This window comes from Comamonas sp. DB36 (assembly GCF_057914905.1).
The window spans coordinates 1100309-1156197 of the sequence record NZ_CP196631.1; the positions used below are offsets into that span (position 1 = coordinate 1100309).

53 protein-coding genes (2 of these 53 running past the window's edge) are annotated in these 55889 nt (G+C 65.9%); 30 read left to right on the plus strand and 23 right to left on the minus strand.

Annotation, left to right across the window (positions count from 1 at the left end; translation table 11 throughout):
• From nuoE to ACSVDO_RS05315, 17 genes are all read left to right on the plus strand, one after another.
• Window positions 1-173 carry the 3' portion of an NADH-quinone oxidoreductase subunit NuoE gene (gene nuoE, locus ACSVDO_RS05235; protein WP_332539070.1) on the plus strand. The gene continues 319 nt to the left of window position 1, outside the view, so 173 of the gene's 492 nt are visible here — the last part of the coding sequence; its start codon lies beyond the left edge, outside the window; the stop codon is at window positions 171-173.
• Window positions 170-1528, plus strand: coding sequence for an NADH-quinone oxidoreductase subunit NuoF (nuoF, locus tag ACSVDO_RS05240; protein ID WP_332539068.1), 1359 nt, complete (start codon window positions 170-172; stop codon window positions 1526-1528). The genes nuoE and nuoF overlap by 4 nt, the downstream gene beginning before the upstream one ends.
• 15 nt (window positions 1529-1543) lie before the next feature.
• The gene (gene nuoG, locus ACSVDO_RS05245) at window positions 1544-3658 is read left to right on the plus strand and encodes an NADH-quinone oxidoreductase subunit NuoG (protein WP_489595233.1); all 2115 of its coding nucleotides are present in this window, start codon (window positions 1544-1546) and stop codon (window positions 3656-3658) included.
• Complete coding sequence (gene nuoH / locus ACSVDO_RS05250; RefSeq protein ID WP_489595234.1) at window positions 3655-4731, plus strand: NADH-quinone oxidoreductase subunit NuoH; 1077 nt, start codon at window positions 3655-3657, stop codon at window positions 4729-4731. Before nuoG ends, nuoH begins: the two co-directional genes overlap by 4 nt.
• A gap of 12 nt (window positions 4732-4743) precedes the next feature.
• Entirely contained in the window at window positions 4744-5253 is a 510-nt protein-coding gene (nuoI, locus tag ACSVDO_RS05255; RefSeq protein ID WP_213296811.1) for an NADH-quinone oxidoreductase subunit NuoI, read from the plus strand.
• Between the two features lie 33 nt (window positions 5254-5286).
• The gene (locus tag ACSVDO_RS05260; protein ID WP_332539064.1) at window positions 5287-5961 is read left to right on the plus strand and encodes an NADH-quinone oxidoreductase subunit J; all 675 of its coding nucleotides are present in this window, start codon (window positions 5287-5289) and stop codon (window positions 5959-5961) included.
• Window positions 5958-6266: an NADH-quinone oxidoreductase subunit NuoK gene (nuoK, locus tag ACSVDO_RS05265; RefSeq protein ID WP_213296817.1), complete on the plus strand. Its 309-nt coding sequence runs from the start codon at window positions 5958-5960 to the stop codon at window positions 6264-6266. The genes ACSVDO_RS05260 and nuoK overlap by 4 nt, the downstream gene beginning before the upstream one ends.
• A gap of 28 nt (window positions 6267-6294) precedes the next feature.
• Window positions 6295-8328 carry an NADH-quinone oxidoreductase subunit L gene (nuoL, locus tag ACSVDO_RS05270; RefSeq protein WP_489595236.1) on the plus strand — a complete coding sequence of 678 codons (2034 nt, stop codon included), beginning with the start codon at window positions 6295-6297 and terminating at the stop codon, window positions 8326-8328.
• A gap of 12 nt (window positions 8329-8340) precedes the next feature.
• Window positions 8341-9816 (plus strand): NADH-quinone oxidoreductase subunit M, encoded by a 1476-nt coding sequence (locus ACSVDO_RS05275; RefSeq protein WP_332539062.1) that lies wholly within the window; start codon window positions 8341-8343, stop codon window positions 9814-9816.
• Window positions 9817-9840: 24 nt separating this feature from the next.
• Entirely contained in the window at window positions 9841-11334 is a 1494-nt protein-coding gene (gene nuoN / locus ACSVDO_RS05280) for an NADH-quinone oxidoreductase subunit NuoN (protein ID WP_332549600.1), read from the plus strand.
• Between the two features lie 17 nt (window positions 11335-11351).
• The gene (locus ACSVDO_RS05285; RefSeq protein WP_332549601.1) at window positions 11352-11657 is read left to right on the plus strand and encodes a DUF2818 family protein; all 306 of its coding nucleotides are present in this window, start codon (window positions 11352-11354) and stop codon (window positions 11655-11657) included.
• Between the two features lie 28 nt (window positions 11658-11685).
• The gene (locus ACSVDO_RS05290; RefSeq protein WP_489595238.1) at window positions 11686-12141 is read left to right on the plus strand and encodes a DUF1178 family protein; all 456 of its coding nucleotides are present in this window, start codon (window positions 11686-11688) and stop codon (window positions 12139-12141) included.
• A gap of 341 nt (window positions 12142-12482) precedes the next feature.
• Entirely contained in the window at window positions 12483-13253 is a 771-nt protein-coding gene (locus ACSVDO_RS05295; protein WP_332539056.1) for an ABC transporter ATP-binding protein, read from the plus strand.
• 1 nt (window position 13254) lies between these two features.
• Entirely contained in the window at window positions 13255-13986 is a 732-nt protein-coding gene (locus ACSVDO_RS05300; protein WP_332539055.1) for an ABC transporter ATP-binding protein, read from the plus strand.
• Between the two features lie 82 nt (window positions 13987-14068).
• Window positions 14069-15265 carry an ABC transporter substrate-binding protein gene (locus ACSVDO_RS05305; RefSeq protein WP_332539054.1) on the plus strand — a complete coding sequence of 399 codons (1197 nt, stop codon included), beginning with the start codon at window positions 14069-14071 and terminating at the stop codon, window positions 15263-15265.
• A gap of 93 nt (window positions 15266-15358) precedes the next feature.
• A complete protein-coding gene (locus ACSVDO_RS05310; RefSeq protein ID WP_184273905.1) occupies window positions 15359-16243 on the plus strand; it encodes a branched-chain amino acid ABC transporter permease in 885 nt (294 codons plus the stop codon).
• A gap of 12 nt (window positions 16244-16255) precedes the next feature.
• Window positions 16256-17239, plus strand: a complete 984-nt coding sequence (locus tag ACSVDO_RS05315) for a branched-chain amino acid ABC transporter permease (protein ID WP_332549602.1) — start codon at window positions 16256-16258, stop codon at window positions 17237-17239.
• Between the two features lie 254 nt (window positions 17240-17493).
• Here ACSVDO_RS05315 and ACSVDO_RS05320 read toward each other — a convergent pair whose 3' ends face one another.
• From ACSVDO_RS05320 to ACSVDO_RS05330, 3 genes are all read right to left on the minus strand, one after another.
• Complete coding sequence (locus ACSVDO_RS05320; protein ID WP_489595240.1) at window positions 17494-18624, minus strand: lipocalin-like domain-containing protein; 1131 nt, start codon at window positions 18622-18624, stop codon at window positions 17494-17496.
• A 43-nt stretch (window positions 18625-18667) separates the two neighbouring features.
• The gene (locus ACSVDO_RS05325) at window positions 18668-20554 is read right to left on the minus strand and encodes a choice-of-anchor I family protein (RefSeq protein ID WP_332535032.1); all 1887 of its coding nucleotides are present in this window, start codon (window positions 20552-20554) and stop codon (window positions 18668-18670) included.
• Window positions 20555-20629: 75 nt separating this feature from the next.
• Window positions 20630-23212 carry an FtsX-like permease family protein gene (locus tag ACSVDO_RS05330; RefSeq protein WP_489595242.1) on the minus strand — a complete coding sequence of 861 codons (2583 nt, stop codon included), beginning with the start codon at window positions 23210-23212 and terminating at the stop codon, window positions 20630-20632.
• A 201-nt stretch (window positions 23213-23413) separates the two neighbouring features.
• Between ACSVDO_RS05330 and ACSVDO_RS05335 the strand changes: the two genes are divergently transcribed.
• Window positions 23414-23842, plus strand: a complete 429-nt coding sequence (locus ACSVDO_RS05335) for an Hsp20/alpha crystallin family protein (protein WP_489595244.1) — start codon at window positions 23414-23416, stop codon at window positions 23840-23842.
• A gap of 60 nt (window positions 23843-23902) precedes the next feature.
• On the opposite strand, the gene ACSVDO_RS05340 is transcribed toward ACSVDO_RS05335, so the two are convergent.
• The 4 genes from ACSVDO_RS05340 to ACSVDO_RS05355 all read right to left on the minus strand — a co-directional run bounded on the left by ACSVDO_RS05340 (window position 23903) and on the right by ACSVDO_RS05355 (window position 27841).
• Window positions 23903-24595 carry an ABC transporter ATP-binding protein gene (locus ACSVDO_RS05340; protein ID WP_489595246.1) on the minus strand — a complete coding sequence of 231 codons (693 nt, stop codon included), beginning with the start codon at window positions 24593-24595 and terminating at the stop codon, window positions 23903-23905.
• Between the two features lie 13 nt (window positions 24596-24608).
• Window positions 24609-25616, minus strand: coding sequence for a tRNA (adenosine(37)-N6)-dimethylallyltransferase MiaA (gene miaA, locus ACSVDO_RS05345; RefSeq protein WP_489595248.1), 1008 nt, complete (start codon window positions 25614-25616; stop codon window positions 24609-24611).
• An 81-nt stretch (window positions 25617-25697) separates the two neighbouring features.
• Window positions 25698-26888 (minus strand): multidrug effflux MFS transporter, encoded by a 1191-nt coding sequence (locus ACSVDO_RS05350; RefSeq protein ID WP_489596336.1) that lies wholly within the window; start codon window positions 26886-26888, stop codon window positions 25698-25700.
• Between the two features lie 110 nt (window positions 26889-26998).
• A complete protein-coding gene (locus ACSVDO_RS05355) occupies window positions 26999-27841 on the minus strand; it encodes an alpha/beta hydrolase (RefSeq protein ID WP_332535046.1) in 843 nt (280 codons plus the stop codon).
• A gap of 112 nt (window positions 27842-27953) precedes the next feature.
• Between ACSVDO_RS05355 and ACSVDO_RS05360 the strand changes: the two genes are divergently transcribed.
• Complete coding sequence (locus ACSVDO_RS05360) at window positions 27954-28823, plus strand: methylglyoxal synthase (RefSeq protein ID WP_332535022.1); 870 nt, start codon at window positions 27954-27956, stop codon at window positions 28821-28823.
• 64 nt (window positions 28824-28887) lie between these two features.
• On the opposite strand, the gene gdhA is transcribed toward ACSVDO_RS05360, so the two are convergent.
• Window positions 28888-30234, minus strand: coding sequence for an NADP-specific glutamate dehydrogenase (gdhA, locus tag ACSVDO_RS05365; RefSeq protein WP_332535021.1), 1347 nt, complete (start codon window positions 30232-30234; stop codon window positions 28888-28890).
• Window positions 30235-30532: 298 nt separating this feature from the next.
• On the opposite strand from gdhA, the gene ACSVDO_RS05370 reads away from it, so the two are divergent.
• Together ACSVDO_RS05370 and ACSVDO_RS05375 are read left to right on the plus strand one after the other, a co-directional pair.
• Window positions 30533-31942 carry an MFS transporter gene (locus tag ACSVDO_RS05370; protein ID WP_332535019.1) on the plus strand — a complete coding sequence of 470 codons (1410 nt, stop codon included), beginning with the start codon at window positions 30533-30535 and terminating at the stop codon, window positions 31940-31942.
• Entirely contained in the window at window positions 31939-32658 is a 720-nt protein-coding gene (locus tag ACSVDO_RS05375; RefSeq protein ID WP_489595249.1) for an aspartate/glutamate racemase family protein, read from the plus strand. Before ACSVDO_RS05370 ends, ACSVDO_RS05375 begins: the two co-directional genes overlap by 4 nt.
• A 57-nt stretch (window positions 32659-32715) precedes the next feature.
• Here the strand turns inward: ACSVDO_RS05375 and ACSVDO_RS05380 are convergent, their stop codons facing one another.
• The 3 genes from ACSVDO_RS05380 to ACSVDO_RS05390 all read right to left on the minus strand — a co-directional run bounded on the left by ACSVDO_RS05380 (window position 32716) and on the right by ACSVDO_RS05390 (window position 35884).
• Window positions 32716-33549: a MurR/RpiR family transcriptional regulator gene (locus ACSVDO_RS05380; protein ID WP_332535016.1), complete on the minus strand. Its 834-nt coding sequence runs from the start codon at window positions 33547-33549 to the stop codon at window positions 32716-32718.
• Window positions 33550-33568: 19 nt separating this feature from the next.
• Window positions 33569-35560, minus strand: coding sequence for a DNA mismatch repair endonuclease MutL (gene mutL, locus ACSVDO_RS05385; protein ID WP_489595250.1), 1992 nt, complete (start codon window positions 35558-35560; stop codon window positions 33569-33571).
• Between the two features lie 84 nt (window positions 35561-35644).
• A complete protein-coding gene (locus ACSVDO_RS05390) occupies window positions 35645-35884 on the minus strand; it encodes a glycine zipper 2TM domain-containing protein (protein ID WP_489595252.1) in 240 nt (79 codons plus the stop codon).
• Window positions 35885-36213: 329 nt separating this feature from the next.
• On the opposite strand from ACSVDO_RS05390, the gene ACSVDO_RS05395 reads away from it, so the two are divergent.
• Window positions 36214-36849 carry a DedA family protein gene (locus ACSVDO_RS05395; RefSeq protein WP_489595253.1) on the plus strand — a complete coding sequence of 212 codons (636 nt, stop codon included), beginning with the start codon at window positions 36214-36216 and terminating at the stop codon, window positions 36847-36849.
• A 64-nt stretch (window positions 36850-36913) separates the two neighbouring features.
• On the opposite strand, the gene ACSVDO_RS05400 is transcribed toward ACSVDO_RS05395, so the two are convergent.
• The 3 genes from ACSVDO_RS05400 to tsaE all read right to left on the minus strand — a co-directional run bounded on the left by ACSVDO_RS05400 (window position 36914) and on the right by tsaE (window position 39283).
• Window positions 36914-37132: a glycine zipper domain-containing protein gene (locus ACSVDO_RS05400; protein ID WP_332535012.1), complete on the minus strand. Its 219-nt coding sequence runs from the start codon at window positions 37130-37132 to the stop codon at window positions 36914-36916.
• Between the two features lie 157 nt (window positions 37133-37289).
• Entirely contained in the window at window positions 37290-38762 is a 1473-nt protein-coding gene (locus ACSVDO_RS05405) for an N-acetylmuramoyl-L-alanine amidase (protein ID WP_332535010.1), read from the minus strand.
• Window positions 38759-39283: a tRNA (adenosine(37)-N6)-threonylcarbamoyltransferase complex ATPase subunit type 1 TsaE gene (tsaE, locus tag ACSVDO_RS05410; protein WP_332535008.1), complete on the minus strand. Its 525-nt coding sequence runs from the start codon at window positions 39281-39283 to the stop codon at window positions 38759-38761. The genes ACSVDO_RS05405 and tsaE overlap by 4 nt, the downstream gene beginning before the upstream one ends.
• Before the next feature lie 12 nt (window positions 39284-39295).
• On the opposite strand from tsaE, the gene queG reads away from it, so the two are divergent.
• The 4 genes from queG (at window position 39296) to ACSVDO_RS05430 (ending at window position 43614) form a co-directional block, all read left to right on the plus strand.
• Entirely contained in the window at window positions 39296-40357 is a 1062-nt protein-coding gene (queG, locus tag ACSVDO_RS05415) for a tRNA epoxyqueuosine(34) reductase QueG (protein ID WP_489595256.1), read from the plus strand.
• 110 nt (window positions 40358-40467) lie between these two features.
• Window positions 40468-41433: a tripartite tricarboxylate transporter substrate binding protein BugE gene (locus ACSVDO_RS05420; RefSeq protein ID WP_332535005.1), complete on the plus strand. Its 966-nt coding sequence runs from the start codon at window positions 40468-40470 to the stop codon at window positions 41431-41433.
• Window positions 41434-41579: 146 nt separating this feature from the next.
• Entirely contained in the window at window positions 41580-42485 is a 906-nt protein-coding gene (xerD, locus tag ACSVDO_RS05425) for a site-specific tyrosine recombinase XerD (RefSeq protein ID WP_489595258.1), read from the plus strand.
• A 148-nt stretch (window positions 42486-42633) separates the two neighbouring features.
• Window positions 42634-43614 (plus strand): Bug family tripartite tricarboxylate transporter substrate binding protein, encoded by a 981-nt coding sequence (locus ACSVDO_RS05430; RefSeq protein ID WP_489595260.1) that lies wholly within the window; start codon window positions 42634-42636, stop codon window positions 43612-43614.
• 176 nt (window positions 43615-43790) lie between these two features.
• Here ACSVDO_RS05430 and ACSVDO_RS05435 read toward each other — a convergent pair whose 3' ends face one another.
• The 3 genes from ACSVDO_RS05435 to ACSVDO_RS05445 form a co-directional block, all read right to left on the minus strand.
• Entirely contained in the window at window positions 43791-45068 is a 1278-nt protein-coding gene (locus ACSVDO_RS05435; protein ID WP_332535000.1) for an EAL and HDOD domain-containing protein, read from the minus strand.
• Between the two features lie 59 nt (window positions 45069-45127).
• Complete coding sequence (locus ACSVDO_RS05440) at window positions 45128-46375, minus strand: EAL and HDOD domain-containing protein (RefSeq protein WP_332534999.1); 1248 nt, start codon at window positions 46373-46375, stop codon at window positions 45128-45130.
• A gap of 96 nt (window positions 46376-46471) precedes the next feature.
• Window positions 46472-47272: a ferritin-like domain-containing protein gene (locus ACSVDO_RS05445; protein ID WP_332534997.1), complete on the minus strand. Its 801-nt coding sequence runs from the start codon at window positions 47270-47272 to the stop codon at window positions 46472-46474.
• Between the two features lie 43 nt (window positions 47273-47315).
• On the opposite strand from ACSVDO_RS05445, the gene ACSVDO_RS05450 reads away from it, so the two are divergent.
• Together ACSVDO_RS05450 and hslO are read left to right on the plus strand one after the other, a co-directional pair.
• On the plus strand, window positions 47316-47840 hold the full coding sequence (locus tag ACSVDO_RS05450) for a gamma carbonic anhydrase family protein (RefSeq protein WP_332534995.1): 525 nt from the start codon (window positions 47316-47318) through the stop codon (window positions 47838-47840).
• 29 nt (window positions 47841-47869) lie between these two features.
• On the plus strand, window positions 47870-48868 hold the full coding sequence (gene hslO / locus ACSVDO_RS05455; protein WP_332534994.1) for an Hsp33 family molecular chaperone HslO: 999 nt from the start codon (window positions 47870-47872) through the stop codon (window positions 48866-48868).
• A 9-nt stretch (window positions 48869-48877) separates the two neighbouring features.
• On the opposite strand, the gene ACSVDO_RS05460 is transcribed toward hslO, so the two are convergent.
• From ACSVDO_RS05460 to pyrG, 5 genes are all read right to left on the minus strand, one after another.
• Window positions 48878-49366 (minus strand): hypothetical protein, encoded by a 489-nt coding sequence (locus ACSVDO_RS05460; RefSeq protein ID WP_332534992.1) that lies wholly within the window; start codon window positions 49364-49366, stop codon window positions 48878-48880.
• Window positions 49367-49376: 10 nt separating this feature from the next.
• Window positions 49377-49655 carry a septum formation initiator family protein gene (locus tag ACSVDO_RS05465; RefSeq protein WP_213304313.1) on the minus strand — a complete coding sequence of 93 codons (279 nt, stop codon included), beginning with the start codon at window positions 49653-49655 and terminating at the stop codon, window positions 49377-49379.
• A gap of 90 nt (window positions 49656-49745) precedes the next feature.
• Window positions 49746-51032, minus strand: a complete 1287-nt coding sequence (eno, locus tag ACSVDO_RS05470) for a phosphopyruvate hydratase (RefSeq protein ID WP_489595263.1) — start codon at window positions 51030-51032, stop codon at window positions 49746-49748.
• Window positions 51033-51116: 84 nt separating this feature from the next.
• A complete protein-coding gene (gene kdsA, locus ACSVDO_RS05475; protein WP_213304307.1) occupies window positions 51117-51974 on the minus strand; it encodes a 3-deoxy-8-phosphooctulonate synthase in 858 nt (285 codons plus the stop codon).
• A gap of 23 nt (window positions 51975-51997) precedes the next feature.
• Window positions 51998-53665, minus strand: a complete 1668-nt coding sequence (gene pyrG / locus ACSVDO_RS05480) for a CTP synthase (protein WP_332534989.1) — start codon at window positions 53663-53665, stop codon at window positions 51998-52000.
• A 185-nt stretch (window positions 53666-53850) separates the two neighbouring features.
• On the opposite strand from pyrG, the gene coaBC reads away from it, so the two are divergent.
• Both coaBC and ACSVDO_RS05490 read left to right on the plus strand, forming a co-directional pair.
• Window positions 53851-55107, plus strand: coding sequence for a bifunctional phosphopantothenoylcysteine decarboxylase/phosphopantothenate--cysteine ligase CoaBC (coaBC, locus tag ACSVDO_RS05485; RefSeq protein WP_489595266.1), 1257 nt, complete (start codon window positions 53851-53853; stop codon window positions 55105-55107).
• A complete protein-coding gene (locus ACSVDO_RS05490) occupies window positions 55104-55604 on the plus strand; it encodes a hypothetical protein (protein WP_332534985.1) in 501 nt (166 codons plus the stop codon). Before coaBC ends, ACSVDO_RS05490 begins: the two co-directional genes overlap by 4 nt.
• Before the next feature lie 21 nt (window positions 55605-55625).
• Here ACSVDO_RS05490 and ACSVDO_RS05495 read toward each other — a convergent pair whose 3' ends face one another.
• Window positions 55626-55889 carry the 3' portion of a Bug family tripartite tricarboxylate transporter substrate binding protein gene (locus ACSVDO_RS05495; RefSeq protein ID WP_489595268.1) on the minus strand. 714 nt of this gene lie beyond the right edge of the window, so only the last 264 of its 978 coding nucleotides appear in the window; its start codon lies beyond the right edge, outside the window; it ends in the stop codon at window positions 55626-55628.

Consider the following 55889-nt stretch of genomic DNA (forward strand, 5'->3'; position numbering starts at 1 on the left):
TGGGCGAGACCACGCCCGACGGCATGTTCACGCTGCAGCAGTCCGAGTGCCTGGGCGCCTGCGCCGACTCGCCGGTGATGCTGGTCAATGACCGCTGCATGTGCAGCTTCATGACCAATGACAAGCTCGACGAGCTGGTCGACGGCCTGCGCGCCGCGGAAGGTCAAGAATGAGCCGCGCTGCACAAGACGTTCTGGCGCGCTTTGCCGCCACGGGCAACGAGACCTGCTTCCACGACCGCCACATCGAGCCCCAGATCTATGCGGGCCTGGACGGCAGCAACTGGTCGCTCAAGGACTATGTCGCGCGCGGCGGCTACCAGGCCCTGCGCAAGATCCTGGCCCAGGACGGCGGCGAAGGCCTGACCCAGGACCAGGTGATTGCCACCGTCAAGGAATCGGGGCTGCGTGGCCGCGGCGGCGCGGGCTTCCCCACGGGCCTGAAGTGGAGCTTCATGCCCCGCCAGTTCCCCGGCCAGAAGCACCTGGTGTGCAACTCGGACGAGGGCGAGCCCGGTACCTGCAAGGACCGCGACATCCTGATGTTCAACCCGCACATCGTGATCGAAGGCATGGCCATCGCGGCCTACGCCATGGGCATCACGCTGGGTTACAACTACATCCACGGCGAAATCTTCGAGGTCTATGACCGTTTCGAAGCCGCGCTGGAAGAAGCCCGCGAAGCCGGCTTCCTGGGCGACAACATCATGGGCAGCGCGTTCAGCTTCCAGCTGCACGCCCACCATGGTTTCGGCGCCTATATCTGCGGTGAAGAAACCGCACTGCTCGAGTCGCTCGAAGGCAAGAAGGGCCAGCCGCGCTTCAAGCCGCCGTTCCCCGCGAGCTTCGGTCTGTACGGCAAGCCTACGACCATCAACAACACCGAGACCTTCGCGGCCGTGCCCTGGATCATCCGCAACGGCGGCCAGGCCTACCTCGAGTGCGGCAAGCCCAACAACGGCGGCACCAAGATCTACTCGGTCAGCGGTGACGTCGAGATGCCTGGCAACTACGAAGTGCCCATGGGCACGCCGTTCTCCAAGCTGCTCGAGCTCGCCGGCGGCGTGCGCAAGGGTCGCACGCTCAAGGCGGTGATCCCCGGCGGCTCGTCGTCGCCCGTGCTGCCCGCCGACGTGATCATGCAATGCACGATGGACTACGACTCGATCGCCAAGGCCGGCTCCATGCTGGGCTCGGGCGCCGTGATCGTCATGGACGACTCGCGCGACATGGTCGAGTGCCTGCTGCGCCTGTCGTACTTCTATTCGCACGAATCCTGCGGCCAGTGCACGCCTTGCCGTGAAGGCACGGGCTGGCTGTGGCGCGTGGTCCACCGCATTCAGAACGGCCAAGGCCGGCCTGAGGATATCGAGCTGTTGGACTCGGTGTCCGTGAACATCATGGGGCGCACGATCTGTGCGCTGGGCGACGCGGCTGCCATGCCGGTGCGCGCCATGATCAAGCATTTCCGCCCAGAGTTTGAAGCGAAGATCCAGAGCGCTTCCAAACAGACCGCCACGGCGGCCTGATCGCGAGACAAGCATATGGTTGAAATTGAACTGGACGGTCAGAAGGTAGAGATTACCGAGGGCAGCATGGTCATGCATGCCGCCGAGAAGGCCGGTACCTACATTCCTCACTTCTGTTATCACAAGAAGCTTTCCATTGCGGCCAACTGCCGCATGTGCCTTGTGGACGTGGAAAAGGCGCCCAAGCCCATGCCCGCCTGCGCCACACCCGTGACGCAGGGCATGATCGTGCGCACCAAGAGCGAAAAGGCCATCAAGGCCCAGCAGTCGGTGATGGAGTTTCTGCTCATCAACCACCCGCTGGACTGCCCGATCTGCGACCAGGGTGGCGAATGCCAGCTGCAGGATCTGGCCGTGGGCTACGGTGGCAGCTCCTCGCGCTATGAAGAAGAAAAGCGCGTGGTGTTCAACAAGGACGTGGGTCCGCTGATTTCCATGCAGGAAATGACGCGCTGCATCCATTGCACCCGTTGCGTGCGCTTTGGCCAGGAAGTGGCCGGTGTGATGGAACTGGGCATGATCCACCGCGGCGAGCATTCCGAGATCACCACGGTCGCCGGCGACACGATAGACTCCGAGCTCTCGGGCAACATGATCGACATCTGCCCCGTGGGCGCGTTGACCAGCAAGCCTTTCCGCTACAGCGCCCGTACCTGGGAACTGTCGCGCCGCAAGTCGGTGAGCCCGCACGATTCGACCGGTGCCAACCTGATCGTTCAGGTCAAGAACCACCGCGTGATGCGCGTGCTGCCGTTCGAGAACGACGCCGTCAACGAATGCTGGATCGCCGACCGCGACCGCTTCTCGTACGAGTCGCTCAACAGCGAACAGCGCCTGACCCGCCCCATGATCAAGCAGGGCGGCGAGTGGAAGGAAGTCGACTGGCAGACCGCGCTCGAGTACGTGGCCAACGGCCTGCGCCAGATCAAGCAGGACCATGGCGCGAACTCCATTGGCGCGCTGGTCAGCCCGCACAGCACGCTCGAAGAGCTGCACCTCGCGGGCCAGCTGCTGCGCGGCCTGGGCAGCGACAACATCGATCACCGCCTGCGCCACGCTGAGTTCGCCCCGGCTGCGGGCGTGCAATGGCTGGGCACTTCGGTGGCCTCGCTGTCGCTGCTGCAGTCGGCGCTGATCGTCGGCTCCAACCTGCGCAAGGACCATCCGCTGTTTGCCCAGCGCATCCGCCAGGCGACCCGCAAGGGCTGCAAGGTGCATGCCATCAACGGCCAGGAATACGACTGGGCCATGCCCGTCGCGCAATCGGTGGTACATGCCGCCGACTGGGAACAGGCGCTGGCCGATGTAGCCGCCGCCGTGGCCCAGGAAAAGGGCGTGGACGCACCGGTGCAGGTTGCTGCCTCGAACGACCAGGCCCAGGCAATTGCCAAGGCGCTGCTGTCGGGCGAACGCAAGGCGATTTTGCTGGGCAACGCCGCTGCCCACCATGCACACGCTTCGAGCCTGCTGGCCCTGGCGCAGTGGATTGGCGCGCAGACCGGCGCGAGCGTCGGCTACCTGACCGAAGCCGCGAACACCGTGGGCGCGCAATGGGTCAAGGCCCAGCCGCAAGCCGGCGGCCTCAACGCCGGGCAGATGCTGGCTGCGGGCGGCCTCAAGGCCGCACTGCTGCTCAACACCGAGCCCGCGTTTGACGCGGCCGGCGGTGCGCGCGGCCTCGACGGCGCGCAGATGGTGGTCACGCTGAGCCCGTTCAAGGCCAACATGGACATCAGCGACGTGCTGCTGCCCATCGCGCCGTTCTCGGAAACCCCGGGCACGTTTGTCAACGCCGAAGGCCTGATCCAGAGCTTCCACGCCGTCGTGCGTCCGCTCGAAGACACGCGTCCGGGCTGGAAGGTGCTGCGCGTGCTGGCCAATCTGCTGGACGTGCCTGGCATGGCCTACGAAACGGCCCAGGAAGTCCTGGCCGAAATTGCGCAAGGAGCATCGCAGGTGCCTGCCGAGAGTTTGAACAACGCTGCACTCGCGCCTGTGGCCGTGCGCCGCGAAGCCATGGCCGAGCCGGTCGTGGCGAGCATCTATCAGCTCGACGGCCTGGTGCGCCGCGCGGCTTCCCTGCAACTGACGGCGGACGCACGTCTGGTCCGTGACGGAGGTGCCGCATGATCGACGCCATCTACAACGGCGGCCTGGGCCTGTTCTCGGGTGGCTGGTGGACCGCCGTGGTCTGGCCGGTTCTCTGGATCCTGCTGAAGATCGTCTGCATCGTCGCCCCGCTGATGGGCGCCGTTGCCTACCTGACGCTGTGGGAGCGCAAGCTGCTGGGCTTCATGCAGGTGCGCCACGGTCCCAACCGCGTCGGTCCCTTCGGTCTGCTGCAACCCCTGGCCGACGGCATCAAGCTGCTGACCAAGGAAATCATCCAGCCCACGGCCGCAAGCAAGGGCCTGTTCTTCCTGGGTCCGGTGATGGCCATCATGCCGGCGCTTGCCGGCTGGGTCGCGATTCCCTTCGGTCCCGATGTCGCGCTGGCCAACGTCAACGCGGGCATCCTGCTGATCATGGCGATCACCTCGATCGAAGTCTACGGCGTGATCATCGCCGGCTGGGCTTCCAACTCGAAGTACGCTTTCCTTGGCGCGCTGCGCGCCTCGGCGCAGATGGTCAGCTATGAAATCGCCATGGGCTTCTGCTTCCTGGTGGTGATCATGGTCTCGGGCAGCATGAACCTCACGGCCATCGTCATGAGCCAGGGCACGGGCATGGCCGCCAACATGGGCGCCAGCATCCTGTCGTGGAACTGGCTGCCGCTGCTGCCTATCTTCATCGTCTACCTGATCTCGGGTGTCGCTGAAACCAACCGCCATCCTTTCGACGTGGTCGAAGGCGAAGCCGAAATCGTTGCCGGCCACATGGTCGAGTACTCGGGCATGGGCTTTGCGGTCTTCTTCCTGGCCGAATACGCCAGCATGTGGCTGGTGTCGATCCTGGCCGTGCTGATGTTCCTGGGCGGCTGGCTGCCACCGTTCGACTTCCTGTCGTTCATTCCCGGCTGGATCTGGCTGGGTATCAAGACCTTCGTCGTCGTGTCGATGTTCATCTGGATCCGCGCCACCTTCCCGCGCTTCCGTTACGACCAGATCATGCGTCTGGGCTGGAAGATTTTTATTCCCGTCACCCTGGTGTGGCTGGTCATCGTGGGTGCATGGTTGCACTCGCCTTGGAATATCTGGAAATAAGCGGGGACACAAATGGCTGCTGTTGCTGCTACATCTTTTTCTATCAAGGATTTCTTCAAGAGCTTCATGCTCTGGGAGCTGGTCAAGGGCATGTCTCTGACAGGTCGCTACGCTTTCCGCCGCAAGGTGACGGTGCAGTTCCCCGAAGAGAAGACGCCTCTGTCGCCGCGTTTTCGCGGCCTGCATGCACTGCGCCGTTACGACAACGGCGAAGAGCGCTGCATCGCGTGCAAGCTGTGCGAGGCCGTGTGCCCCGCGATGGCGATCACCATCGAGTCGGAAGTGCGGGATGACGGTTCGCGCCGTACCAACCGCTACGACATCGATCTGACCAAGTGCATCTTCTGCGGTTTCTGCGAAGAGAGCTGCCCGGTCGACTCGATCGTCGAGACGCACATCTTTGAATACCACGGCGAGAAACGCGGTGACCTGTACTTCACCAAGGACATGTTGCTGGCCGTTGGCGACCGCTACGAAGCCGACATCGCCGCCGCCCGCGCGGCAGATGCCAAGTACCGCTGAAGCGGCGCCTGAACTCCCAAGAAGACTCGATTCATGGACGCCAAAACTGCTTTTTTCTATCTGTTCGCGGTCGTGCTGCTCGTCGCCTCGTTCCGCGTGGTGACGGCGCGCAACCCCGTGCACGCCGTGCTCAACCTGATCCTGGCTTTCTCCCAGGCAGCGGCCATCTGGCTGCTGCTCAAGGCCGAGTTCCTCGCGATCGCGCTGGTGCTGGTCTACCTGGGCGCCGTGATGGTGCTTTTCCTGTTCGTGGTGATGATGCTGGACATCCGCATCGACGCGCTGCGCCAGGGGTTCTGGAAGCATTTCCCGCTGGCGGCCTTCATCGGCGTGCTGATCGTGTTCGAAATGGGCATGGTGCTCATGGGTGGCTTCAGCAGCATCGATGAACCCAAGGCCATTCCGGCCATGGTGCTCAATGCGGCCGGACAGCCCGAAGCCTATTCCAATACCAAGGAACTGGGCCGCCTGCTGTACACCGAATACCTGTATCCGGTGGAAATCGCGGCCACGATCCTGCTGGTGGCGATGATTGCCGCGATTGCTCTGACCCTGCGCAAGCGCAAGGACAGCAAGGCGATCAACCCCTCCGAACAGATTCGCGTGCGTTCCAAGGACCGCCTGCGCATGGTGAAGGTGGCGGCCACGCGTGCGCCCCAAGTACAAGAGGACGCAGGCGACGCTGCTGCGCAGGAGACCAAGGCATGACGCTCACACTCGGGCATTTCCTGACACTGGGGGCGATGATGTTCGCCATCGCTGTCATCGGCATTTTTCTGAACCGCAGAAACCTGATCGTTCTGCTCATGGCCATCGAGCTGATGCTGCTGGCCGTGAACATGAATTTCGTGGCCTTCTCCCACTATCTGGGTGACATGCACGGCCAGGTGTTCGTGTTCTTCATCCTGACCGTGGCCGCTGCGGAATCGGCGATTGGCCTGGCCATCTTGGTGTTGCTGTTCCGTAACAAGTCCAGCATCAACGCGGAAGATCTCAACACCCTCAAGGGTTGAGCGGCCGCAACTTGCAAGGTTCTCCAGAATGAGTCAAACCCTCTCCGCATCCACCCTGCTGGCCGTGCCCCTGGCACCGCTGGTGGGCTCTGCGCTCGCCGGCCTGTTCGGCACGGCCTTCGGCGGCAACCGCATCGGCCGCGCAGCCAGCCACACGCTGACCATCCTCGGCGTGTTCATCGCCTTCGTTCTGTCCGCCCTCACGCTCAAGAGCGTGGCGATGGACGGCGCGAGCTTCAACGAAACGCTCTACACCTGGATGCAGGTCGGCAGCCTGAAGATGGAAGTCGGCTTCATGGTCGACAGCATCACCGCGATGATGATGGTCGTCGTGACCTTCGTCTCGCTGATGGTGCACATCTACACCATGGGCTACATGAAGGAAGACGACGGCTACAACCGTTTCTTCGCCTACATCTCGTTGTTCACCTTCTCCATGCTGATGCTGGTGATGAGCAACAACCTGCTGCAGCTGTTCTTCGGCTGGGAAGCCGTGGGCCTGGTGTCGTACCTGCTGATCGGCTTCTGGTACAACAAGCCCACCGCGATCTTCGCCAACATGAAGGCCTTCCTGGTCAACCGTGTCGGTGACTTCGGCTTCATCCTGGGCATTGGCCTGATCGGCGCCTACGCAGGCACGCTCAACTACACCGAGATCTTCGCCAAGTCGCAGGAACTCGGCGCACTGAGCTTCCCCGGCACCGACTGGATGCTGATCACCGTGATCTGCATCTGCCTGTTCATCGGCGCGATGGGCAAGTCGGCGCAGTTCCCGCTGCACGTCTGGCTGCCTGACTCGATGGAAGGCCCCACGCCCATCTCCGCGCTGATCCACGCCGCGACCATGGTCACGGCCGGCATCTTCATGGTGTCGCGCATGTCGCCGCTGTTCGAGCTGTCGGACACCGCGCTGAACTTCATCCTGATCATCGGTGCCATCACCGCGCTGTTCATGGGCTTCCTGGGCATCATCCAGACCGACATCAAGCGCGTGGTCGCCTACTCGACGCTGTCGCAGCTGGGCTACATGACCGTCGCGCTGGGCGCTTCGGCCTACTCGGTCGCGGTGTTCCACCTGATGACCCACGCGTTCTTCAAGGCGCTGCTGTTCCTTGGTGCCGGTTCGGTCATCATGGGCCTGCACCACAACCAGGACATGCGCTGGATGGGTGGCGTGCGCAAGTACATGCCCATCACCTGGATCACTTCGCTGCTGGGCTCGCTGGCCCTGATCGGCACGCCGCTGTTCTCGGGCTTCTACTCGAAGGACATGATCATCGAGGCCGTGCACTTCAGCCAGCTGCCCGCTGCCGGCTTCGCGCACTTCGCCGTGCTCGCCGGCGTGTTCGTGACCGCGTTCTACTCGTTCCGCATGTACTTCCTGGTCTTCCACGGCAAGGAACGCTACGACCAGAACCCCGACGCGCACCACGACGACCACCACGCGCATGACGACCACCACGGCCATGGCCACGATGCCAAGCCGCACGAGTCGCCCTGGGTCGTGACCGTTCCGCTGGTGCTGCTGGCGATTCCCTCGGTGTTCGTGGGCTTCTTCACCATCGACCACATGCTGTTCGGTTCGTTCTTCGACGGCGTGATCACGGTCGACGGCGCCAAGCACGGCGCGATGGCCGGCATCGAAGGCATGTTCCACGGCGCGCTGGCCATGGCCATCCACGGCCTGCAGACCGCTCCGTTCTGGCTCGCACTGGCTGGCGTGGCGCTGTCGTACTACATGTACATGGTCAACCCGGCGCTGCCCGCGGCGATCAAGCGCAACTGCATGCCCATCTTCAACCTGCTCGAGAACAAGTACTACCTCGACTGGTTCAACGAGAACGTGCTGGCACGCGGAACGCGCGCCCTGGGCACGCTCCTGTGGAAGGTCGGCGACCAGACCATCATCGATGGCGCCGTGGTCAACGGCTCCTGGAAGGTCGTTGCGCGCATCGCTGCCTGGGCACGTGCGCTGCAGACCGGCTATATCTACCACTACGCGTTGGTCATGATCCTGGGCATCTTCCTGCTCATGACCTACTTCGTGTGGCTCAACAAGTAAGGAAGAACAAAAATGGGTTTGTTGAGTCTTGCCATCTGGACCCCGATCGCATTCGGTGTCCTGCTGCTGGCCCTGGGCCGCGACGAGCACGCACGTGCCGTGCGCTGGCTTGCGCTGGTCGGTGCCCTGGTCGGCCTGGCGGTCACGCTGCCGCTGTATCAGGGGTTCGACAACGGCACGGCCGCCGCGCAGTTCGTCGAAAAGGTGCTCTGGATAGAGCGCTTCAACGTCAATTACCACCTGGGCCTTGACGGTCTGTCGTTCTGGTTCGTGCCGCTGACGGCCTTCATCACGGTGATCGTGGTGATCGCGTCGTGGGAGTCGATCACCGAGCGCGTGAACCAGTACATGGCCGCGTTCCTGATCCTGTCGGGCCTGATGATCGGTGTGTTCAGCGCGCTCGACGGCATGCTGTTCTACGTGTTCTTCGAAGCCACGCTGATTCCGATGTACCTGATCATCGGTATCTGGGGCGGCCCGAACAAGATCTACGCCGCGTTCAAGTTCTTCCTGTACACGCTGCTCGGCTCGCTGCTGATGCTGATCGCGCTGATCTACCTGTACGTGCAGTCGGGCGGCAGCTTCGATCTGAAGACCTGGTATGCGATGCCGCTGTCGGCCTCGGCCCAGACCTTCCTGTTCTTCGCCTTCTTCGCGGCGTTTGCCGTGAAGGTGCCGATGTGGCCGGTGCACACCTGGCTGCCCGACGTTCACGTCGAAGCGCCTACCGGCGGCTCGGCCGTGCTGGCGGCCATCATGCTCAAGCTCGGTGCCTACGGTTTCCTGCGCTTTTCCATGCCCATCGCTCCCGACGCCGCGCGCGAATGGGCCTGGCTGATGATCGCGCTGTCGCTGGTCGCCGTGATCTACGTGGCCATGGTGGCGCTGGTGCAAAAGGACATGAAGAAGCTGGTGGCTTATTCGTCCGTTGCGCACATGGGCTTCGTGACCCTGGGCTTCTTCATCTTCAACGACCTGGGCGTGTCCGGCGGTCTGGTGCAGATGATTGCCCACGGCTTCGTGTCGGGCGCGATGTTCCTGTCGATCGGCGTGCTGTACGACCGCGTGCATTCGCGTGAAATCGCTGCCTACGGCGGCGTGGTCAACACCATGCCCAAGTTCGCTGCGTTCGCGCTGTTCTTCGCGATGGCCAATTGCGGCCTGCCCGCGACCGCCGGTTTCGTCGGCGAGTGGATGGTGATCCTGGGTGCCGTGAAGTTCAACTTCTGGATCGGCCTGGGCGCTGCCACGGCGCTGATCTTCGGCGCGAGCTACACGCTGTGGATGTACAAGCGGGTCTACCTGGGCCCTGTCGCCAACGACAACGTGCGTGGCCTGACCGACCTCAATGCCCGCGAATTCCTCGTGATGGCAGTGCTGGCGGTGGCCGTGCTCTACATGGGCGTGTACCCCAAGCCCTTCACGGATGTGATGGACGTTTCCGTGGCCCAGCTGCTGCAGCAGGTCGCACTGTCCAAGCTTCCCTGACCAGACTGAACTGAGAGACTCGAGATGATTGACAACATCAGCTGGCTTGCGATCTACCCGGAGATCATTCTCCTGGTCATGGCATGCGTGATCGCCCTGGTCGACCTGGGCGTGAACAGCCCGCGCCGCACCGCTACCTATGTGCTGACGCTGCTGACCCTGGCGGTGGTGGCCGTGCTGCAAGGCTTCTACGCTTCGAGCGGCCAGACTTTCTATGGCTGGGGCAACATGGTGGTCAGCGATGCCATGGGCAACTGGCTCAAGTGCTTCGCCACCGTGGCGTTGATGGTGACCCTGGTCTACGGCCGGCCCTACGCCGCCGACCGCGACATGCTGCGCGGCGGTGAGCTGTTCACGCTGTCCATGCTCGCGCTGCTGGGCATGTTCATCATGATCTCGGGCAACAACTTCCTGGTGCTGTATCTCGGCCTGGAACTGCTGACGCTGTCGAGCTATGCGCTGGTCGCGCTGCGCCGCGACAACGAAGCCGCCGTCGAAGCCGCGATGAAGTATTTCGTGCTCGGCGCGATGGCCAGCGGTTTCCTGCTGTACGGCATGTCCATGCTTTACGGCGCCACGGGTTCGCTCGATATCGGCCAGGTCTTCAAGGCCATCAACTCGGGTGCGATCCGCCATCAGGTGCTGGTCTTCGGTCTGGTGTTCGTCGTCGCCGGTCTGGCGTTCAAGCTGGGTGTCGTGCCTTTCCACATGTGGATTCCCGACGTCTACCAGGGCGCTCCCACGGCGATCACGCTGCTGATCGGCGGCGCGCCCAAGCTGGCCGCGTTCGCGATCTCGATCCGCCTGCTGGTCGATGGTCTGCTGCCGCTGGCAATCGATTGGCAACAGATGCTCGCGGTGCTGGCCATAGGCTCGCTGCTGGTGGGTAACCTCGCGGCCATTGGCCAGAGCAACCTCAAGCGCATGCTGGCCTACTCGACGATCTCGCAGATGGGCTTCGTGCTGCTGGGCCTGCTTTCGGGCGTGGTCAACGGCCATGTCGATCCCGCCACCGTCGAGAACGCCTACAGCTCGGCCATGTTCTATGTGGTCACCTATGTGCTGACCACGCTGGCCACGTTCGGCGTGGTGCTGCTGCTGGCGCGTGAAGGCTTCGAGAGCGAAGAGATCTCCGATCTGGCCGGTCTGAACCAGCGCAGCCCGCTGTATGCCGGCGTGATGGCGATCTGCATGTTCTCGATGGCCGGTATACCTCCGCTGGTCGGCTTCTACGCCAAGCTGTCGGTGCTGCAATCGCTGATCGCTTCGGGCGAAACCGCCTACATCGCACTGGCCGTGTTTGCGGTCGTGATGTCGCTGATCGGTGCGTTCTACTACCTGCGCGTCGTCAAGGTCATGTACTTCGATGAACCCATCACCGCGACCAGCGTGTCGGCGCCGCTCGACGTGCGCGTCGTGCTGTCGATCAACGGCGCGCTGGTGCTGCTGCTGGGCGTGATGCCCGGCGGACTGATGTCGCTGTGCGCGGACGCCATTGTCCGTGCCCTGGCTTCCTGAGAAAGCATGACCAAAGCGTGACCCAGACAGCCTCCATCTGGCTGGTGATATTGGCGGCCCTGGTGGCCGCCAATTTGCCATTTGTCAATCACCGCTGGTTCATCGTCGGACCGGTGGCAGCCGGGCGCAAGCCGCTGCCCATGCGCCTGTTCGAGATGCTGCTGCTGTATTTCCTCGTCGGCGGCCTGGCGCTGCTGCTCGAGCGCCGTGTCGGCCAGATCGCACCCCAGGGCTGGGAGTTTTACGCGATCACCGCTACACTGTTTCTGACGCTGGGCTTCCCCGGCTTCGTCTACCGCTACCTGGTCAAGCGACGTCAATAGGACAGCTAGGCCGGTCCGGTCATTCGCCATGAAGGTCCTTGATCTCGGTTGCCAGCACGGCCATGTCTTCGAAGGCTGGTTTGCGTCGGAAGACGATTTCCAGTCGCAGAAGGCGCGCGCCCTGGTGCTGTGTCCCATGTGCGGCGACTCCCATATCGACAAGCGCCTGAGCGCGCCGCGGCTGAACCTCGGCGCTGCGGCCCCCGCGCCCGCATCCTCTTCCTCTCCCCCGGCTGCGCCCGCCGCAGCCTCACCCCAGGCCCAGCAGGCGGCCTGGCTGCGCATGGCACGCGAAGTCATGGCCAGGACCGAAGACGTGGGCGAGCGCTTTGCCGACGAGGCGCGGCGCATGCACCATGGCGAAATCGAAGAGCGTGCGATCCGTGGGAAGGCCAGCGTGGCCGACGCCGTGGCCTTGCTCGAAGAAGGAATAGGCGTGCTGCCCCTGCCGATTTCCGACAGCTCCAAGGAAACGCTGCAGTAGCTTTCGAGGCCGAGAGCAGGCGGCTCAATTGTCGCCTGAGCGTCTGTTTTCAGCCTTTTCGCGGCCGGAAATGTTGTTTTCGATCAAGCTTGGCAACATTTTTGCCGGCGCTCTGCCGCATGCATGTTTGCAGGCACTTCGCTTGCAAGCCAATGCAGTCCGTGCCCGCTCGCCTGCTCTCGGTGCGGCGACAGGGCGATTAAGCGTTTGTACGGGCGTGTTTGCCCCAGTGTTCGCCGAGAGGTCGCGGCATACGATGCCATGCATATATCCCCCCAGGGACTGCCGCAAGGCAGACCATGGACGGTTTTGCAGCATCCACCGGAGCGGCCAGAGCGCACATGAGCGACGTCATTCTTGAGACCAGCCACCTGACCAAAGAGTTCAAGGGCTTCACCGCGGTCAGCGATGTGAACCTGTCGGTCCGCCGCGGCGCCATCCATGCGTTGATCGGACCCAATGGCGCAGGCAAGACCACTTGCTTCAACCTGCTGACGAAGTTCCTCGAACCGACTTCGGGCAGCATCCGTTTCAACGGCCAGGACATCACGCGCGCCCAGCCATCGCAGATCGCGCGTCTGGGCGTGATCCGCTCGTTCCAGATTTCGGCGGTGTTCTCGCACCTCACGCTGCTGGAGAACGTGCGCGTGGGTCTGCAGCGGCAGTTGGGCACGGCCTTCCATTTCTGGCGCAGCGAAAAGTCGCTGGACCAGCTCAATGACCGTGCCATGGCACTGCTGGCCGAAGTCAATCTCGAACACCTGGCCGATGAGCTCACGGTGAATCTGCCCTATGGCCGCAAGCGCGCGCTCGAGATCGCGACCACGCTGGCGATGGAGCCCGAGCTGATGCTGCTCGACGAGCCCACCCAGGGCATGGGCCATGAAGACGTGGACCGCGTGACCCAGCTGATCAAGAAGGTCTCGGCCGGCCGCACCATTCTGATGGTCGAGCACAACATGAAGGTGGTGTCCAGCATTGCCGACTGCATCACGGTGCTGCAGCGCGGCGCGGTGCTGGCCGAAGGCCCGTATGCCGAAGTCTCGAGCAATCCGAAAGTGATGGAAGCCTATATGGGCACGACCGACGGCCAACTTCAAGGAGCCCATTGAGATGGCCGCAAGCAACACGAAGGCGGGACAGCCCGCACTGGAAATCAGCGGCCTGCAGGCCTGGTACGGCGAGTCGCATGTGCTGCACGGCGTCGACATGACGGTGCAGCCCGGCGAAGTGGTGACGCTGCTGGGGCGCAACGGCGCGGGCCGCACGTCGACGCTGCGCGCGGTCATGGGCCTCACTGGAGCGCGCAAGGGCTCGGTCAAGGTCAATGGCGTCGAAACGATTCAGATGCCCACGCACCGCATTGCCCATCTGGGCCTGGGCTACTGCCCCGAAGAGCGCGGCATTTTCGCCAGCCTGACCTGCGAAGAAAACCTGCTGCTGCCGCCCGAACTCAAGACCGGCGAGAAGGGCATGTCGGTAGAAGAAATCTACGCGATGTTTCCCAATCTTGCCGAGCGCCGCCACAGCCAGGGCACGCGCCTGTCGGGCGGCGAGCAGCAGATGCTGGCCGTGGCGCGCATCCTGCGCACCGGCGCGCGGCTGCTGCTGCTCGACGAGATTTCCGAAGGCCTGGCGCCGGTCATCGTGCAGGCGCTGGCGCGCATGATCACCGCGCTGCGCGAGAAGGGCTACACGGTGGTGATGGTGGAGCAGAACTTCCATTTCGCCGCACCTCTGGCCGACCGTTTCTACGTCATGGAGCACGGCCGCATCGTCGAGCGTTTCGGCGCCGCCGAGCTCCAGGCCAAGATGCCCGTGCTCAATGAATTGCTGGGCGTGTAGTCCGGTGTTTTGTGGGTGTCCGCGCCGTGCGCGGCCCCGATTTTTTTCTGTCCTAGCCTTTATCCATCCAGGAGATATTCCCATGAAGACTTCGTTGACCACACTGGCTTGCGTACTGGCTGCTGCAGGTCTGGTGACCCCATTGGCCCAGGCCCAGGAAAAAGTGAAGATCGGTTTCGTGACCGATATGTCGGGCCTCTATGCCGACGTCGAAGGCAAGAACGGCGCGCTTGCCATGCAGATGGCCATCGACGACTTCGGCGGCAAGGTGCTGGGCCAGCCCATCGAGCTGGTCTCCGCCGACCACCAGAACAAGGCCGACATCGCGGCCAGCAAGGCGCGCGAATGGATAGACACCCAGGGCGTGACGCTGGTGTTCAGCGGCACGAACTCGGGCACGGCGCTGGCCGTGTCGCAGGTGGCGAACGAGAAGAAGCGCGTGCACATCAACAACGGCGCGGGCTCGTCGGCGCTGACCAACGAGCAGTGCAACCCCTACACCGTGCACTATGCCTATGACACCGTGGCGCTGGCCAAGGGCACGGGCGGCGCGGTCGTCGACCGCGGCGGCAAGGACTGGTTCTTCCTGACCGCCGATTACGCTTTCGGCCAGGCGCTGGAAACCGACACCACGGCCGTGATCAAGGCCAAGGGCGGCAAGGTGCTCGGCGGTGTCAAGCACCCGCTCAACGCTTCGGACTTCTCCTCGTTCCTGCTGCAGGCCCAGGCCTCCAAGGCACAGATCCTGGGCCTGGCCAACGCCGGTGGCGACACCATCAATGCGATCAAGGCGGCCAAGGAATTCGGCATCAACAAGACGATGAAGACCGCCGGCCTGCTGGTGTTCCTGACCGACATCCACAGCCTGGGCCTGAAGAACACCGAAGGCCTGCTGCACACCACCAGCTGGTACTGGGACATGAACGACGCCTCGCGCGCCTTTGCCAACAAGTTCTTTGCCAAGACCAAGCGCATGCCTACAGACGTGCAGGCCGCAGACTACTCGGCCGTGATGCAGTACCTCAAGGCCGTGCAGGCGGTCAAGACCACCGACGCCGACAAGGTCATGGCCTACCTCAAGAGCACGCCGCTGTCGGACTTCTACGCCAAGGGCAACATCCGTGCCGACGGCACCTACGCGCACGACATGTACCTGGTCGAAGTCAAGAAGCCTTCCGAGTCGAAGAAGCCCTGGGACTACCTGAAGGTGCTGTCGACGCTGCCCGGCGACCAGGTCTTCACCACCAAGGCCGAAACCAAGTGCGCGCTCTGGAAATAAGAGCCATCGGCATGGCCCTGGAGACCTTGTTCTCCCGGGCCATCTGAGCCGCTCGCAGCCGCGCTTTCTTCTCTTACCTTTCGCGTATACCCCATGGAAATTCTCGGTGTTTCTTTGCCGGGCCTGATGAGCCAGCTCCTTCTGGGGCTGGTCAACGGCTCGTTCTATGCGATCTTGAGCCTGGGCCTGGCGGTGATCTTCGGCCTGCTCAACGTCATCAATTTCGCACATGGGGCGCTGTTCATGCTGGGTGCCGTGAGCACCTGGATGGCGATGAACTACTTCGGCATCAACTACTGGGTGATGCTGCTGGTCTCGCCGCTGCTCGTGGGCCTGCTGGGCGTGCTGATCGAGCGCTTTCTGCTGCGCTGGATCTACCGCCTCGATCACCTCTACGGCCTGCTGCTGACGCTGGGCCTGTCGCTGCTGATCGAAGGCCTGTTCCGCTCGGTCTACGGCGTGTCGGGCCTGGGCTATGACACGCCCGAGTTGCTCGAAGGCGCGACCGACCTGGGCTTCATGATGCTGCCCAACTACCGCGCCTGGGTGGTGCTGGCTTCGGTCACCGTATGCCTTGCGACCTGGTTCGTGATCGAGAAGACGCGGCTTGGCGCCTATCTGCGCGCGGGCACCGAGAACCCGCGCCTGGTCGAGGCTTTCGGCGTCAACGTGCCGGTGATGATCACGCTGACCTATGCGTTCGGCGCGGGCCTGGCGGCGTTTGCCGGCGTGCTTGCGGCGCCGGTCTACCAGGTGACTCCGCTGATGGGCCAGAACCTGATCATCGTGGTGTTTGCCGTGGTGGTGATCGGCGGCATGGGCTCGATCATGGGCGCCATTCTCACCGGCCTGGGCCTGGGCGTGATCGAAGGCCTGACCAAGGTGTTCTATCCCCAGGCTTCCTCGACCGTGGTGTTCGTCATCATGGTCATCGTTCTTCTGATTCGCCCCGCCGGCCTGTTCGGCAAAGAAAAATAAGGGGCCGCCAACATGAACACCAAGCTTCTTGCCAAGATGGGCTACGGCCTGCTGCTGCTGGCCCTGATCATCGCGCCGTTCGCCGGCGCCTACCCGGTATTCGTGATGAAGCTGATGTGCTTCGCACTGTTTGCCGCGGCCTTCAATCTGCTGCTGGGCTATACCGGCCTGCTGTCCTTCGGCCATGCGGCTTTTCTGGGGACCGCAGCCTATATCACCGGCTACAGCATGAAGTTCTGGGGCCTGTCGCCCGAGCTGGGCATGCTGGCCGGCACGCTGGGCGGCGCCTTGTTGGGCCTGCTGTTCGGCTGGCTCGCGATCCGCCGCCAGGGCATTTATTTCTCGATGATCACGCTGGCGCTGGCGCAGATGGTGTTCTTCGTCTGCCTGCAGGTACCTTATACCGGCGGCGAAGACGGCCTGCAGGGCGTGCCGCGCGGCAAGCTGTTCGGCCTGATCGATCTGGCCGACGACCTGACCATGTACTACGTGGTGCTGGCCATCGTGGTCGCGGCCTTCCTGCTGATCGTGCGCACCGTGCATTCGCCGTTCGGCCAGGTGCTCAAGGCCATCAAGGAAAACGAGCCGCGCGCGATTTCGCTGGGCTATGACACCACGCGCTTCAAGCTGCTGGCCTTCGTGCTGTCGGCTGCGCTCACGGGCCTGGCCGGCTCGCTCAAGACCGTGGTGCTGGGCTTTGCCACGCTGTCGGATGCGCACTGGACCACGTCGGGCCATGTCGTGCTGATGACGCTGATGGGCGGCCTGGGCACGCTGTCCGGGCCCATCGTCGGCTCGGCGGTGGTGGTGCTGATCGAGAACAAGATAGGCGAACTCGGCACCTTCCTGGGTCGCATCACGGGCTTCGAATGGTTCAACACGCTGGGCGAGTCGGTGACCATTGTGACCGGACTGATCTTTGTGGTCTGCGTGCTGGCCTTCCGCCGCGGGATCATGGGGGAGATCAATGCGTGGCTGGCGCGGCGCAAGGCTTGAGTTGATCGCTTCTTGTTGCCGCATGCCTCTGCCGAGGGCAGCAGCCGGGTCTCGGCCCGGCGGCCAAAAGAAAGGAGAGCGGGGGCCCCTGGTTCCTGCTGTCTGCGACCCTGCGCGCGCCAAGGCTGGGCGCCCCCGCGCAGCCAGAAGGGCGGTTACCGATACCGCTCGCCCCAAGAGCGTTGCCCACCGATTCCGTTCGCCCTGAGCGCAAGCGCTGACCGTTCGCCCTGAGCCTGTCGAAGGGCAGTCTCTCAGAGCTTCAGCCGCTGCGCATATCCCGTCATTTCCAGATACCCGCGCCCGCGCAGCGCGCCGCCATCGGCTGCGCGCAGATCGCATAGACCTTCCCAGTAGATCGTTCCCGTCGAGGCGCGGCTGTCGAGTTCCTGGGCGTCGAGCAGGGCGTCTACCTGCCAGCTGCCCGCGGGCGTGGTGACGCGCCATTCGACGGGATAGCGCGCGCCGCTGGCCGGGCTGGTCCACCAGCGCTGCGGCGTGAACACCACTTCCCCGGCCGTGAAGATGCGCGCGGCCTGGCCCGGTGCGCGCCAGGAGCCGCCGGCCCAGAGAGTGCTGCCGTCGGGGCGGCGCAGGCGAAAGGCGGTGAGCGCGCTGCCGTCGTCGAGATTCATGCCTATCCAGTCCCAGCCCTGGGCTTCGGGGTGCATCAGCGCGTCGCTGACTTCATGGTCCAGCCAGGCGCGGTTGTGGGCGCTGGCGTCGATCGCCAGCGTGCGGCCGTCGAGGGTGATCGTGCCCGACACATCCAGCTGCGGCTGGCTGTAGTAGTAGCTCGCCTGCACCGCATCGGGGCCCTTGCGCGACAGGCCGGCGTTGCCTTGCAGCAGCACCGGCTGGGTGGTCGCGAGCTGCAGTGCGAGATCGAAGCCGTCGCCCGCGATATGCGCGGCATAGCGGCTGGCCTGTGCGGCCGTGCCGGAAGGCGCGGGCCTGCGGCGCAAGAACCAGTCGCCGAGCTGAACATCGGTATCGCCTTCGCGTGCCTGCGCCAGGCCCATGCCTGCGCGCGCGCTGCGCTGCGCATGCAGCTGGTGCCGGCCTGCGACATCGGTCAGCGCGGCGTGCGCGAACACCAGCTGGCGCGCGGCAAAGGCCGAGCGCAGATTCTGGGTGGAAGGCACGCGCGAACGGAAGAACGTCAGCTGGAAACCCAACAGCCGGCCAGCGGCCTGGACATGGCCCGTGATGTACCACCATTCGGTGCCCAGCCCGGGGTGGCTGCCGAAGTCGCGCGGGAATTCGAGCACCCTGGCCGGCAGCGCGCTGGCGCGGGGGGGCAGGGCAAGGATTGCGGCGCCGGCCGCGGCCTGGGTCAGCCAGCGGCGGCGCGGGTCGGAAAGCGGCGGGCGGGTCACAGACATGGCGTCTGCCAATGTAGCGCAAGCCCGCTGCTGGCGCTCACGTTCAGTACGTCATCTTCAGCTGGAAGATCGCGGTCGTGCCGCTGACTTCATTGCCGACGATCAGCAGCGGCTTGCCGTTGGGCGAGGCAGCCGCGGGCACGAAGTGCAGTCCCTCGGGGCCCAGGTCGCCGACCTTGTCGAGGTTCTTTGCCGGGTCCAGGTCCCAGCCTTCGCGCGTGTTCAGGTAGTCCATCTGCAGCGGCGCCCTGGGGTTGGTGATGTCATAGACCAGCACGCCGCCCATGCGCTCCAGACCGACGAAGGCAAAGGTCTTGTTGCCGACCTTGCCCACGGTCAGGCCTTCGGGTTCCGGGCCCTTGGCGCTGCTGCGTGCATCGGCCTTGGCGAGGGCGTCGTGGCCGGTGTTGAAGTAGGTCTTGCAGGGGATGCTGCGCGCGCTGCCCAGCTTGCAGGCGTCGCTGGCGAGGAACGTCTCTATCGCCGCGCCCGAATCCCAGACCAGGGCGCCGTTGTCGTCCCAGATCGAGAACGAGCGGCCGCCGAAGGCATACAGGTTGTCGTACATCAGCCGGTCGCCCGTGGGGCTGGCCACGCCGGCCGCGGTGTACAGAACGGGCGTGCCGTCGGCGTTCTGCTGGTAGCCCTGGGTCCAGGTGACCTTGAGGCGGCCCAGCACATCATCGTCGCGGCACTTGCCCGGCGTGCCGGCGGCGGCGCCGCAGTAGGCAAAGGTCGCGGGGTTGAGCAGTCCGCCCGCTGCCAGGGCGTTCAGATGGGCCGGCAGGTCGTCGCCCTTGCGGCCGCTCCAGCCCTTGGCATTGGTCAGGTGCTTGACGCGGAATTCCTCCATGAAGCCCTTGCCGGTGTCGCCGTTCACATAGGCCGGATTGTTCTCGCCCCAGGCGCGTGCATCGCCTTCGTTGGCAGTGACGAGATAGGTCTTGCCGCCCGCATCGTAGGCCGCGATGCTGTCGGGCATGTAAAGGCTGCGCAGCCCGGCCCAGGTCGTGATGTTGATCTTGCCGTCTTCGTCCTGGATGTCGAGCGCGTTGGCTGCCAGGCTGTTGTCCTTGTAGCCCAGCGCGGTCACCGAGGTCACCTGTGCCGATGCCAGATCGATGCGCGCCAGCGCGTTGTTCTCCTGCAGCGTGACCCAGGCCGTGCGGCTGTCGGCCGACACGGCGATGTATTCGGGCTCGAAGTCCCTGGCGGCCGTGGCCTTGGGGCCGAAGATGCGCACGCCGCGCGCGCGCAGCGCGGCTTCCTGGCCGTTGAATTGTGTGAAGCCGGCGGTGCGCGCCTGGGGCTTCTTGGCGTCGCTGACATCGATCACGCTGACCGAACCTTCGGGGTCGATCTGGTAGTCGTCGCTGGGCTCGCCTTCGTTGGCGACCAGCACATACTTGCCATCGGGCGTGAACGTCACCATGTCGGGCTGGGCGCCGATCTCTATCTGGCTGATCAGCGCCAATGTGTTGGCGTCGTAGAGCGCCATGCGGCCGTTGTCGGTCTTCACCTTGGCCTGCATGGCCACGGCGACAAGGCCGTTGCGCACCGCGACGCTGTTGATCTCCGCGCCCGCGAGCACGGACTGGCCTTCGATGCGGCCGACCTTGACGGGCTTGGCCGGGTTGCTCAGGTCCAGCACATCGACCGCGCCGGCCAGTGCGTTGACCACGAAGCTGCGCTTGCTGACAGCGTCGTAGGCCGTGATTTCGGCCGCGCTCTTGACGAACTCACCGGTGGCGTAGCTGCCTATCTTTTCGAGCGCCACGGTCAGCGGCGTGGCTTCGACGGCGGGCGGGGGCGGGACTATGGCTTGCGGCGTGCCGTCGCTGCCGCCGCAGGCGGCGAGCAGTGCGGTGGCAAGAACGCTCAGCGCGAACAGGCGGGAGTGGGCAGGAAGCGAGCGCAGGGAAGAAGCCATGGTGGGTAGACGCGGATGCAGTAGCGAAGCCTGCGTTGTAGCGGGCGTTCGTGACACTGGCGTGAATCCGCGCCGCTACCAGTCTTCCTTGACGGCCAGCACCGCGTCGCGTCCGGCAGCGGCCCGGCCTGCGAGCCAGGCGGCCAGCGTGCCTGCGGCCGTCACGGCCAGCGCCAGCAGCGTCAGGTGCAGCCAGGGCAGGCGCAGCTCCATGGTCCAGTGGAAGCTCTGCGGGTTGACCACATGCACCAGGATCACCGCCACGCCCAGGCCCAGCAGTGTGCCGGCGATCGCGCCCAGCGCGCTCCAGACCGCACCTTCGCCCGCGACCACGCCCAGGATCTGGCGGCGCGTGAGGCCCAGGTGGGACAGCAGGCCGAACTCCTTGCGCCGCGCCAGCACCTGGGCGCTGAAGCTGGCGGCAATGCCGAACAGGCCTATGCCTATCGCCACGGCCTGCAGCCAGTAGGTCACGGCAAAGCTGCGGTCGAAAATGCGCATGGAGCGTTCGCGCAGTCCCTGGCTGCTGAGCCACTCGAGCGCGCCATAGGTCGGCGCGAGCGCCTGGATACCGGCCTGCAGCGCGGCGAGATCGGCGTTGGGGCTGGGCCACAGCGCGATCTCCGAAACCCGCGTGTCGCCCGTGAGGCGCTGGTAGTCGGCGCTGTCGATGGCGACGGCGCCGAACTGGCGCACGTAGTCGCGCCAGATGCCGGCAACGAAAAAATCGGGCGCGGCCGCGCCGGCCTGGGCAAACGCCGGCTGCAGCGCGTTCCAGCGCTGGCCGGGCCGCAGGCCGTAGAGCTGGGCCGCGGCTTCGCTGACATGCACGCCTATCGCGCCGGGTGGCACGGCCAGCGGCGGCGCGAGCCAGGGCAGGGCCTGGGCCTGCGCTCCCTGCAGGGGCCGCACCAGCAGTGCCATGGCGGGCTGGTCGCTGGCCAGCGACAGGCTCGCGTTGCGCTGGGCCTGGGCGCGCGCCACGCCGCGCAGGGCGCGCACGGCTTCGGTGAGGCCCGCGTCGCGCAGGCCTGCATCGCCTTGCGCGCCGCTGGCGCGCACATAGGCGGGCGCGGGCAGCGCGGTATCGAGCCACTCGGCCATGGAGCCGCGAAAGCTGCTGACCATCACCGTGAGCGCCACGGCCAGGCTCAGGCTGGCGACCACACCGCCCACGGCCACGCTGGCGCCGGCGCGCATGCGCCGCGCGCGCTCGAAAGCCAGCAGCCACAGCGGGCGCTGGCGCGCAAACTCCGGCAGGCGCTGCAGCAGCCGGCCCAGCAGCCAGGGCAGGGCGGCCATGCCGCCGAGCAGCAGCAGTCCCACCGAGACATAGGCGGCCAGTGGAATCCCGGCAATGGGCGGCAGCCAGGCCAGGGCTGCGCTCGCGGCCAGCAGCAGCAGGGGCAGGCGCGCTCCGGCTTGCGGGATCTGCAGCGCGCCCAGCCCCTTGAGCGTCGCGGCCGCGGGCAGCGATTGCGCGGCGCGCGCCGGCCACCAGCCTCCGGCCAGCGTCGAGGCCAGGCCCAGGCCCGCGAAGACCAGCGCGCCCGCGCCGCTCCATTGCAGAGTGGGCTGCACGCCAGTGAAATAGCCGCCGCCCAGATCGCCGCCGAGCAGGCGCAGCGCGAGTGCCGCCAGGCCCAGGCCCAGCGCGATGCCGCCCACGCTGCCCAGCAGCCCCAGCACGGCCGACTCGGCCAGCACCAGCGCCAGGCGCTGGCGGGCGGTGAGGCCCAGCACTGCGAGCAAGGCAAATTGCGGCGCGCGCCGCGCCACGCTCAGCGACAGCACGGAAAACACCAGAAAGGCACCGGTGAACAGCGCCACCAGCGCCAGCACCGTGAGATTGACGCGGTAGGCGCGCGACATCTGCGCCACGCGTTGCTGTTCGTTGCCCGGCACGCTTGCGAGCACGCCCGCGGGCCAGCCGGGCGCGGCGCGCAATTGGGCCAGCAGGCGCTGGCCGTCGGCCCCGGGCGCGAGCAGCAGATCGACGCGGCTGATTTCGCCCCAGCGCTGCAGCAGGTCCTGGGCCGCGCCTATGTCCATCAGCGCCAGCGGCGGGCCGCTGGCCGCGACCGTGCCCGCGACGCGCACCGCGACGGGCGCGCGCGCATCGCCCGTGGCCGATGCCGGCAGGCGCCACCACAGCTGCGCACCCACGGCCTGGCTTTCGTTCAGGTCCAGGGCCTGCAGCGCTGCGGCGTTGAGGAACACGGCATCAGGAGCGAACAGATCGAGGCGGTCATGGCCGGCAAACAGCCGCGGCATCAACGCCGGCGCGAGCGCGCCGAACTGCAGCGCGTCGCCGCCCAGCAGGCGCAGCGTGACGGCGGGCTGGTCAGCGGTCGGAGCGCGCCGCGCCTGCACCGACGCCTCGAGCCAGGGCGCGGCGCGCGCGACCTGCCGCTGTTCGCGCGCGACCAGGCCATAGACCTGCTCGGGCAAGGCGCCCTGCATGGCGCGCAGTTCGAGATCGGGCTGGCCCTGCACGCTGCGCACCGCGCGCGAGAACTCGTCGAGCGCCGAGGCATTGATCACATGCACCGCAAAGCCCAGCGCCACGCCCAGCACCACGGCCAGCAGCGCGCTGGCCGTGCGCCAGGGGTGGTGCAGCAATTCCTGCAGGGAGAAAGTGCGCAGCAGGGCGAACATGGATGAAGGCTTCAATGAATGTGGTCGCGCGGGCCAGGTCCGTGCCAGTCAGGGCCGGGATCGGTCTGCTGGCGCTGCGCGATCCTTGAAAAAAGGGCGCGCATGCCCACAATTTAACAGCAGGTCCTCGCGGCAATGCGCTGCGAGCGGCCAGGCGCCACACGCCGGCCTGACGGGCGTGGAATTTGCAGGAGGAATGACATGAACGCATTGATCGGTCGTGGTGGTTTGCTCGACGAATTCTTCAAGGATGTGAACCCCGGCTTCTATATCCGTCCGCTGCACGGCGATCCGCTGCCTTCGCCTTCGCAGATCAAGGTCGATGTGAAGGAAAACGATGCCGCCTACACCGTGCACGCGGAAGTGCCCGGCGTGGCCAAGGAGGACATCCAGGTGGCGATCGACGGCAACGTGGTGAGCCTGCGCGCCGAAGTCACGCAAAAGGATGAGCAGACGAAGGACGACAAGCTGCTGCGCAGCGAGCGCTTCTACGGTGCGGTGGAGCGCAGTTTTCAGTTGCCGCTGGAGATCGACTCCGCCCAGGCCAAGGCGCGCTATGACAACGGCGTGCTGACGCTCACGCTGCCCAAGAAGCAGGGCACGCAGACGCGGCGGCTGGCCATTGAATGAGGAGTCTCAGGCCGCGCCTGAGCCGGCCGCACCTCGCCGGCCGCACCTCGCCGGCCGCACCTAGCCGGCCGCTCCCATGCCGTCCGCACGCAATTGCAGCACGCGGTCGGCACGCAGGGCGGCTTCGCGTGAATGGGTGGCCAGCACCAGCGCCGCGCCGGCGGCGCGCGCCTGGGAGGTGAGCAGGTCGAGAATGCGCGTGGCGGTTGCCGGGTCCAGGTTGCCCGTGGGTTCGTCGGCCAGCAACAGGCGCGGGCGGTGTACCAGCGCGCGCGCAATCGCCACGCGCTGCAGCTGGCCGCCGCTGAGCTGCTGGGGCAGGCGCGTGCCCAGGCCCGCGAGGCCCACGGCGGCCAGCATTTCTTCGACGCGCGCGAGCGCGGCCGCGTCCAGCCGCCCGCCCAGCAGCATCAGCGGCAGGCCCACGTTCTGCGCCACGTCGAGGTGGGGCAGCACATGAAATGCCTGGAAGACGAAACCCAGCTGGGTGCGACGCCAGATGGCGCGCTGGTCCTCATCGAGTCCGCCCAGATCCGTGCCGGCGTGCACGATGCGGCCTGCATCCCAGTGATCGAGCCCGGCCAGGCAGTTGAGCAATGTCGATTTGCCCACGCCCGACTCGCCGACGATGGCGACGAACTCGCCGGGCGCGACATCGAACGAGACCGCGCTGAACACGCTCGCGCCCGCATAGTGCTTGGCGAGATCCTGCACGGAGATGGCAGGGTGAGTGGACAGTGGCGCTGCGTGCATGGCGTGGGCCGATTTAGTTCTTGTGCGCGGCCAGATGGTCGAGCACGGCCTGCACCAGGGCCGGCGTCGCATCGGCCGCGTCGCAGGCGATCACCTGGCGCTGCGGCATGCTGCGCAGCCAGGTGATCTGGCGCTTGGCGAGCTGGCGCGTCGCGGCAATGCCTTTTTCGCGCAGCAGATGGCGGTTGAGTTCGCCGCCGCGCCGCGTCTGCCAATCCATCTCGTCCCAGACCTGGCGGTAGCCCACGCAGCGCATCGATGGCAGATCGGCATGCAGGTCGCCGCGCGCGCGCAGTCCCGCGACTTCGGCGACCAGGCCCGCATCAAGCATGGCGTCGAAGCGCTGGGCGATGCGCGCATGCAGCCAGCTGCGCTCGGCAGGCTCGAGAGAAAACAGCGTCGCGATGGCCGGGGCGTGCGCGCCGGCCGCGTCGGCCGTGACCGCGCGCGCGCGCGTGTGAAAGTGCGACAGCGGCTGGCCCGAAATCATGAAGACTTCGAGCGCGCGCTGGATGCGCTGGCTGTCGCCGGGCGCCAGGCGCGCCGCGGTTTCGGGGTCGACCTGGGCGAGTTCGGCGTGCAGGCCATGCCAGCCTATGAGCGCGGCGCGCTCCTCGAGCTGGGCGCGCACTGCGGCATCGGCTGCGGGCATGTCGTCTATGCCGTCGAACAAGGCCTTGAAGTACAGCATGGTGCCGCCGACCAGCAGCGGCAATGCCCCGCGCGCGCGGATTTCAGCGATCAGGCGCTGGGCATCCTGCACGAACTCGGCTGCGCTGTAGGCCTGCAGCGGATCGCGGATGTCGATCAGGTGATGCGGCACGGCGGCCTGCTCGGCGGCCGAGGGCTTGGCCGTGCCTATGTCCATGCCGCGGTAGACCAGCGCCGAATCGACGCTGATGATTTCCACGGCCTGGCCGCGCGCGCCCAGCACGGCCGCAAGCGCCATGGCGCCCGCGGTCTTGCCCGAGGCGGTGGGTCCGGCGATGGCGATGCAGGGCAGGAGAGGGGGGGCGGTCATGTCGCTCATAGTCACAAAACAGCGGCCCGGCCGCAAGGGGCAGGGCCGATAGGGTCATCGAAAAAGGGTGAAGCGGGAATTTCAGAGGTGGCTGGTCTGGCCAAAGCGGCGCACCAGCAGCCAGGCCGTGAGCGCGGTGCACGCGCCCCAGAAGGCCACGCCCGCGGACAGGGCCATGGTGCTGCCGTCGAGGTGCAGGCCCAGCCAATGGCCCATGGCAAACGCGACCAGCATCATGCCAAAGCCGTTGACGGCCGACGCCGTCCCGGCCGACTGTGGAAAAGGGGAAATCGCATTGCTCTGCCCGCAGGGCATGTGCACGCCGTGGGCCAGTTGAAACAGCAGAAAAGGCAGCGCATAGGCCCAGACGCTTTGCAGTCCGGCGAGTGCCGAGGTCAGCATCGCCAGGCCGGCCAGCGCGCTTGCCAGGCCGGCCCAGGCCACGCAGCGCTGCACGCTCCAGCGGCGCAGCATGCGCCGGCACAGAACCGTGCCGCCGATGTAGAACAACGCGTTGGCGCCCATCATCAGGCCGTAATGGCTGCGCTCCATGCCCAACACTTCGATATAGGTGAACGACGAGGCCGCGAGATTGGTGAAAAGTCCGGCGTAGCTGAAGATGGTCAGCAGGTTGTAGGCCTGGAAAGTCGGATGGCGCACGATGCGCGCCCAGTTGCGTGCCAGCGCCAGCGGCTGCAGCGCCTGCGCATTGCGCTGGGGCAACGACTCCTGAAAGCGCAGTGCCGCGAACAGCAGCACGACCGCGCCCAGCAGCGCTTGCGCGACCATGGTCGAACGCCAGCCCAGCAGTTCGACCAGCAGACTGCCGCTGACCGGCGCGAGAAAAGCGATCATGCCCAGGCCGCTGAGCGCGCGCGACATGGCCTGCGCGCCCTGTACCGGGCCGTAGAGATCGCGCACCACGGCGCGCGCGCACATCACGCAGGCGCCGAGCGCCGCTCCCTGCAGCGCGCGCCAGCCTATCAGCGCGCCCATGGAGTCAACTGCGGCGCAGCCCAGAGCGCCGATCACATAGCCCGCGACGCCGGTCAGCAGCACGGGCCGGCGGCCCCAGCGATCGGACAGCGGCCCCCAGAGCAACTGGGAGCAGCCGAAGGCCAGCAGCAGCGCGGTGAGCGTGAGCTGCACCTGCGCGATCGGCGCCGAAAAACCGGCTTGCAGCGCGGGCAGCGCTGGCAGATAGAGGTCGGTGGCCAGAGGCTGCAGGCCCAGCAGCAGACCGAGCAGAAGCACCACCAGCGCGGGCGACATCGTGGCGCCGGAGGCGGGCGCGGAAGTGAGCGGGGACACGGGCATAGCCGGCGAGCGTAGCAGACGCCAGAGCGCGGCGCGCGCAGTGCGTCCGAACGGGCTGACTGAAGTCAGGGCGCGGCCGGCAGGTCGAACAGTTCCTTCAGCGCCACGCGGTACTGCGGCAGTCCGATGGCGTTGGTGTTGTGGTGGCTGCCGCCCTCGACCAGCACCCAGCGCTTGGGCGATTGCGCGGCCGCATAGAGCTGCTCGCCCAGCGCCGGCGGAATCAGCCGGTCGCCGCTGCCATGCACCACCAGCAGCGGCGAGCCTATGCGCGCCACGCGTTGCTGCGAGTCAAAAGTCTGGGTGAGCAACGGCCCCACGGGCAGCCAGCCCCAGCGCATGCTGCCGATCACATCGGTCATGCGGCTGAACGTGCCTTCGACCAGCGTGCCGCGCTCGTCGTCGACTTCGCTGGCCAGTGCGATCGCGATCGCTCCGCCCAACGAGTGGCCGAACAGGTAGCGGTCGTTGCGCGGATGCTGCCTTGCCAGCCAGTCCCAGGCCGCGCGCGCGTCCTCGATCGCAAGCTTTTCCGAGGGCAGGCCGGCGCTGCTCTGGCCGAAGCCGCGGTAGTCGATGGCCAGCACCGAAAAGCCCAGCGACTGCATGCGGCGAATGCGCTGCGACGAGCCCGAGACATTCCAGCGCGCGCCGTGCAGATACAGCAGCACGGGCGCGTTGGCGCTCTTGGCCGGCAGCCACAGCGCATGCAGGCGCACGGCCTCGCCGCTCAGGCGCGAATCGAAGTCTATCCAGATGTCTTCCATGCCCGTCATGTCGGCGTTCTGCCAGCTGCGCTGGCTGGGCTGGAAGATCCATTCGCGCTGCTTGGCGTCGAGCAGCGCGCAGCCGCTGGTCGCCAGCAAGGTGCAGCAGGCGGCGGCAAGAACAAGGCGGGCAGGGCGCATAGGATGGATGAGGTTGAACGTGGCGCGGGAATTCAAGGATATGCTCTTGTTTATTGGCCGGCCCGGCTACGGGAATCGGTCTGCGTTCGGCTGTTTTTTTCGAGAGAGATCTATGCGCTTGGGTTTAGCTGCGAACCGTCTTCACCACCAGGCCGAGGACGCGGCCCTGTTCTCCTGGCTGCGCGCCTGCGAGTCCGGCATACGCGAACTGCAGCTCGGTCTGCACGCCGTGGGACGCACCTACGATGCGATCCAGGCCGCGGGCATGCTGCACGCGTATTCCGGCATGCGCCGCTATCCCTATGGCCGCGAAGGCGGGCTGATGAAGCTGGTCGCCGAAGTCGTGGGCCTGGAGGAAGATGAACGCCGGCTTGATGGCGCCATCTATTTCATCGACCCGGTCGATCCGTCGTCGATCTTTCCCGAAGCGCTGGCCTTGAAGCGCCAGTGCGTGATCCATGGCAAGCCTTTCCTGTCGACCGTGGCTTCGGCGCGCGACTGGATAGAAGTCGAACGCCTGCACCGCGGTTTGGTGCCCGATGTCGGCGCCCAGCGCTTTTATGCGCTCGAGTCGCAGACGCTGGCGCTGATCGCCCACGATGCGCTCAAGCCTGCGATGCTGGAATTCGCCGAGCGCAATTTCGCGCTGCTGTCGCGCTTCGCGCGCCGCGTGGGCACGGGCACCACGGGCCAGAAGCTCAACGAGATGGCCTGGAGCAAGGGCTGGCCCGCGGACCGGCCCTGGGTGGACCGCTACCAGAGCGGCCCGCTGGGCGGCGATGCGCAGATTGCCGATCTGGTGCTCGAGCGCCGCTGCCAGCGCGTGATCTTCTTCGAGGACCCGCATGTCGCGCGCCAGCACGAGGCCGACATCCAGCTGCTCGAGCGCGCCGTCACCACGGCCACGCACGAGACCGTCTGCATGACCACGCCCCAGGTCGCGCAGCGCTGGTGCGATGCGGCCTTGCTGCGCAGCAAGTAATCCTGGAAATACAGGCATGAAAAAGGGACCTTGCGGTCCCTTTTCTTTTACCTGCGCAGCGTGATTACACGACGCCCTGGGCAATCATCGCATCGGCGATCTTGACGAAGCCGGCGACGTTGGCGCCGTCGATGTAGCTCACCGTGCCGTCGGCGCGCTTGCCGTACTTCAGGCAGGCTGCATGGATGCCCTGCATGATCTGCAGCAGGCGGGCGTCGACTTCTTCGGCAGGCCAGGAAATGCGTGCCGAGTTCTGGCACATTTCCAGGCCCGAAGTGGCCACGCCACCGGCGTTCGAGGCCTTGCCCGGTGCGTACAGCACGCCCGCGGCTTCGAAGGCCTTGGCGGCTTCGATCGTGGCGGGCATGTTCGCGCCTTCGGCGACGCAGCGCACGCCGTTGGCGATCAGCGTCTTGGCGTCATCCAGGTCCAGTTCGTTCTGCGTCGCGCAGGGCAGTGCGACGTCGACCTTGATGCCCCAGGGCGTCTTGCCGGCGATGAACTCGACGCCGGGCACCAGCGCGGCGTAGTCGCTGACGCGGCCATAGCGGTGGTTCTTGACGTCCATCAGCAGCGCGAGCTTGGCGCTGTCAAAGCCTGCGGCGTCATAGACCGTGCCCGACGAGTCGGACACCGACACCACCTTGGCGCCCAGGGCCATGGCCTTTTCGACGGCGTACTGGGCGACGTTGCCCGAGCCCGACACCGAGACCGTGAGGCCTTCGAACGACTGGCCGCGGGTCTTGAGCATTTCCTGCGCGAAGTAGACCGTGCCGTAGCCCGTGGCTTCGGGGCGGATCAGCGAGCCGCCGAACGACAGGCCCTTGCCCGTGAACACGCAGGCCGCGCTGTTCGTGAGCTTCTTGTACATGCCGGCCATGAAGCCGACTTCACGGCCGCCCACGCCGATGTCGCCTGCTGGCACATCGGTGTCGGGGCCGACATGGCGGAACAGTTCGGTGACGAAAGCCTGGCAAAAGCGCATGACTTCGAGCGGGCTCTTGCCCTTGGGGTCGAAGTCCGAACCGCCCTTGCCGCCACCCATGGGCAGCGTGGTCAGCGCGTTCTTGAACGTCTGTTCGAACGCCAGGAACTTGAGCACCGACAGGTTGACCGAGGGGTGCAGACGCAGGCCGCCCTTGTAGGGGCCGATGGCCATGCTGTGCTGGATGCGGTAGCCGCGGTTGACCTGCACCTGGCCGCGGTCGTCGATCCAGCTCACGCGGAACATCACGGTGCGCTCGGCTTCGACCAGGCGTTCGAGCAGGCCGTTCTCAGCGTACTTGGGGTTCTTCTCGATGAAGGGCCAGAGGCTTTCCATCACTTCAGTGACGGCTTGCAGAAACTCGGGTTGGCCGGGATTGCGCTGTGCCACTTGTTCAAGGAAATGGCCGACGGACTCGTACTTCATGGAGAGAACTTTCTGACTAAAAAAACGGCTGCGTGAAAACGTGAAAAAAGATTATGCCAAAAATGTATGCCCTTATGCATCTTTTTGGGGAGGTCTTGTGCATGACTGGTGCGTTATTGGTTTTTTTGGTGCGTACGCGCGCCGAGATTGCCCTGTAATGGGGCGTTTTTGCAGATGGACGGCCAGGCCTGAAATTTGCTTTTCTTTTATTGGTGAGTGAAAATATTTTTTCATGCACCGTGGATTCCATATCAGTCCCTGCCCGGCAGTCGCTGCCGGGTTCAATCGGAGATCTCCCATGGCCGGTGAAATTCCCCTGTCGTCGTCCGCTGGCGCCACAGGCGCACAGATGCAGCAGCTGGAAAATGCGCTCAACCAGATCGGTGTGACGCGTTCGCACAAGAGCATCATCTTTCTGGTGGTGTGCGGTGTGCTGTTCGACGTGTTCGAGCAGAACGCGGTCGGCCTGGTCGGGCCGCTGCTGCGCGAGCAGTGGGGACTCAGCGCCACCGACATCGGCTTTCTCAACACCATCACCTTCATCGCTGCCGCGATCGGCCGCCTGCTGTCGGGCTACATGGCCGACCGTTTCGGGCGGCGCACCATGCTGAATGTGAATCTGGCGCTGTTCACGCTGGGGGCGATCGGCTGTGCGCTCGCGCCGGGCTACACCATGCTGGCGATTGCGCGCTTTGTCGTCGGCTTCGGCCTGGGCGGCGAGATCACCACCGCCGTGACCATGCTGGCCGAGTTCTGCTCGGCCAAGTTTCGCGGCACGGCCGTGGGCCTGATCAACGTCGGCGGCGGCGGCCTGGGCAATATGCTCGCGCCCGCGTTCGCGCTGGGCGTGTTCGCGCTGTTTCCCGGCGAGAACGCCTGGCGCTGGCTGTTCGGTTGCCTGGTGCTGCCCGCGCTGTTCATCGTCTTCTACCGGCGCTTCATTCCCGAGACGCCCCGCTATCTGCTGTCCAAGGGCCGGGTCGACGAGGCCAACCGCGTGCTGTCGATGCTCGCCAGCGGCAAGCTGGCCAATGCCGCGTTTCCGGTGCATGCCTACATCACCGCGAGCCGCGATGATCAGGCCCCGACCAGCGTGCGGCGCAATTCGTTTGCCGATATCTTTCGCGGCGGCTATGCGCGCCGCACGATTGCCGTGGGCATTGCGTCGTGGATGACGTTCGGTGCCCAGCTGTCGGTGCTGACGCTGATGCCGACCATCCTGGTCGCCCAGGGCTACTCGATCACCAAGAGCTTCACCTTCACCATCATCATGCAAAGCGGCAGCCTGCTGGGCGCGCTCGCCGCATCCACCATGGGCTACTACTTCCCGCGCAAGCGCGTGCTGACCGCGGGCGCGCTGGCTGCGTGTCTTGCCGGCCTGGCGTTCGGCAACTTCACCAGCAGCGTGGCCGTGGTGCTGCTGTGCGGCGCGCTGTTCCAGTTCTGCGTGCTGACGCTCAACACCTCGATCTGGATCTACGCGCCCGAGCTGTACCCGACACGCATACGCGGCCTGGGCACTTCGTTCCTGCTCGCGCTGGGCACGATCGGTGGCGCGATGTCGCAGGTACTCGCCGGAAAGATGTTCGATCTGTATGGCGTGGCGGGCATGTTCGGAATGATCGCCGCAATGTATGTGCTGTTCGCCATCGCCGTGCAGTTCGCGCCCGAGACCTTTGGCCGTTCCATCGAGGAGGAGCAGACATGACCCAGCGCGCGGCGCCCGCAGCCCAGCTGTTGCTGATCAATCCGAACACGTCCGAGGCGACGACCGCGCTGATGGCGCAGCTCGCGCGCCAGCGCCTGCCCGCCCGGGTGGAGCTGCTCACTGCGACGGCGCAGGAAGGCGCGCCGTTGATCACCGACGAAGCTTCGCTGGCGATCGCAGTGCGCCAGGTGGTGCGCATGGGGGAGGATTTCGCGCGCCAGCGCCAGACCGCGGGCGCGCGGATTCCGGCGGTGATCGTGATTGCCGCATTTGGCAATCCGGGTCTGGCGCAGTTGGCTGCGCAGGTGTCTCACATGCCGGTGCTGGGCCTGGGCGCGGCGGCAATGCGCGCCGGCGCGCAGGGCGGGCGGCGTTTTGGCATCGCGACGATCACCCCGGGTCTGGAGGCGTCGATCGCGCAGTCGGTGGCCGACCTGGGCCTGGCGGCGCAGTTTTGCGGCACGCGCATTCCGCCGGGACTGCCCCAGGCGCTGGCCGCCGACCCGGCGCTGCTGCGCGAGCGGCTGGCGCAGGCCGTGGCGCAATGCATTTCAGTGGACGGTGCCCAGGCCGTGGTGATAGGCGGCGGGCCGCTGGCCCAGGCGGCCGGGGAGCTCGCGCCACGCTTTGCCCAGCCGGTGATCTCGGCTGTGGACGCGGCCGTGGATGAGGCGCTGGGTCTGCTGGGGCTCCAGGGAGACTGCTTAGACTATTGACTGCCGTTCGCCCTGAGCTTGTCGAAGGGCGTTTGCAGGGCGTGGCGTATGCCTGGCCTACAGCTCTTCGAGCCTTTCGTGCCAGGTCTCTATCGCCCCCATGCGCCGACGCCCGGCAGCGCCCGCGAAGTGCATGGTCTGGCTCGCGATCAGGTGGCACAGCATGGTCAGCGCCATGTGGTTGTCGAGCGGCCCCGGCGCCTGGGTATGGCAGCGCAGCAGCCAGTCGGCGGGCAGTGCCGGGCTCGCATGGTCGGTGATGCACAGCACGCGCGCCCCGGCGCGCTGTGCCTGTTCGGCGAAGCGCTCGACCAGCGGCACGCTGCGGCGCAGCGCGAACACCACCAGCATGTCCTGGTCCGTCAGCGAGCCGCCGTACTCGGCCAGCGTCTCGCCGGGCCCTGGAAGCACCTGCGGCGGCAGGGGCAGCACCTGGGTGAGCTGCCAGCGCAGGTAGGCGGCGAAATTGCGGTTTTGCCGGTAGCCGAGAAAGAACACCTGGCGCGCGTCGAGCAAGGCCCGGGCGACGGTGTCGATCAGCGTCTGCGGAATGCTGGCCAGCGTGGCCGCGAGGTTCTCGTGCGCCTGCTGCAGCTGCAAGGCCATGGCCGTGGCCGTGCCCGAGACCGAAGCCGGCGCCGTGAACAGCGGCGAGCCCGTGCCGCCCTGCAGGCGCGCGTGGCGGCGCGCCTCCTCGTAGCTCTCATAGCCCAGGCGCTGCACCAGCCGCGTCACGGTGGCGTTGGACACGCCCGTGAGCTGGGCGATCTCGGAGGCGCTGTAGCTCGAAAGATTGCCCGGAAAGTCGAGCATGAAGTCGGCGAGCCGGCGTTCGGTGGGCGGCAGTTGCGCGAGCGTATCGCGCACGCGGGTGATGAAGGAGTCGGACATCGATGAAAAAGGGTTGGGCTCAGCGGCCGCGCAGGAACAGCGCGTCAAGTTCGCGCATCGACATCTGTCGCCAGGTGGGACGGCCATGGTTGCATTGGTCGGAGCGCTCGGTGACTTCCATCTGCCGCAGCAGGCCGTTCATTTCGTCCAGCGTGAGCTTGCGGTTGGCGCGCACCGCGCCGTGGCAGGCCATGGTCGCGAGAATTTCATTGCGCGCGCGCTGCACCACGGTGCTGGCGTCGTGCTCGCCGAGTTCGCCCAGCACGCTGCGCGCGAGCTCGACCGCATTGCCCTGCGCCAGCGATGCGGGCACGGCGCGCACGGCCAGGGTCTTGGGCGAGAACGGTGAAATCTCCAGGCCCAGCTGGCTCAAGGTGTCGGCGTGGGCTTCGGCGGTCGCGACTTCCTGCAAGGTGGCGGCAAACGTCGCGGGAATCAGCAGCGGCTGGCTGGGAATGCGTTCGTCGGCCGTGATCGAGGACTTGAGCCGCTCGTAGACGATGCGCTCGTGCGCGGCATGCATGTCGACCAGCACCAGGCCCTGGGCGTTTTCCGCGAGGATGTAGACGCCATGGATCTGGGCCACGGCCCGGCCCAGCGGCCAGTGGTTGGGAGTGTCGGCGGCGGCCGGCGCGGGCTGGGCCACTTCTTCGGCGGCCGCCGCGGCAAGCTCTGCCGATCGTGCAGGCATTGGCGCCAGGTTGGAAGGCTCAGCTGCTGCGGCGGCTGCGGGCAGCGGTGGAAACTCCGAAGCCGCAGGCAGTTCGGCGGGGGCCGCGGGCGCGCGCATCGGCGCCCAGAGCGCGCCCATGTCGCTCACGCGCTGGCCCGGCAGCGCATTGCCAAACGGCATATGCGTCTGTTGCGGGCGCGGGGCAAGACTGAATGCGGCTGCGGGCGCCGCCGGCGTCGCGGGCGCAACGCCGGCGCTTTCAGCAGCGGCTGCCGCAGCCGCATCGGCGGCGGCCTGGGCGCGCGGCACGGCCAGCGCATCTTCGATCGCGTGCTTGACGGCCTGGTGGACTTCGCGGCTGTCGCGAAAGCGCACTTCGATCTTGGTCGGGTGCACGTTGACATCGATGCGCGCCGGATCGATGGTGATGTAGAGCGCGTAGATCGGCTGCTTCTGGCCGTGCAGCACATCCTCGTAGGCGCTGCGCGCGGCGTGCGTGATCACCTTGTCGCGCACGAAGCGGCCGTTGACATAGCAATACTGGTGGTCCGGGCGCGAGCGCGCGGCATCGGGCACGCCCGCGCGGCCGGTCACGCGGATGGCGCCGCCCTCGCGGTCCACGGCCACCGACTGGCTGACGAAGTCTTCGCCCAGCACATCGGCCAGCCGGCGCGCCAGCGCTTGCGCGGGGTCGGCGACGTTGACCGCGCGCCACTGCTCGACCAGCTTGCCTTCGTGCCAGATGGCAAAGCCGACTTCGGGGCGCGCCAGTGCATGGCGGCGCACGGCCTCGACGCAATGCGCGAGTTCGGTGGCGTCGGTCTTGAGAAACTTGCGGCGCGCGGGCGTGGAGAAGAACAGTTCCTTGATCTCGACGCTGGTGCCCTGATTGCGCGCTGCCGGACGCAGCTCGCCGCTGCGCGCATCGAGCAGGTAGGCGCTGTCCTGGCCCGAGGGGCGCGAAAGAATGGAGGCTTCGGACACCGAGGCAATGGCGGCCAGCGCCTCGCCGCGAAAGCCCATGGTGACCACGGTCTCGAGATCGTGCAGATCGGCGATCTTGCTGGTCGCATGGCGGCGCAGCGCGACGGGCAGTTCCTCGCGCGGAATGCCCGCGCCGTCGTCTTCGACAGTGATCAGCCGCACGCCGCCCGCGAGCAGGCGCACGGTGATCTGCGTGGCGCCGGCGTCGAGCGCGTTGTCGACGAGTTCGCGCACCACCGAAGCAGGACGCTCCACGACTTCACCGGCCGCGATCTGGCTGATGAGTTCATCGGGCAGGTCGCGTATCGGGCGACGGGAAGAGGTGTCGGTGGAGGAGGAAATAGAAGCGTTCACCCACAGGATTCTAGGGGTTCGCCGCGTGGGACGGGGGCCGGTGGGCGCGCGCCATTGGCGCGCGCAGGGGCAGGCCGTGAACTATCAGCGGCGGCGGCCGCGTCCGTCCTTGCTCAGTTCATTGCCGATCAGCGCGCCGGCAGCCGCGCCGCCGACCGTGCCCAGCGTCGAGCCGAACAGCGCGCTGCCCGCGACGCCGCCGACCACGGCACCCGCGCCCGTGCCGATCTGCGAGCGGCTGGGGCCGTGGGCACAGCCGGCCATGGAGAGAATTGCCAGGGATGTCAGGCCGGCACAGGCGATTTTCTTGAAGGTGTTGGTCATGGAGTGACTCCTGTAGTTCTGTCGAGGAAACGGTGCGGTATGCACCATGGACTCGACTGTGCCAGCCGTTTGTAAAGTCCTGAGGTTCGTTGGGCGCCTATTTTGCAAAGAAGCGTAGAACTGTGCTGAAGTTGTAACTCCTGTCAGCGCAAACCGCGCGTCCGGCGTTGGGGCTTCCTTTTCCCACAAAAAATGGCGCGCAGCCGTCCCGGGCCATTGCTGGCTGGCGCTACAGTGGCGTGTTCCCCGGCGCTGGCCGGCTGCTTCTGGTTTTTGAAAGCATTGTTTTGGAAATCTTTTCGTTTTTTATCGACGCTGCGGCGTTCCTGATGGATTTCATCTTGAACATCGACAAGCACCTCGAAGCGTTTGTCGTCACCTACGGACCCTGGGTCTACGCGCTGATCTTCGCCATCGTTTTTGTCGAGACCGGCGTGGTGGTGATGCCGTTCCTGCCCGGCGATTCGCTGCTGTTCATCATAGGCGCGCTCTGCGGCATAGGCCTGATGGACTATCCGCTGGCCTGTGGCGTGCTGCTGGTCGCGGCCATTTTGGGAGACCAATGCAATTACCAGATAGGGCGCACGTTGGGGCCCAAGGTGTTCCAGTGGGAAAACTCGCGCTGGTTCAACCGCAAGGCCTTCGATCAGGCGCATGCGTTCTATGAACGCTACGGCGGCATCACCATCGTGCTGGCGCGCTTCATGCCTTTCATTCGCACGTTCGCGCCTTTCGTGGCCGGCGTGGCGCAGATGGACAGACGCAAGTTCACGGCCTTCAACGTGGGCGGCGCGCTGCTGTGGGTCGGCAGCCTGGTGACCGCGGGCTATCTGTTCGGCAACCTGCCCTGGGTGCGCGAGAACCTCGAGAAAATCATCTGGGGACTGATCCTGGTGCCGGGACTGATTGCCATTTTTGGCGCCTGGCGCGCAGGCCGCAAGGACAAGGCGCAGACCCTGTCCTGAACGAAAAAAAGCCAGCAGACGCTGGCTTTTTTTTGTGCGCGCCGCATTCCACGGCGCGGCACGATCAGCGGCGCTGGTCGCTGCGCTTGCCGACCTCATTGCCGATCAGCGCGCCGGCGGCCGCGCCGCCCACGGTGCCCAGCGTGCCGCCCAGCACGGCATCACCCACCACGCCACCGGCGACAGCGCCTACGCCTGTGCCCAGCTGGGCATTGTTGGCGCAGCCGCCAAGGGTCAGTGCAGCGGCGGTTGCGGCTGCCAGGAAAAGAGTGCGAGTATTCATGGTCATTCCTTTTCGTGCGGCAAGATGCCGGAAGAAGACCCGTAGCGGGTCTTGGTTCCAAGCATGCCCCCTGCGAGCAGTTCTCAGTGCGGGCCTTGTCCGGCAGCGGGTGTAGGACGAGGCCGGACCAGGGCCGCGCCGCCGCCGAAAGAGACGTTCAGACGGCTCTGCTGCGCGCCAGCGGCGGGTTCTTCGCGAAGTAGCCGCGTATGCCGCGCATCAGTGCATCGGCCAGCTGGTTCTGGTAGGCCGCGCTGCGCAGCTTGGCTTCCTCGCCGGGATTGCTGATGAAGGCGGTCTCGACCAGCACGCTGGGAATGTCGGGCGCCTTGAGCACGGCAAAACCGGCCTGCTCCACGCGCGGCTTGTGCAGCTTGGCAAAGCCGCCGATCTCGCCGAGCAGCGCGCTGCCCAGCTTGAGGCTGTCGTTGATCTGCGCCGTGGTGCTCATGTCGAGCAGCATGCGCTGCACCTGCCGGTCCTGCGAGCCGACATTCAGGCCGCCGACCAGATCGGCCTGGTTTTCCTTGTTCGCCAGCCAGCGCGCGGCGGTGCTCGATGCGCCGCTCTGGCTCAGCGCGAACACGCTGGCGCCGCTGGCCGCGGGCGTGGTGAACGCATCGGCGTGGATGCTGACGAACAGATCGGCCTGCACGCGCCGGGCTTTTTCGACGCGCGTGCCCAGCGGAACGAAATAGTCGCCGTCGCGCGTGAGAAAGGCGCGCATGGGGCTGCCGTTGATTTCCGAGCCGTTGATGCGGTCGCGCAGCAGATGCGCGACCTTGAGCACCACGTCCTTTTCGCGCGTGCCGCCCGGGCCTATCGCGCCCGGGTCTTCGCCACCGTGACCGGGGTCGAGCGCAACGATGATGATGCGATCGGTCTGGCGCGCCGTGGCCACCGAAGGCCGCGCGGGAGCGGGGGCGGGGACCGGCGTGCGCGCCGGGCGCGGCGGCGGCGGCGCCTGGGCAATCACCGTGGGCGGCAAGGGCGCGACCGCGGCTGGCGGGGCGCCGGCAGGCGCGGCAGACTCCGGCCCCTGGCTGTGCTTGGCGATCAGGTCGCCCAGCAGATCCGGGGCGGCTGCGGCAGGGGCGGGCGCCGCAGCGGCCGCAGCGGCGGCGACGGCCGTGGGCGTGCCCGGGCCGGCGTCGCGCAGGCGCTCGGTGATCAGTGCCTCAAGAGGGTCGACGGCTTTTTCAGGGTACAGATCGAATACCAGCCGGTGCTTGTAGGCCGCGACGGGCGCGAGCGTGAACACCTGGGGGACGGCCTTCTGCTTGAGGTCTATCACCAGCCGCACGACATTCGGCGAGTTCTGGCCGACGCGGATGGAGGCGATGTTCGGATCATCGGGGCGCACCTTGGCCACGAGTTCGCGCAATGCGGGATTGAGGTCTATGCCTTCGATGTCGACGGCCAGGCGCGGCGGCGACGGAATGAAAAACTGCTTGGCGACCAGCGGCGTGTCGGATTCGAGCGTGACGCGCGAGTATTCGGGCGCAGGCCAGACGCGCACCGCCATGATGGACGCGCCGCGGGCGATCTGCTGCGTCCCCAACAGCAGGGCCAGCGTGCCGGCCTGCAGCAGGCTGCGCCGGGAAGGGGAAGGAGGAAGAACGTCGTTCATTCGGGCCAGTGTGCAAGCAGCTCGCTGCCGGCAGGTGTGTGGGCCACCAGCGTCACGCTGCGCTGCGTTTCGTCGATTGCTTCAATATGAATAGCTACATCAGCAGGCGGCGTCATGGCTGCTGCTTTTTCCGGCCATTCTGCCAGCTTGAGGCCGGGGCTGGCGAAAATGTCGCGAAAACCCGCGTCTTCCCATTCGCGCGGGTCTTCGAGGCGGTAGAAGTCGAAGTGCCAGATGGACAGGCCGGGCACTTCATGCGGCTCGACCACGGCATAGGTCGGGCTCTTGATGCGGCCTTGCACGCCGAGCGCGCGCAGCAGGTGGCGCACCAGCGTGGTCTTGCCCGCGCCCAGGTCGCCGTGCAGGGTCAGGTAGGCATTGTGCAGGCCCGGCCATTGCGCGAGCCGGGCCGCGAAGCGCGCGGTGTCGTCTTCGGCCAGCCACTGCAACCGGCGGGTCGCCGGCAGGTGGGGCTTTTGTTCGCTTCCTACAATCGCAGGGGTATGGTGTGCAGCAGTCAACTCTTTCCTTTGATGCAAGGCTGGGCCCGTGGGCTGGGATTTTCCCAAATCGGGGTCGCGGGCGTGGATTTGTCCTCATCCGAGCCTGGGTTGATCCAATGGCTGGCCCAAGGGTTCCATGGCGATATGCATTACATGCAGGCCCATGGGCTCAAGCGTGCGCGTCCGGCCGAACTCGTGCCCGGCACGGTGAGCGTGATCACGGTGCGCATGGACTATCTGCCGCGCGACACCCCCCAGGACTGGCAGGCGCTCGAATGGTCGCGCCTCGAACGTCCGGGCGAAGCCATCGTTTCCGTCTATGCCCGTGGACGTGATTATCACAAGGTGTTGCGCGCGCGTCTGCAAAAGCTCTGCGATCTGATTGCCGCCGAAGTCGGTCCGTTCGGCCACCGCGTGTTCACCGACTCCGCTCCCGTGCTCGAAGCCGAACTCGCGCGGCGCAGCGGCCAGGGCTGGCGCGGCAAGCACACGCTGGTGCTCAACCGCGAAGCCGGCTCGATGTTCTTTCTCGGCGAGATCTATGTCGATCTGGCGCTGGAGCCGACCGCGCCGGTCACGGCCCATTGCGGCAGCTGCCAGGCCTGCAGCGATGCCTGCCCCACGGGGGCCATCGTCGGGCCGCAGCGCGTGGACGCGCGCCGCTGCATTTCCTATCTGACGATAGAGCACGCGGGCGCGATTCCCGAGGAGCTGCGCCCCGCCATGGGCAACCGCATCTACGGCTGCGACGACTGCCAGCTGGCCTGCCCCTGGAACAAGTTTGCCCAGCGCAGCAGCCTGCCCGATTTCGATGCGCGCGCCGGCCTGGTGGGCGCTCAATTGGTGCAGCTGTTTGCCTGGGACGAAGCGACTTTCTTGCGCTGCACCGAAGGCAGCCCGATACGCCGCATCGGTCACTCGCGCTGGCTGCGCAATATCGCCGTGGCGCTGGGCAACGCCTGGCGCGAGACCGGTGACAGCGCCGCGCAGCAGGCCTTGCTCAGCCGCAGCGAGCATCCCGATGCGCTGGTGCGCGAGCATGTGCAATGGGCTTTGGCGCAGCGCGAGATGGAAACTGCCGGCGCACGCTAGTGGTGCAAATCCTAGGGTAAACACCCATGAATTAATGCCTGCAGGCGCTTTGCCGATCGGGGTCCTACCCTTAGCATTCCAAAGTCTAAAAACCCTAAAAGGTGACTTTTATGTCTCAACGCAATCGCTGGCTCGGCCTTACCCTGGCACTCGCGAGTTCGGTTGTCATGGCCCAGGCCTACCCAACGAAGCCCATCAAACTGCTGGTTCCCTTTGCGGCCGGCGGCACCACCGACATCATTGCGCGCGTGATTGCCGACCCGCTGGGCAAGGAGCTGGGCCAGGTCGTCGTGGTCGACAACCGCGGCGGTGGCGGCGGTGCGATCGGTGCGCTCGAGACCGCGCGTCAGAAGCCCGATGGCTACAACCTGGGCATTGCCACGCTGTCGAGCATGGCCACCAACCCGGCCATCAACCCCAAGACGCCTTACGACCCGATCAAGGACTTCACGCCCATCATCAACATTGCGGCCACGCCCAATGTGATCGCGGTCAACCCCAAGTTCCCCGCAACGGACTACAAGTCGTTCGAAGCCCTGCTCAAGAAGAACCCCGGCAAGTACTCGTACGGTTCGTCGGGCACGGGCGGCGTGCAGCACATGCTGATGGAGCTGTACAAGAGCCTGACGCAGATCGACATGGTCCACGTGCCTTACCGCGGCGCGGGCCCGGCGCTCAATGACGCCGTTGCCGGTCAGATCCCCATGGTGCTCGACAACCTGCCTTCGGCCCTGCCCTTCATCAAGGACAAGCGCCTGATCGCGATTGCCGTGGCCGCTCCGCAGCGCCTGGCCGTTCTGCCCGACGTGCCGACCTTCAAGGAAGTCGGCCTCGAGCAGGTCAACCGCATGGCGTTCTACGGCATTCTGGGCCCCAAGAACATGCCCAAGGAACTGGTCGACAAGATCAATGCCGCGACGCGCAAGGTGCTGCAGGACCCCGCAGTGCGCAAGCGCATCGAGGACACCGGCTCGCTGGTCGTCGCCAACTCGCCCGAAGAGTTCGCTGCCGAACTCAAGAACGAACTGGCCGTCTACAAGGACGTGGTTGCCAAGCAGAAGCTGACGCTCGACTGAGCGTGCGCTTGGGGCTGTCGCCGGGCGCGACGGCCGACGCCATCAAGACCCGCAGCATCGGCCCCGCGCCGGCGCTGCGGGTTTTTCGCATGCGGCTTACGGTGTAGGCTTGGCGCATGCCGACTCCCTTGCCTTCATCCTCAGCGATGCCCCCCCTGCCCGAAAGCCAGTCGGCCATCGATGCCTTTGTCGATGCGCTGTTTCTCGAGGATGGGCTGGCGCGCAACACGCTGGCCGCCTACCGGCGTGATCTGACGCTTTATTCCCAATGGCTGGCGCAACTGCCCGAGCCGCTGGCGCTCGACGCCACGCAGGAGCCTGAACTGCAGGCCTACTTTGCCGCGCGCATCGAGCAGACCAAGGCGACCAGCGCCAACCGCCGGCTCACGGTGCTGCGGCGCTACTTCCACTGGGCGCTGCGCGAAAAGCGCGTGGCCGCCGATCCCACGGTGCGCCTGCTGGCCGCGCGCCAGCCGCCACGCCTGCCGCATACGTTGACCCAGGCCCAGGTCGAGGCGCTGCTCAACGCGCCCGACGCCGCCACGCCGCTGGGCCTGCGCGACCGCAGCATGCTGGAGCTGATGTATGCCAGCGGCCTGCGCGTGAGCGAGCTCGTGGGCCTGCAGAACCACCAGGTGGATCTGCGCGCGGGCGTGGTGCGCGTCACGGGCAAGGGCCAGCGCGAGCGCCTGGTGCCGTTCGGCGACGAGGCCGCGTGGTGGCTGCAACGTTTTCTGCAGGAAGGGCGCCAGGCCATCCTGGGCGGCCAGCACAGCGACGACCTGTTCGTGACCCAGCGCGGCAGCGGCATGTCGCGCGTGATGTTCTGGCTGCTGGTGAAGAAGTACGCGCAGCAGGCGGGCATCACCGCGCCGCTGTCGCCGCACACGCTGCGCCATGCGTTCGCGACCCATCTGCTCAACCACGGCGCCGACCTGCGCGTGGTGCAGATGCTGCTGGGCCATGTAGACATTTCGACCACCACGATCTATACCCATGTGGCGCGCGAACGCCTCAAGAAGCTGCATGCCGAGCACCATCCGCGCGGCTAGATCAGGGTTTGAATGGATGGTTTGCGTTGCGGTTTTATGACAGTGATTAGCGTTGCTTACGTGGCCTAAGGCAAAATGCAGGCCTTGCGCCGCGACCGGCCTGTGCGGTCGCGCCTGCCTTCCCCTACATCTTGATTTCGGAGTGGTAATGACAAATTCCTTGCGTCGCAGCTGGCTCGCCGCCGGTGCGCTGGCCGTGCTGCCCATGATGGCCTGGGCCCAGCCCCAGAGCTGGCCTGCGCGTCCCGTGCGCGTGGTGGTGTCCTATCCCGCGGGTGGCGTGAGCGACGTGGTCGCGCGCGCGCTGGGCGACAAGCTCACGGCGCAGCTGGGCCAGCCCATCGTGGTCGAGAACAAGGCCGGCGCCGGTGGCGCCATCGGCCTGGACCAGGTCGCCAAGGCCCAGCCCGACGGCTATACGCTGGGCTTCTCGGCGATCAGCCCGCTGGCGCTGAGCCCGCACCTGGGCAAGCTGCCTTTCGATCCCGCCAAGGACCTGGTGCCCGTGGCCAGCGTGATGTACTCGCCCGTGCTGCTGCTCGCGACCAAGCGCAGCACAGCCAAGGATTTCGGCCAGCTGATCGATCAGGCCAAGAAGGACCCGGGCAGCATACGCTGGGCCACGGCCGGTCTGGCTTCGCTGGGCCACATCATGCTCGAGCAGATCGCCTATTCGGCCAAGGCCCAGATCACCCATATCCCCTACAAGGGCGGCGGCCAGCAGCTCAACGACGGCCTGAGCGCGCAGTTCGAGGTGCTGTCGACCAATGCCGGCCCGGCCGTGCTGCAGCACATCAAGGCCGGCTCGTTCCACCCGCTGGCCGTGGGCGCGCCCAAGCGCCTGGCCTCTTTGCCCAATGTGCCCACGCTGGGCGAGCTGGGCTACCCTGCGGCCAACCTGTCGTCGCTGTTCGGCGTGTTCGCGCCGGCCGGCACGCCCACGGCCATCGTCGAGCGGCTGAACACCGAAATCAACAAGGCGCTGGCCAGTCCCGACCTGCAGGCCAAGCTGACGGCGACCGACAACGTGTCCACCGGCGGCAAGGCCGCCGAGTTCGCGCGCCAGATCGCCGAAGAGTCGCAAGCCAATGCGCGCATCATCCGCGCGGCAAACATCAAGCTCGACTGAGCATTGTGCGCTGCGCAAAAAGGCCGGCTGTCCTCACGGGCAGCCGGCCTTTTTTTGCGAGAGCGTCGGGTGAGACAGCGCGGCATCCGCAAAGGGCGAATCGAGCCGCCGCCGGGCCGTCCCTAGGCGGCGAGGGCCCCAGTGCAGCTGCGCGAAGCGCGCAAGCGTGGGGGCAATTATTCCGCGTCCAGGTTTTCTGCCCAGGCCAGCGCCTGCAGGTGGGCCCAGTTGACCTGGTGGTTGGTCAGATGCAAGGCGTTGGCATTGCGCGCAAAAGTGGCGTCGTCGCCGCTTTCGCAGGCCTTGGTCAGTTCGAGGAAAGGCGCGAACACGCCCGTGCCGTGCAGCAGCGCATCGATCACGGGCTGGGGCAGGGCCACCGATTCCAGCGCCTTGTTCAGCGGCACGCCCAGCATCACGTCGAGCAGCGAGAACACGCCGACGACAAATGCGTTGTCGGATTCCTCGGGCGGCAGCAGCTCGGCGGTGAGCAGTTCCATCAGCCGCCCGCGCACCACGGCCGTCTGGCCCACGGCCGGTGACGAGCCGCCGCCGCGCGAGGTGGTCATCAGCAGCGCGGCCCAGCGAAACAGCTTCTTGATGCCCAGGATCATCACCGCATGGCGGAACGAGGTGATCTCGCACGACAGCCCGAAGCCCGAGGAGTTGATGAAGCGCAGCAGATTGAAGGACAGCGTCGGGTCCTTCTTCAGCAGGTCTTCGATCTCGGCGGTACCGGCCTGCTGGCGCAACAGGTTGATCAGCTGCAGGATGGTGGCCTGCGACGGGCGTATGGTCTGGGCGCGCACCAGGTCGGGCTTGGCAAACCAGTAGCCCTGGAAATAATGCACGCCGAGCTCGCGCATGTGCTCGAACTGCTCGGCGGTCTCGACTTTTTCGGCGACGATCTTGGCGTTGGAATAGGTGCGCGCGAAGTTCACCAGCGACTGCGCATCCTTGAGCGCGAACGACTGCAGGTCGAGCTTGATGAACGAGGCCATGGGCAGCCAGCTCGAATAGGCGCGGCGCAGCAGGTTCTGGTTGAACGCCAGGCGGAAACCGCGTTCGCGCAGCGCATTGAAGATGCTCAGCCGGGCTTCGATCTCGGCCTGGGTCGCCCCTTCGTCGAGCGTGGGCACTTCGAGCACGACCTTGTCGGGATGGATCAGCTCAAGGTGGCCGCCGGCAAGACTCTCCTGGGTGCAGTTGATGAACACCAGTTTCTGGCCGACCAGCGCTTCGGCACCCGCATATGACAGCGCATTGAACAGCAGCGCGGCATCGCTCGCGGCGGTATGGGCATCGCGCGCGGTCGAGCGGTCGAACAGCTCGTAGCCGTAGACCTCGCGTTTCTCATTCACGATGGCCTGCCTGGCGATGACGGCCAGATTGTCATCATCGACGCCTTGGGGCAAGGCGGGCGAGGCAAGGGCACCGGGGGCAATGAAACTCATTGTTGGATTATGAAGGCAACTGCGTCGAGGGCGTGTGCATTGGATGGACAGGGGGCATGTTACAGCGGATCGGTCAGATGATCGGTCCAGGCAAGGGCCTGCAGGTGGGCGCCGTTGATCTGCGTGCTGTTGAGTTCGAGGCTGCGCGCGGCATGGTCGAAGGCTTCGTCGTCGCTGGACTCGCAGGCCTTGGCCAGCGTCAGCAGCATGGCCAGCTGGCCTTCGCCCTGCAGCAGCGCCGCGGACACGGCTTCGGGCAGGTTGATCAGCGCCAGTGCGGGCGCCAGCTGCAGCGGCAGCATCGCATCGAGCAGCGAGAACAGGCCGGTCACGAACGCCTGGTCGGCCACCTCCGCACCCATGTTTGCCTCGAGCGCCAGCAGCTCCATGAGCCGGCCACGGACCACGGCGGTCTGGCAGATGGCCGGTGGCGGGCCGCCATCCCGCGTGGCCGTGAACAGCAGCGCGGCCCAGCGGAACAGCTTGCGCAGGCCGAGAATCATCACCGCTTCGCGGAACGAGTTGACTTCACGGCGCAGACCGAAGCCCGCCGAGTTGATCAGCCGCATCAGGTTGAACGCCAGCCCTGCATCTTTCTTCAGCACTTCTTCGATGGCTTCGGTGGTGGCCTGGGTGCGCAACAGGTTGATCAGTTCGATGATGTGGGCCTGGGCCGGCGGCAGCAGCTGGGTGTGCACTTCCGACGGCCGCGCGAACAGATAGCCCTGGAACAGCTCCACGCCGTGGCGGCTCGCGGTCTCATAGTGCTGCTGGGTTTCGACTTTCTCGGCAATCAGCTGGGCCTGGGTGTTGCGGCGCGCGTACTGGACCAGCACCGCGAGCTGATCGAGCGCCAATGCCGACAGGTCGAGCTTGATGTAGTCGGCCAGCTGCAGCCAGGGCGCATAGGCGGAGTCGAGCACGCTGTGGCTGAACGCCAGGCGAAAGCCCTGGGCGCGCAGCTCGGCCAGGATGGGCAGGCGCGCGGTCACCTCGTCGCTGGCCGCATGCCCCAGCGGTGGAATCTCGAGCACCATCTGCGCCGGATTGAGCAGGTCCAGGTGACCTCCTGCAAGGCTTTCGTGCGTGCAGTTGACGAACAGCAGCTTGGTGCCCACGATGTCTTCGGTGCCCACATGCGACAGCGCGGTGAACACCAGCAGCACATCGGATGCGGCGGTGTGCACGGAAGCACCGCGCGAGCGGTTGAACAATTCGTAGCCGACCACCTGCCTGAGGTGGTTGACTATGCACTGCCGGGCAATCAGGGGCGGGGCGGAGGCGGGGACAGTGGTCGAAGGAATCATGGGTCGCAATCTAACAAGGCGAATCAGGGCATTTGCCCGAGCGCATTGATTGTAGGAACAAGTTTCGCGCCCGGGGGGTCTCAATGCGTGCGGCGTTCAGCTTTGTTCCAGCCAGCGCAGTTCGTTTTCGCTGAAGCCGGCAGCGCGCCTGGCCTGGGTGTTGAAAGGCGGGCGCAGGCGCGGCGCCTCGTAGCGACGCATCAGCTCGATGAAATGCGCTTCGGGCTCGAGGCCGTCGCGCGCGCAAAGCCAGCGGTACCAGTGATTGCCTATCGCCACATGGCCGACTTCCTCGCGCAGGATCACGTCGAGGATCTCGACTGCGGCCAGCGCGTCGGGCGTGCCCACCTGGCGCAGCTTGGCCTGGATCTGCGGCGTCGCGTCCAGCCCGCGCGCTTCCATGGTGCGCGGCACCAGTGCCATGCGCGCGACGATGTCGTCCTGGGTCTTCTCGCACATGGTCCATTGGCCCTGGTGGGCGGGAAAGTCGCCATAGTCGTGGCCCTGGGCGCGCAGGTGGGTGCGCAGCAGGTTGAAATGCTTGGCTTCCTCGGCCGCGACCTGCAGCCAGTCGCGGTAGAACGCCTGGGGCATGCCCGGGAAACGCCAGATTGCGTCCAGCGCGAGGTTGATGGCGTTGTACTCGATATGCGCGATCGCGTGGATCAGCACCGCGCGGCCATGGGCCGTGGCCGGCGAGCGCCGCGCCATTTCCGTGTGCACGCGCAGCTCGGGGCGTTCGGGATGGCCGGGCAGCGTGGCGCCGGGCGCGGGCACAAGTTCCGCGGCCGGATCTATTGAAAAATCCTGCTGCGCATACATATGCAGCGTCTGGCGGGCTTTGTGCTCGGGGTCGGCAAGGCATAAAGCCTCAAGGGCGTGTTGACGTAACTCCATCCCTACAATTCTAGGTTTTACATAACAAACGGAGACAAACCCGATGGCGATTTATGAACTCGAAGGCCGTGCGCCGCAAATGGCTGCCTCGGCCTGGGTCGCTGACAGCGCCCAGGTGATTGGCGATGTGGTGCTGGGCGAGGACGTGAGCATCTGGTTTGGCAGCGTGCTGCGTGGCGATACGGCGAACCTGCACATTGGCGCGGGCAGCAATATCCAGGATGGCAGCGTGCTGCACGCCGATCCGGGCCAGCCGCTGGTCGTGGGCGAGCGCGTCACGGTGGGCCACCAGGTCATGCTGCATGGCTGCACCATTGGCGACGAGTCGCTGATCGGCATCGGGGCGGTGATTCTCAATGGCGCGAAGATCGGCAAGAATTGCCTGGTCGGCGCCGGCGCGCTGGTCACCGAAGGCAAGGAATTTCCCGACGGCTCGATGATCATCGGCAGCCCCGCCAAGGCGGTGCGCGAGCTGAGTCCCGAGCAGATCGACGGGCTGCGCAAGAGTGCGCAGCATTACATTGACAACGCGCGCCGCTACAAGAGCGGCTTGCGCAAGCTCGGCTGAAAACCGGGCATTTTTCCAGGAACTCCTGCGTGTCTGAACTCCATAAATTCCTTTTCGATGGCCTGCCCGTGCGCGGAATGATCGTGCGCCTGACCGATGCCTGGACCGAAATCCTCGCGCGCCGCGCGGGCAACAGCGACACCGGCGCCTATGCGCCGCCGGTGCAGGCGCTGCTCGGCGAAATGGCGGCCGCGGGCGTGCTGATGCAGTCGAACATCAAGTTCAATGGGGCGCTGGTCATGCAGGTGTTCGGCGACGGCCCGGTGAAGCTCGCCGTGACCGAGGTCCAGCCGGACCTGAGCGTGCGCGCCACGGCAACGGTGCGCAGCGACCGTCCCGTGGCCGACGACGCCCATCTTGCCGATCTGCTCAATGTGGCGGGCGGCGCGCGCTGCGCGATCACACTGGATCCCAAGGACCGCCAGCCCGGCCAGCAGCCCTACCAGGGCGTGGTGCCGCTGGAGGACGCCAACGGCCGGCGCTTCGAGCGCCTGTCGGAGGCGCTGCAGTTCTATATGCTGCAGTCGGAACAGCTCGACACGGTGCTGGTGCTGGCCGCCAACGACCAGGTCGCCGCGGGCCTGCTGATCCAGCGCATGCCGGTCAAGGGCGAAGCCAACCTCGCGGCCGCGACCGAGAGCGCGGAGTCGGGCCTGGACCAGAACGGCCTGAACGAAGAGTACAACCGCATCGCCACGCTGGCCTCCAGCCTGACGCGCGAAGAGCTGCTGACGCTGGACGTCGACACCATCTTGCGCCGGCTGTTCTGGGAAGAGAAGCTGGTGCGCTTCGCGCCCCAGGAAGGCGATACCGCGCCGCGTTTTGCCTGCAACTGCAGCCGCGAACGCGTGGCCGGCATGCTGCGCACGCTGGGCCTGGACGAGATCGAAAGCATCGTGCAGGAACGCGGCCAGATCGAGGTCGGCTGCGAGTATTGCGGCCAGCAGTACCGCTTCGACCCCATTGATGCCGCGACGCTGTTCACGGGCGTCGAAAAGCAGCCGCCGAGCTCGGAAGCGGTGCAATAAGCCGCAGCATCATCCGGCGGCGTGCCGGGTAAACAAGCGCCTTTCGCAATCCGGATCGCTGCACTGCTCGCACATGGGCCGCAGCCGCTGGGCGGCCTGGCCGGGCCGGTGGCGCGCCGTGGCCTCGCAGGGCGCGACCGCGTCAATGGCCTGCAGCGCCTGCGACAGCCGCTGCTGCGGCGTAGTGCCATAGACCACGCGAAACACCAGGCCGGCGCGCGCGAGCCGGGCGCGCAGCGCTGCGTCTTCGTGCTGCTGGCGCGCCTGCAGCGGCGGCGGGCAGTCGAGATCGAGCCCGCACAGCAGCCAGCATTGCAGCGGCTGCGAGGAAAGTGGGGGAGTGGGTTCGCCCAGCCAGGCCAGGCTGGCGTTCAGCACGCTGCAATGCGGCAGCGCCAGCGCCAGATCGGCGCACAGCGCTTGTGCGCCGCTGTGGCAGGCGCCCAGCACATGCACCAGGCAGCCGGCGGGCGCGGCGGCAAGGGAGTCTGGCGCCATGGAATGCAGGTCAGCGGTGCGTGACCTGCACGAAGATTTCATTGGGCTTGAGCATGCCCAGTTCGCTGCGGGCCTTGGCCTCGACCATTTCAAGACCGTTCTTGAGGTCGTTGACCTCGACCTGCAGACGCTCGTTGTCCTGGCGCACCAGGGCGTTCGCGGCGTTCTGTCCGTCGATCTGCTCGCGCAGCTCCTGCACATAGGCCACGCTGCCATGGCCCAGCCACAGCTGCGCATGGACGGCGGCGAGAAGCACCAGCAAAACCAGCGGAACGATGCGATTGACCATGGAGATAGTGTCGGTAGCGGGGTGCGGGAAACAGTGGCGGTGAAGAAGCCCTGGCCTCTTCACCGTGGGCTGCGCCCAGCCCCTGCCTTTTTAACGCAGGTTGTAGAAAGCGTCGCGGCCGGGGTAGACGGCGATTTCGCCCAGGTCTTCCTCGATGCGCAGCAGCTGGTTGTACTTGGCCATGCGGTCCGAGCGCGACAGCGAGCCGGTCTTGATCTGGCCGGCATTGGTGCCCACGGCGATGTCGGCAATCGTCGAGTCCTCGGTCTCGCCCGAACGGTGCGAGATCACGGCCGTGTAGCCCGCGCGCTTGGCCATTTCAATGGCGGCGAAGGTCTCGGTCAGCGTGCCGATCTGGTTGATCTTGATCAGGATGGAGTTGGCGATCTTCTTGTCGATGCCTTCCTTGAGGATCTTGGTGTTGGTGACGAACAGGTCGTCGCCCACCAGCTGCACCTTGGCGGCCAGGCGGTCGGTGAGGATCTTCCAGCCGTCCCAGTCGCCTTCGGCCATGCCGTCTTCGATCGAGATGATGGGGTACTTGTCGCACCAGCCGGCCAGCATGTCGGTCCACTGCGTGGCCGTCAGCGTCATGTTGCCTTCGCCGGCCAGCACATACATGCCGTCCTTGTAGAACTCGCTGGCGGCGCAGTCCAGGCCCAGGGCGATCTGTTCGCCGGCCTTGTAGCCCGCGGCCTCGATGGCGTCGAGGATCAGCTGGATCGCGGCTTCGTGGTTTTCCACGGAAGGCGCGAAACCGCCTTCGTCGCCCACGGCCGTGCTCATGCCCTTGTCATGGATGATCTTCTTGAGGGCGTGGAACACTTCTGCGCCCCAGCGCACGGCTTCGCGGAACGTGGGTGCGCCCACGGGAATGATCATCAGCTCCTGCAGGTCGAGCGAGTTGTTGGCGTGCGCGCCGCCGTTGATGACGTTCATCATGGGCACGGGCAGCTGCATGCCGCCCATGCCGCCGAGGTAGCGGTACAGCGGCAGGCCGGCTTCTTCGGCGGCGGCGCGGGCCACGGCCATCGACACGGCCAGCATGGCATTGGCGCCCAGGCGACCCTTGTTGTCGGTACCGTCGAGGTCGATCAAGGTCTTGTCGAGGAAGGCCTGTTCGGAGGCGTCCAGGCCCAGCACGGCTTCCGAGATTTCGGTGTTGATGTGTTCCACGGCCTTGAGCACGCCCTTGCCCAGGTAGCGGCTCTTGTCGCCGTCGCGCAGCTCGATGGCTTCGCGCGAACCGGTGGACGCGCCCGACGGCACGGCTGCACGGCCCATCACGCCCGATTCCAGCAGCACATCGCATTCGACGGTAGGGTTGCCGCGGCTGTCCAGCACTTCGCGGCCAACGATATCAACAATCGCACTCATGATTTTCCTTTGAAGGTTTTTTGAATCAGGTCATCCAGCCACGAAGCGGGGCAGGGCCCCGGCCGCTGGAATCAGGCAGGGGTCTCAGGCGCCAAACTGGTTTTCGAGGAAACCGTTGCGCTTGGTCACGTCGTCGAGCGCCACCAGCGTTTCGAGCAGCGCGCGCATGTGCTTGAGCGGCACGGCATTCGGGCCGTCGGACAGCGCGTTGCAGGGATCGGGGTGGGTTTCCATGAACAGGCCGGAAACGCCCACCGCCACGGCCGCGCGCGACAGCACCGGCACCATCTCGCGCATGCCGCCGCTGGTCTCGCCGTTGCCGCCGGGCAGCTGCACGCTGTGCGTGGCGTCAAACACCACCGGGGCGTTGGTCTCGCGCATGATGGCCAGCGAACGCATGTCGCTGACCAGGTTGTTGTAGCCGAAGCTCGCGCCGCGCTCGCAGGCGGTAAACGAATCCTCGGGCAGGCCGACCTCGAGCGCCGCGGCGCGCGCCTTGGCGATGACATGCTTCATGTCGTGCGGGGCCAGGAACTGGCCCTTCTTGATGTTCACCGGCTTGCCCGACTGGGCGACCGCGCGGATGAAATCCGTCTGGCGGCACAGGAAGGCCGGCGTCTGCAGCATGTCGACGATGCTGGCCACATAGGGCACTTCCTCGACCGTGTGCACATCGGTCAGGATGGGAACGTTGAGTTCCTTGCGCACCTTGGCGAGGATCTCCAGGCCTTTTTCCATGCCCGGGCCGCGAAAGCTCGCGCCCGAGGAACGGTTGGCCTTGTCGAAACTGCTCTTGAAGATGAAGTTGATGCCCAGGCTCGAGGTGATTTCCTTGAGCTGGCCGGCCACGTCCATCTGCAGCTGCTCGGACTCGACCACGCAAGGTCCGGCAATGAGGAAAAAGCGCTGGTCCAGACCGATGTCAAAGCCGCAGAGTTTCATGGGAGTTTCCTTTGAGGAGGCTATCAGGCCTTGGCTGCGCCAACGCGCTGCTTCTGGTGCACGAGCGCGGCCTTGATGAAGGCGTTGAACAGCGGGTGGCCGTTCCAGGGCGTGGACTTGAACTCGGGGTGGAACTGCACGCCGATGTACCAGGGGTGGACGGTGCTGGGCAGCTCGACGATTTCGGTCAGGTTCTCGCGCTGGGTCAGCGCCGAGATCACCAGGCCGGCGTCGCGCAGCTTGTCCAGGTAGTTCACGTTGGCTTCGTAGCGGTGGCGATGGCGCTCGGTCACGACCGGGCCATAGATGCTGTGGGCCAGCGTATCGGGCTGCACGTCGGAGCTCTGCGCGCCCAGGCGCATGGTGCCGCCCAGGTCGGAGTTCTCGTCGCGCTTCTTGATCGTGCCGTCCTCGTCCTTCCACTCGTTGATCAGCGCGATCACGGGGTGGGGGGTCGTGGGGTCGAACTCGGTCGAGTTGGCCTTGTCGAGGCCGGCGACATGGCGCGCGTACTCGATGGTGGCAACCTGCATGCCCAGGCAGATGCCCAGGTAGGGCACCTTGTTCTCACGCGCAAAGCGCGCCGTGCAGATCTTGCCTTCGACACCGCGCGAGCCGAAGCCGCCGGGCACCAGAATGGCGTCGTACTTGGCGAGCTTCTCGCTCGCATCCGCGGCTTCGATGGTCTCGGAGTCGAGGTGGTCGATCTTGACGCGCACATGGTTGCGCATGCCCGCGTGGCGCAGGGCTTCGTTGACCGACTTGTAGCTGTCCGACAGGTCGACATACTTGCCGACCATGGCGATCTTGACTTCGCCCTGGGGATGCTCGGTCTCATGCACCAGCTCGTCCCAGCGCTTGAGGCTGGTGGGCGGAGTGTTCAGGCGCAGCTTGTCGCAGACCAGGCCGTCAAGACCTTGCTCGTGCAGCATGCGCGGCACCTTGTAGATGGTGTCCACGTCCCACATCGAGATCACGCCCCATTCGGGCACGTTGGTGAACAGCGAAATCTTTTCGCGTTCCTCGGCGGGCACGGGGTGCAGCGCGCGGCACAGCAGCGCGTCGGGCTGGATGCCGATCTCGCGCAGCTTTTGCACCGTGTGCTGGGTGGGCTTGGTCTTGAGCTCGCCGGCCGTGGCGATCCAGGGCAGGTAGGTCAGGTGCACGAAGGCCGAATTGTTCGGGCCCAGCTTGAGGCTCAGTTGGCGCACGGCTTCGAGGAAGGGCAGGGACTCGATGTCGCCCACCGTGCCGCCGATTTCGCAGATCGCCACATCGACGGCGTCGGGCGTGCCTATGCCGGCGCCGCGCTTGATGTAGTCCTGGATTTCATTGGTCACGTGCGGGATGACCTGCACGGTCTTGCCGAGATAGTCGCCGCGGCGTTCCTTCTCGAGCACGCTCTGGTAGATGCGGCCGGTGGTGAAGTTGTTGGACTGCTTCATGCGCGTTTCGATGAAACGCTCGTAATGACCCAGGTCCAGATCGGTTTCGGCGCCGTCGTCCGTCACGAACACTTCACCGTGCTGGAACGGCGACATGGTGCCAGGATCCACGTTGATGTAGGGATCGAGCTTGATCAGAGTGACTTTGAGGCCGCGCGATTCGAGGATCGCAGCAAGGGAGGCGGAGGCGATTCCCTTGCCCAGGGAAGACACCACACCGCCGGTGACGAAGACAAATTTGGTCATGTCTTTATAGAAGCTCTGCGCAGATCGAGCGGCAAGTGGACGTGAATGCACACGGCGCGACAGTTGCGCGAAGCTTGCCTTATAGGTGTTGGTAAAGAAGGATTATAGATGCGTGCCCATTTCACCCGCCCGATACGGCACCGATATACCCTGTCAAGCGCGGCCTTGTCTGCTAAATTAGGTGCATGAAAGAGTTCGCTGGCAAACATCTGGTTCTGGGTCTCAGTGGAGGCGTAGCTTGTTACAAGTCGGCGGAGCTGTGTCGGCTGCTGATCAAGGCCGGCGCGACCGTGCAGGTCGTGATGACCGAGGCAGCCGAGCAGTTCATCACGCCCGTGACCATGCAGGCGCTGTCGGGCCGCACGGTCTACGGCTCGCAGTGGGATGCGCGTGAAGCGAACAACATGCCGCACATCAACCTGAGCCGCGAAGCCGATGCCATCCTGATCGCGCCGTGCAGCGCCGATTTCGCCGCGCGCCTGGCCCAGGGCCGGTCCGACGAACTGCTGAGCCTGCTGTGCCTGGCGCGGCCCATCGAGCGCGTGCCGCTGCTGCTGGCACCCGCAATGAACCGCGAAATGTGGGTCCATCCCGCGACCCAGCGCAATTTCGCCCAGGTGGCGCGCGATGGCGCCACGGTGCTGGGCGTGGGCACGGGCGAGCAGGCCTGCGGCGAGACCGGCAACGGCCGCATGCTCGAGCCGGCCGAACTGATGGAAGAGCTCAGCGCCTTCTTCACGCCGCGCAGACTTGCGGGCCAGCATCTGCTGGTCACGGCCGGCCCGACCTTTGAAGCCATAGACCCGGTGCGGGGCATCACCAACCGCTCCAGCGGCAAGATGGGCTTTGCCATTGCGCGCGCGGCGCGCGAAGCCGGCGCCGAAGTCACGCTGGTCGCCGGCCCCGTGCATCTGCCCACGCCGCGCGGCGTGCGCCGCATCAACGTGGAGTCGGCCGAGCAGATGGGCATGGCCGTGGAGCAGGCGGTCGACGCCGCCACCGTCTTCATTGCCACCGCGGCCGTGGCCGACTGGCGCCCGGCCCAGGCTTCGCAGCAGAAGATCAAGAAGGACGGCTCGGGCGAAGTGCCGGCGCTGGCCTTTGTCGAGAACACCGACATCCTGGCGCGCGTCGCCCAGTCGCCGCGCGCGCGCGCCGGCCAGCTGTACTGCGTGGGCTTTGCCGCCGAAAGCCACGACCTGCTGGCCCACGCCACCGCCAAGCGGCTGCGCAAGCAGGTGCCGCTGCTGGTCGGCAACATCGGCCCGGCGACGTTCGGCCAGGACGACAACGCCCTGCTGCTGATCGATGCCCACGGTCACCGTGAACTTCCCCATGCGTCCAAGCGCGTGCTGGCCCAGCAGCTGGTTGCCGAGATTGCCCAGCGCCTGGGCGGCGCGCAGTCCACGCTGCGCCCCGGCGCTTCACAGGTGCTCACATGAACCCCTGGACCAACAACCTGCCGCCTTTCAAGGGCCGCGGCAAGACGCCGCTGGGCCCGCAGACGCCGGTAAGCCTGACCAGCTCCGATTACAGCGGCCCGGCCGACGGCGACTTCGTGCGCTATGTCGAGCAGCTGCTGTCGAACGCCGAAAGCCAGCGCCTGGCGCATGCCCGCCCGAGCGCGCCGGTGCATGACGCACGCGCGCCGAAAGCCCCCGCGACCGGCAATCCGGCCGGCGCGCGCCGCCACCCGGCGCAGGCCTCCAAGACTGCCGCGGCCGACAGCCTCGAGCGCCTGCGCTCCCAGGCGCAGCAGGCCGCCAACAAGCCCGCGCTGAAAGTCGGGCTGAAGCTGTTGCCGCTGCTGATCTGGCTGCCGGTGGTGGTGGCGCTGTTCTTCTGGCAGGGCGGAATGATCTGGCTGATCGGCCTGATCCTGATCGGCAGCTGGATAGTCAATATCTTTCGCAAGCTGCTGGGCAGCAAGAAGGGCTGAACGCGCGCGCCCTGGCATGGGTCAGTCGATCACGACGTTGGCTTCCCTGGACAGCCGGGCGTACTTGGCAGTGTCCGACTTGATCTGCTCGGCCATCTGCTCGGCCGAGTTGCCAATGGGCTCGGCGCCCACATCCGCCATGCGCTTCTTGAAGTCCGGCGAGTGGATGATCTTGACCATCTCGCCGTTCAGCTTGGCGACCACGTCCCTGGGCGTGCCGGCGGGTGCCAGGATGCCGAACCAGGTGCCCTGGTCGAAGCCCTTTAGACCGGCTTCCTCCAGCGT

Bases quoted from the DNA above. Each gene is read 5' to 3' on its own strand.
- nuoF (WP_332539068.1), top strand. From the start codon at position 170: ATGAGCCGCGCTGCACAAGACGTTCTGGCGCGCTTTGCCGCCACGGGC.
- nuoG (WP_489595233.1), top strand. From the start codon at position 1,544: ATGGTTGAAATTGAACTGGACGGTCAGAAGGTAGAGATTACCGAGGGC.
- nuoH (WP_489595234.1), top strand. From the start codon at position 3,655: ATGATCGACGCCATCTACAACGGCGGCCTGGGCCTGTTCTCGGGTGGC.
- nuoI (WP_213296811.1), top strand. From the start codon at position 4,744: ATGGCTGCTGTTGCTGCTACATCTTTTTCTATCAAGGATTTCTTCAAG.
- ACSVDO_RS05260 (WP_332539064.1), top strand. From the start codon at position 5,287: ATGGACGCCAAAACTGCTTTTTTCTATCTGTTCGCGGTCGTGCTGCTC.
- nuoK (WP_213296817.1), top strand. From the start codon at position 5,958: ATGACGCTCACACTCGGGCATTTCCTGACACTGGGGGCGATGATGTTC.
- nuoL (WP_489595236.1), top strand. From the start codon at position 6,295: ATGAGTCAAACCCTCTCCGCATCCACCCTGCTGGCCGTGCCCCTGGCA.
- ACSVDO_RS05275 (WP_332539062.1), top strand. From the start codon at position 8,341: ATGGGTTTGTTGAGTCTTGCCATCTGGACCCCGATCGCATTCGGTGTC.
- nuoN (WP_332549600.1), top strand. From the start codon at position 9,841: ATGATTGACAACATCAGCTGGCTTGCGATCTACCCGGAGATCATTCTC.
- ACSVDO_RS05290 (WP_489595238.1), top strand. From the start codon at position 11,686: ATGAAGGTCCTTGATCTCGGTTGCCAGCACGGCCATGTCTTCGAAGGC.
- ACSVDO_RS05295 (WP_332539056.1), top strand. From the start codon at position 12,483: ATGAGCGACGTCATTCTTGAGACCAGCCACCTGACCAAAGAGTTCAAG.
- ACSVDO_RS05300 (WP_332539055.1), top strand. From the start codon at position 13,255: ATGGCCGCAAGCAACACGAAGGCGGGACAGCCCGCACTGGAAATCAGC.
- ACSVDO_RS05305 (WP_332539054.1), top strand. From the start codon at position 14,069: ATGAAGACTTCGTTGACCACACTGGCTTGCGTACTGGCTGCTGCAGGT.
- ACSVDO_RS05310 (WP_184273905.1), top strand. From the start codon at position 15,359: ATGGAAATTCTCGGTGTTTCTTTGCCGGGCCTGATGAGCCAGCTCCTT.
- ACSVDO_RS05315 (WP_332549602.1), top strand. From the start codon at position 16,256: ATGAACACCAAGCTTCTTGCCAAGATGGGCTACGGCCTGCTGCTGCTG.
- ACSVDO_RS05320 (WP_489595240.1), bottom strand. From the start codon at position 18,624: ATGTCTGTGACCCGCCCGCCGCTTTCCGACCCGCGCCGCCGCTGGCTG.
- ACSVDO_RS05325 (WP_332535032.1), bottom strand. From the start codon at position 20,554: ATGGCTTCTTCCCTGCGCTCGCTTCCTGCCCACTCCCGCCTGTTCGCG.
- ACSVDO_RS05330 (WP_489595242.1), bottom strand. From the start codon at position 23,212: ATGTTCGCCCTGCTGCGCACTTTCTCCCTGCAGGAATTGCTGCACCAC.
- ACSVDO_RS05335 (WP_489595244.1), top strand. From the start codon at position 23,414: ATGAACGCATTGATCGGTCGTGGTGGTTTGCTCGACGAATTCTTCAAG.
- ACSVDO_RS05340 (WP_489595246.1), bottom strand. From the start codon at position 24,595: ATGCACGCAGCGCCACTGTCCACTCACCCTGCCATCTCCGTGCAGGAT.
- miaA (WP_489595248.1), bottom strand. From the start codon at position 25,616: ATGACCGCCCCCCCTCTCCTGCCCTGCATCGCCATCGCCGGACCCACC.
- ACSVDO_RS05350 (WP_489596336.1), bottom strand. From the start codon at position 26,888: ATGTCGCCCGCGCTGGTGGTGCTTCTGCTCGGTCTGCTGCTGGGCCTG.
- ACSVDO_RS05355 (WP_332535046.1), bottom strand. From the start codon at position 27,841: ATGCGCCCTGCCCGCCTTGTTCTTGCCGCCGCCTGCTGCACCTTGCTG.
- ACSVDO_RS05360 (WP_332535022.1), top strand. From the start codon at position 27,954: ATGCGCTTGGGTTTAGCTGCGAACCGTCTTCACCACCAGGCCGAGGAC.
- gdhA (WP_332535021.1), bottom strand. From the start codon at position 30,234: ATGAAGTACGAGTCCGTCGGCCATTTCCTTGAACAAGTGGCACAGCGC.
- ACSVDO_RS05370 (WP_332535019.1), top strand. From the start codon at position 30,533: ATGGCCGGTGAAATTCCCCTGTCGTCGTCCGCTGGCGCCACAGGCGCA.
- ACSVDO_RS05375 (WP_489595249.1), top strand. From the start codon at position 31,939: ATGACCCAGCGCGCGGCGCCCGCAGCCCAGCTGTTGCTGATCAATCCG.
- ACSVDO_RS05380 (WP_332535016.1), bottom strand. From the start codon at position 33,549: ATGTCCGACTCCTTCATCACCCGCGTGCGCGATACGCTCGCGCAACTG.
- ACSVDO_RS05390 (WP_489595252.1), bottom strand. From the start codon at position 35,884: ATGACCAACACCTTCAAGAAAATCGCCTGTGCCGGCCTGACATCCCTG.
- ACSVDO_RS05395 (WP_489595253.1), top strand. From the start codon at position 36,214: ATGGATTTCATCTTGAACATCGACAAGCACCTCGAAGCGTTTGTCGTC.
- ACSVDO_RS05400 (WP_332535012.1), bottom strand. From the start codon at position 37,132: ATGAATACTCGCACTCTTTTCCTGGCAGCCGCAACCGCCGCTGCACTG.
- ACSVDO_RS05405 (WP_332535010.1), bottom strand. From the start codon at position 38,762: ATGAACGACGTTCTTCCTCCTTCCCCTTCCCGGCGCAGCCTGCTGCAG.
- queG (WP_489595256.1), top strand. From the start codon at position 39,296: ATGCAAGGCTGGGCCCGTGGGCTGGGATTTTCCCAAATCGGGGTCGCG.
- ACSVDO_RS05420 (WP_332535005.1), top strand. From the start codon at position 40,468: ATGTCTCAACGCAATCGCTGGCTCGGCCTTACCCTGGCACTCGCGAGT.
- xerD (WP_489595258.1), top strand. From the start codon at position 41,580: ATGCCCCCCCTGCCCGAAAGCCAGTCGGCCATCGATGCCTTTGTCGAT.
- ACSVDO_RS05430 (WP_489595260.1), top strand. From the start codon at position 42,634: ATGACAAATTCCTTGCGTCGCAGCTGGCTCGCCGCCGGTGCGCTGGCC.
- ACSVDO_RS05435 (WP_332535000.1), bottom strand. From the start codon at position 45,068: ATGAGTTTCATTGCCCCCGGTGCCCTTGCCTCGCCCGCCTTGCCCCAA.
- ACSVDO_RS05440 (WP_332534999.1), bottom strand. From the start codon at position 46,375: ATGATTCCTTCGACCACTGTCCCCGCCTCCGCCCCGCCCCTGATTGCC.
- ACSVDO_RS05445 (WP_332534997.1), bottom strand. From the start codon at position 47,272: ATGGAGTTACGTCAACACGCCCTTGAGGCTTTATGCCTTGCCGACCCC.
- ACSVDO_RS05450 (WP_332534995.1), top strand. From the start codon at position 47,316: ATGGCGATTTATGAACTCGAAGGCCGTGCGCCGCAAATGGCTGCCTCG.
- ACSVDO_RS05460 (WP_332534992.1), bottom strand. From the start codon at position 49,366: ATGGCGCCAGACTCCCTTGCCGCCGCGCCCGCCGGCTGCCTGGTGCAT.
- ACSVDO_RS05465 (WP_213304313.1), bottom strand. From the start codon at position 49,655: ATGGTCAATCGCATCGTTCCGCTGGTTTTGCTGGTGCTTCTCGCCGCC.
- eno (WP_489595263.1), bottom strand. From the start codon at position 51,032: ATGAGTGCGATTGTTGATATCGTTGGCCGCGAAGTGCTGGACAGCCGC.
- kdsA (WP_213304307.1), bottom strand. From the start codon at position 51,974: ATGAAACTCTGCGGCTTTGACATCGGTCTGGACCAGCGCTTTTTCCTC.
- pyrG (WP_332534989.1), bottom strand. From the start codon at position 53,665: ATGACCAAATTTGTCTTCGTCACCGGCGGTGTGGTGTCTTCCCTGGGC.
- coaBC (WP_489595266.1), top strand. From the start codon at position 53,851: ATGAAAGAGTTCGCTGGCAAACATCTGGTTCTGGGTCTCAGTGGAGGC.
- ACSVDO_RS05490 (WP_332534985.1), top strand. From the start codon at position 55,104: ATGAACCCCTGGACCAACAACCTGCCGCCTTTCAAGGGCCGCGGCAAG.